This window comes from Nocardioides pinisoli (assembly GCF_024199985.1).
GTDB lineage: Bacteria > Actinomycetota > Actinomycetes > Propionibacteriales > Nocardioidaceae > Nocardioides > Nocardioides pinisoli.
Genome location: NZ_JANARS010000005.1, coordinates 56,744 through 113,552 on the forward strand (window position 1 = coordinate 56,744; position 56,809 = coordinate 113,552).

Annotated in this window: 52 protein-coding genes (1 of these 52 only partly in view); 21 read left to right on the forward strand and 31 right to left on the reverse strand. The window is 72.0% G+C overall.

Features of this window, described 5'->3' with window-relative positions; translation table 11 throughout:
* A protein-coding gene (locus NCI01_RS12000) for an MFS transporter (protein WP_254181726.1) crosses the window boundary here: on the forward strand, window positions 1-754 show its 3' end. 866 nt of this gene lie to the left of the window's left edge; the window shows 754 of its 1,620 coding nt (coding positions 867-1,620); its start codon lies beyond the left edge, outside the window; it ends in the stop codon at window positions 752-754.
* A gap of 67 nt (window positions 755-821) precedes the next feature.
* Window positions 822-1,460 carry an alpha/beta hydrolase gene (locus NCI01_RS12005; RefSeq protein WP_254181727.1) on the forward strand — a complete coding sequence of 213 codons (639 nt, stop codon included), beginning with the start codon at window positions 822-824 and terminating at the stop codon, window positions 1,458-1,460.
* Window positions 1,461-1,474: 14 nt separating this feature from the next.
* On the opposite strand, the gene NCI01_RS12010 is transcribed toward NCI01_RS12005, so the two are convergent.
* The 4 genes from NCI01_RS12010 to NCI01_RS12025 are packed head-to-tail and all read right to left on the reverse strand — an operon-like array spanning window position 1,475 to window position 5,719.
* A complete protein-coding gene (locus NCI01_RS12010; protein WP_254181728.1) occupies window positions 1,475-2,464 on the reverse strand; it encodes a uroporphyrinogen decarboxylase/cobalamine-independent methonine synthase family protein in 990 nt (329 codons plus the stop codon).
* Complete coding sequence (locus NCI01_RS12015) at window positions 2,461-3,426, reverse strand: serine hydrolase domain-containing protein (RefSeq protein WP_254181729.1); 966 nt, start codon at window positions 3,424-3,426, stop codon at window positions 2,461-2,463. Before NCI01_RS12015 ends, NCI01_RS12010 begins: the two co-directional genes overlap by 4 nt.
* A complete protein-coding gene (gene mnmA / locus NCI01_RS12020; protein WP_254181730.1) occupies window positions 3,423-4,526 on the reverse strand; it encodes a tRNA 2-thiouridine(34) synthase MnmA in 1,104 nt (367 codons plus the stop codon). Before mnmA ends, NCI01_RS12015 begins: the two co-directional genes overlap by 4 nt.
* A gap of 11 nt (window positions 4,527-4,537) precedes the next feature.
* The gene (locus tag NCI01_RS12025; RefSeq protein WP_254181731.1) at window positions 4,538-5,719 is read right to left on the reverse strand and encodes a cysteine desulfurase family protein; all 1,182 of its coding nucleotides are present in this window, start codon (window positions 5,717-5,719) and stop codon (window positions 4,538-4,540) included.
* A gap of 78 nt (window positions 5,720-5,797) precedes the next feature.
* Here NCI01_RS12025 and NCI01_RS12030 point away from each other — a divergent pair, with 78 nt between their 5' ends.
* From NCI01_RS12030 to NCI01_RS12040, 3 genes are read left to right on the forward strand one after another with little or no spacing between them, the layout of a single operon-like run.
* Window positions 5,798-6,943, forward strand: a complete 1,146-nt coding sequence (locus NCI01_RS12030) for a hypothetical protein (protein ID WP_254181732.1) — start codon at window positions 5,798-5,800, stop codon at window positions 6,941-6,943.
* Window positions 6,944-6,948: 5 nt separating this feature from the next.
* Window positions 6,949-7,425, forward strand: a complete 477-nt coding sequence (locus tag NCI01_RS12035; RefSeq protein WP_254181733.1) for an HIT family protein — start codon at window positions 6,949-6,951, stop codon at window positions 7,423-7,425.
* Window positions 7,426-7,450: 25 nt separating this feature from the next.
* Entirely contained in the window at window positions 7,451-7,774 is a 324-nt protein-coding gene (locus NCI01_RS12040) for a MazG nucleotide pyrophosphohydrolase domain-containing protein (protein ID WP_254181734.1), read from the forward strand.
* 35 nt (window positions 7,775-7,809) lie between these two features.
* On the opposite strand, the gene proB is transcribed toward NCI01_RS12040, so the two are convergent.
* The 5 genes from proB to NCI01_RS12065 all read right to left on the reverse strand — a co-directional run bounded on the left by proB (window position 7,810) and on the right by NCI01_RS12065 (window position 14,722).
* The gene (gene proB / locus NCI01_RS12045) at window positions 7,810-8,961 is read right to left on the reverse strand and encodes a glutamate 5-kinase (protein WP_254181735.1); all 1,152 of its coding nucleotides are present in this window, start codon (window positions 8,959-8,961) and stop codon (window positions 7,810-7,812) included.
* Window positions 8,951-10,516, reverse strand: a complete 1,566-nt coding sequence (gene obgE, locus NCI01_RS12050) for a GTPase ObgE (protein ID WP_254181736.1) — start codon at window positions 10,514-10,516, stop codon at window positions 8,951-8,953. Before obgE ends, proB begins: the two co-directional genes overlap by 11 nt.
* Window positions 10,517-10,603: 87 nt before the next feature.
* Entirely contained in the window at window positions 10,604-10,858 is a 255-nt protein-coding gene (gene rpmA / locus NCI01_RS12055) for a 50S ribosomal protein L27 (RefSeq protein ID WP_056602771.1), read from the reverse strand.
* A 67-nt stretch (window positions 10,859-10,925) separates the two neighbouring features.
* Window positions 10,926-11,225: a 50S ribosomal protein L21 gene (gene rplU, locus NCI01_RS12060; RefSeq protein ID WP_056908626.1), complete on the reverse strand. Its 300-nt coding sequence runs from the start codon at window positions 11,223-11,225 to the stop codon at window positions 10,926-10,928.
* Window positions 11,226-11,413: 188 nt separating this feature from the next.
* Entirely contained in the window at window positions 11,414-14,722 is a 3,309-nt protein-coding gene (locus NCI01_RS12065) for an Rne/Rng family ribonuclease (protein WP_254181737.1), read from the reverse strand.
* A 429-nt stretch (window positions 14,723-15,151) separates the two neighbouring features.
* On the opposite strand from NCI01_RS12065, the gene NCI01_RS12070 reads away from it, so the two are divergent.
* Both NCI01_RS12070 and NCI01_RS12075 read left to right on the forward strand, forming a co-directional pair.
* Window positions 15,152-16,924, forward strand: a complete 1,773-nt coding sequence (locus tag NCI01_RS12070) for a rhamnosyltransferase WsaF family glycosyltransferase (protein ID WP_254181738.1) — start codon at window positions 15,152-15,154, stop codon at window positions 16,922-16,924.
* Window positions 16,914-18,134 carry a glycosyltransferase gene (locus NCI01_RS12075; RefSeq protein WP_254181739.1) on the forward strand — a complete coding sequence of 407 codons (1,221 nt, stop codon included), beginning with the start codon at window positions 16,914-16,916 and terminating at the stop codon, window positions 18,132-18,134. The genes NCI01_RS12070 and NCI01_RS12075 overlap by 11 nt, the downstream gene beginning before the upstream one ends.
* On the opposite strand, the gene NCI01_RS12080 is transcribed toward NCI01_RS12075, so the two are convergent.
* Together NCI01_RS12080 and NCI01_RS12085 are read right to left on the reverse strand one after the other, a co-directional pair.
* A complete protein-coding gene (locus NCI01_RS12080; RefSeq protein WP_254181740.1) occupies window positions 18,089-18,808 on the reverse strand; it encodes a TIGR03936 family radical SAM-associated protein in 720 nt (239 codons plus the stop codon). The genes NCI01_RS12075 and NCI01_RS12080 overlap by 46 nt on opposite strands.
* Before the next feature lie 13 nt (window positions 18,809-18,821).
* A complete protein-coding gene (locus NCI01_RS12085; RefSeq protein ID WP_254181741.1) occupies window positions 18,822-20,711 on the reverse strand; it encodes a DUF7657 domain-containing protein in 1,890 nt (629 codons plus the stop codon).
* A gap of 117 nt (window positions 20,712-20,828) precedes the next feature.
* Here NCI01_RS12085 and NCI01_RS12090 point away from each other — a divergent pair, with 117 nt between their 5' ends.
* Genes NCI01_RS12090 through NCI01_RS12100 form a run of 3 tightly spaced genes read left to right on the forward strand, consistent with a single transcriptional unit; the run spans window position 20,829 to window position 22,923 of the window.
* Window positions 20,829-21,635, forward strand: a complete 807-nt coding sequence (locus NCI01_RS12090; RefSeq protein WP_254181742.1) for a glycosyltransferase family 2 protein — start codon at window positions 20,829-20,831, stop codon at window positions 21,633-21,635.
* Window positions 21,632-22,024 (forward strand): DUF2304 domain-containing protein, encoded by a 393-nt coding sequence (locus NCI01_RS12095; RefSeq protein WP_254181743.1) that lies wholly within the window; start codon window positions 21,632-21,634, stop codon window positions 22,022-22,024. The genes NCI01_RS12090 and NCI01_RS12095 overlap by 4 nt, the downstream gene beginning before the upstream one ends.
* Window positions 22,021-22,923, forward strand: coding sequence for a glycosyltransferase family 2 protein (locus NCI01_RS12100; RefSeq protein ID WP_254181744.1), 903 nt, complete (start codon window positions 22,021-22,023; stop codon window positions 22,921-22,923). Before NCI01_RS12095 ends, NCI01_RS12100 begins: the two co-directional genes overlap by 4 nt.
* A 12-nt stretch (window positions 22,924-22,935) precedes the next feature.
* Here NCI01_RS12100 and NCI01_RS12105 read toward each other — a convergent pair whose 3' ends face one another.
* A complete protein-coding gene (locus tag NCI01_RS12105; RefSeq protein ID WP_254181745.1) occupies window positions 22,936-24,036 on the reverse strand; it encodes a glycosyltransferase family 4 protein in 1,101 nt (366 codons plus the stop codon).
* Between the two features lie 135 nt (window positions 24,037-24,171).
* Between NCI01_RS12105 and NCI01_RS12110 the strand changes: the two genes are divergently transcribed.
* The 6 genes from NCI01_RS12110 (at window position 24,172) to NCI01_RS12135 (ending at window position 29,192) form a co-directional block, all read left to right on the forward strand.
* On the forward strand, window positions 24,172-25,050 hold the full coding sequence (locus tag NCI01_RS12110; protein ID WP_254181746.1) for a glycosyltransferase family 2 protein: 879 nt from the start codon (window positions 24,172-24,174) through the stop codon (window positions 25,048-25,050).
* A gap of 76 nt (window positions 25,051-25,126) precedes the next feature.
* On the forward strand, window positions 25,127-25,894 hold the full coding sequence (gene rfbF / locus NCI01_RS12115) for a glucose-1-phosphate cytidylyltransferase (RefSeq protein WP_254181747.1): 768 nt from the start codon (window positions 25,127-25,129) through the stop codon (window positions 25,892-25,894).
* Window positions 25,876-27,135: a methyltransferase domain-containing protein gene (locus NCI01_RS12120; protein ID WP_254181748.1), complete on the forward strand. Its 1,260-nt coding sequence runs from the start codon at window positions 25,876-25,878 to the stop codon at window positions 27,133-27,135. Before rfbF ends, NCI01_RS12120 begins: the two co-directional genes overlap by 19 nt.
* Window positions 27,132-27,665 (forward strand): dTDP-4-dehydrorhamnose 3,5-epimerase family protein, encoded by a 534-nt coding sequence (locus NCI01_RS12125; protein WP_254181749.1) that lies wholly within the window; start codon window positions 27,132-27,134, stop codon window positions 27,663-27,665. The genes NCI01_RS12120 and NCI01_RS12125 overlap by 4 nt, the downstream gene beginning before the upstream one ends.
* Window positions 27,647-28,429 (forward strand): NAD-dependent epimerase/dehydratase family protein, encoded by a 783-nt coding sequence (locus NCI01_RS12130; RefSeq protein ID WP_254181750.1) that lies wholly within the window; start codon window positions 27,647-27,649, stop codon window positions 28,427-28,429. The genes NCI01_RS12125 and NCI01_RS12130 overlap by 19 nt, the downstream gene beginning before the upstream one ends.
* Complete coding sequence (locus tag NCI01_RS12135; protein WP_254181751.1) at window positions 28,422-29,192, forward strand: CmcI family methyltransferase; 771 nt, start codon at window positions 28,422-28,424, stop codon at window positions 29,190-29,192. The genes NCI01_RS12130 and NCI01_RS12135 overlap by 8 nt, the downstream gene beginning before the upstream one ends.
* Window positions 29,193-29,198: 6 nt before the next feature.
* On the opposite strand, the gene NCI01_RS12140 is transcribed toward NCI01_RS12135, so the two are convergent.
* The gene (locus NCI01_RS12140) at window positions 29,199-30,470 is read right to left on the reverse strand and encodes a lipopolysaccharide biosynthesis protein (RefSeq protein ID WP_254181752.1); all 1,272 of its coding nucleotides are present in this window, start codon (window positions 30,468-30,470) and stop codon (window positions 29,199-29,201) included.
* Window positions 30,471-30,679: 209 nt separating this feature from the next.
* Here NCI01_RS12140 and rfbG point away from each other — a divergent pair, with 209 nt between their 5' ends.
* Genes rfbG through NCI01_RS12155 form a run of 3 tightly spaced genes read left to right on the forward strand, consistent with a single transcriptional unit; the run spans window position 30,680 to window position 34,541 of the window.
* Entirely contained in the window at window positions 30,680-31,756 is a 1,077-nt protein-coding gene (gene rfbG, locus NCI01_RS12145; protein WP_254181753.1) for a CDP-glucose 4,6-dehydratase, read from the forward strand.
* Window positions 31,757-31,808: 52 nt separating this feature from the next.
* On the forward strand, window positions 31,809-32,915 hold the full coding sequence (locus NCI01_RS12150) for an acyltransferase family protein (RefSeq protein WP_254181754.1): 1,107 nt from the start codon (window positions 31,809-31,811) through the stop codon (window positions 32,913-32,915).
* A 45-nt stretch (window positions 32,916-32,960) separates the two neighbouring features.
* Window positions 32,961-34,541 carry a DUF2142 domain-containing protein gene (locus NCI01_RS12155; RefSeq protein WP_254181755.1) on the forward strand — a complete coding sequence of 527 codons (1,581 nt, stop codon included), beginning with the start codon at window positions 32,961-32,963 and terminating at the stop codon, window positions 34,539-34,541.
* On the opposite strand, the gene NCI01_RS12160 is transcribed toward NCI01_RS12155, so the two are convergent.
* The 4 genes from NCI01_RS12160 to NCI01_RS12175 form a co-directional block, all read right to left on the reverse strand.
* Complete coding sequence (locus NCI01_RS12160) at window positions 34,429-36,099, reverse strand: glycosyltransferase family 2 protein (protein WP_254181756.1); 1,671 nt, start codon at window positions 36,097-36,099, stop codon at window positions 34,429-34,431. The genes NCI01_RS12155 and NCI01_RS12160 overlap by 113 nt on opposite strands.
* On the reverse strand, window positions 36,096-36,464 hold the full coding sequence (locus tag NCI01_RS12165; RefSeq protein ID WP_254181757.1) for a coiled-coil domain-containing protein: 369 nt from the start codon (window positions 36,462-36,464) through the stop codon (window positions 36,096-36,098). Before NCI01_RS12165 ends, NCI01_RS12160 begins: the two co-directional genes overlap by 4 nt.
* A gap of 64 nt (window positions 36,465-36,528) precedes the next feature.
* Window positions 36,529-37,257 carry a hypothetical protein gene (locus NCI01_RS12170; protein WP_254181758.1) on the reverse strand — a complete coding sequence of 243 codons (729 nt, stop codon included), beginning with the start codon at window positions 37,255-37,257 and terminating at the stop codon, window positions 36,529-36,531.
* A complete protein-coding gene (locus tag NCI01_RS12175; RefSeq protein ID WP_254181759.1) occupies window positions 37,254-38,093 on the reverse strand; it encodes a hypothetical protein in 840 nt (279 codons plus the stop codon). The genes NCI01_RS12170 and NCI01_RS12175 overlap by 4 nt, the downstream gene beginning before the upstream one ends.
* A gap of 59 nt (window positions 38,094-38,152) precedes the next feature.
* On the opposite strand from NCI01_RS12175, the gene NCI01_RS12180 reads away from it, so the two are divergent.
* Window positions 38,153-38,953, forward strand: a complete 801-nt coding sequence (locus tag NCI01_RS12180; protein WP_254181760.1) for a metallophosphoesterase — start codon at window positions 38,153-38,155, stop codon at window positions 38,951-38,953.
* A 27-nt stretch (window positions 38,954-38,980) separates the two neighbouring features.
* Here NCI01_RS12180 and NCI01_RS12185 read toward each other — a convergent pair whose 3' ends face one another.
* The 10 genes from NCI01_RS12185 to NCI01_RS12230 form a co-directional block, all read right to left on the reverse strand.
* A complete protein-coding gene (locus NCI01_RS12185) occupies window positions 38,981-40,969 on the reverse strand; it encodes a TIGR03960 family B12-binding radical SAM protein (RefSeq protein WP_254181761.1) in 1,989 nt (662 codons plus the stop codon).
* A gap of 153 nt (window positions 40,970-41,122) precedes the next feature.
* Window positions 41,123-42,322 (reverse strand): rod shape-determining protein RodA, encoded by a 1,200-nt coding sequence (gene rodA / locus NCI01_RS12190; RefSeq protein WP_254182096.1) that lies wholly within the window; start codon window positions 42,320-42,322, stop codon window positions 41,123-41,125.
* Window positions 42,323-42,327: 5 nt separating this feature from the next.
* Window positions 42,328-44,478 (reverse strand): penicillin-binding protein 2, encoded by a 2,151-nt coding sequence (mrdA, locus tag NCI01_RS12195; protein ID WP_254181762.1) that lies wholly within the window; start codon window positions 44,476-44,478, stop codon window positions 42,328-42,330.
* On the reverse strand, window positions 44,475-44,987 hold the full coding sequence (gene mreD / locus NCI01_RS12200; protein ID WP_254181763.1) for a rod shape-determining protein MreD: 513 nt from the start codon (window positions 44,985-44,987) through the stop codon (window positions 44,475-44,477). Before mreD ends, mrdA begins: the two co-directional genes overlap by 4 nt.
* The gene (gene mreC / locus NCI01_RS12205) at window positions 44,984-45,922 is read right to left on the reverse strand and encodes a rod shape-determining protein MreC (protein ID WP_254181764.1); all 939 of its coding nucleotides are present in this window, start codon (window positions 45,920-45,922) and stop codon (window positions 44,984-44,986) included. Before mreC ends, mreD begins: the two co-directional genes overlap by 4 nt.
* The gene (locus NCI01_RS12210) at window positions 45,922-46,965 is read right to left on the reverse strand and encodes a rod shape-determining protein (protein ID WP_254181765.1); all 1,044 of its coding nucleotides are present in this window, start codon (window positions 46,963-46,965) and stop codon (window positions 45,922-45,924) included. The genes mreC and NCI01_RS12210 overlap by 1 nt, the downstream gene beginning before the upstream one ends.
* 115 nt (window positions 46,966-47,080) lie before the next feature.
* Window positions 47,081-47,509: a nucleoside-diphosphate kinase gene (gene ndk, locus NCI01_RS12215; protein WP_254181766.1), complete on the reverse strand. Its 429-nt coding sequence runs from the start codon at window positions 47,507-47,509 to the stop codon at window positions 47,081-47,083.
* A 23-nt stretch (window positions 47,510-47,532) separates the two neighbouring features.
* On the reverse strand, window positions 47,533-47,922 hold the full coding sequence (locus tag NCI01_RS12220; RefSeq protein ID WP_254181767.1) for a DUF4233 domain-containing protein: 390 nt from the start codon (window positions 47,920-47,922) through the stop codon (window positions 47,533-47,535).
* Complete coding sequence (locus NCI01_RS12225) at window positions 47,919-49,292, reverse strand: bifunctional folylpolyglutamate synthase/dihydrofolate synthase (RefSeq protein ID WP_254181768.1); 1,374 nt, start codon at window positions 49,290-49,292, stop codon at window positions 47,919-47,921. Before NCI01_RS12225 ends, NCI01_RS12220 begins: the two co-directional genes overlap by 4 nt.
* Entirely contained in the window at window positions 49,289-50,269 is a 981-nt protein-coding gene (locus tag NCI01_RS12230; RefSeq protein WP_254181769.1) for a GNAT family N-acetyltransferase, read from the reverse strand. Before NCI01_RS12230 ends, NCI01_RS12225 begins: the two co-directional genes overlap by 4 nt.
* 77 nt (window positions 50,270-50,346) lie before the next feature.
* Here NCI01_RS12230 and valS point away from each other — a divergent pair, with 77 nt between their 5' ends.
* Complete coding sequence (valS, locus tag NCI01_RS12235; RefSeq protein ID WP_254181770.1) at window positions 50,347-52,995, forward strand: valine--tRNA ligase; 2,649 nt, start codon at window positions 50,347-50,349, stop codon at window positions 52,993-52,995.
* 68 nt (window positions 52,996-53,063) lie between these two features.
* Here the strand turns inward: valS and NCI01_RS12240 are convergent, their stop codons facing one another.
* The 4 genes from NCI01_RS12240 to NCI01_RS12255 form a co-directional block, all read right to left on the reverse strand.
* Window positions 53,064-53,714, reverse strand: a complete 651-nt coding sequence (locus tag NCI01_RS12240; RefSeq protein ID WP_254181771.1) for a hypothetical protein — start codon at window positions 53,712-53,714, stop codon at window positions 53,064-53,066.
* A 19-nt stretch (window positions 53,715-53,733) separates the two neighbouring features.
* On the reverse strand, window positions 53,734-54,615 hold the full coding sequence (locus tag NCI01_RS12245) for a hypothetical protein (protein WP_254181772.1): 882 nt from the start codon (window positions 54,613-54,615) through the stop codon (window positions 53,734-53,736).
* A 131-nt stretch (window positions 54,616-54,746) separates the two neighbouring features.
* A complete protein-coding gene (clpX, locus tag NCI01_RS12250; protein ID WP_254181773.1) occupies window positions 54,747-56,027 on the reverse strand; it encodes an ATP-dependent Clp protease ATP-binding subunit ClpX in 1,281 nt (426 codons plus the stop codon).
* Window positions 56,028-56,190: 163 nt separating this feature from the next.
* Complete coding sequence (locus tag NCI01_RS12255) at window positions 56,191-56,805, reverse strand: ATP-dependent Clp protease proteolytic subunit (RefSeq protein ID WP_254181774.1); 615 nt, start codon at window positions 56,803-56,805, stop codon at window positions 56,191-56,193.
* Between the last annotated feature and the right edge of the window lie 4 nt (window positions 56,806-56,809).

Here is a 56,809-nt window from a genome sequence, read left to right on the forward strand (position 1 = left end):
GATGATGATCGTGCCGGCCGCGATGTTCGCGATGTTCTTCTTCCTCTCGCTGTTCATCCAGCTCGTCGTGGGCTACTCCCCACTGCAGACCGGCGTGGCGTTCCTGCCCTTCTCGATCGCGATGATCATCTCCGCCACCGCGGCCTCGCGCCTGATCAGCCACGTCGACCCGCGCTACCTCTCCGGCGTCGGCACGCTGCTGTCGGCACTCGCGCTCTACGGCTTCAGCCGGATCACGGTGCCGGAGGACCCGGCCTCCATCCTCGCCTCGCTGCCCGCGTCGATGGGCGGCCAGGGCGTGGCGCTGGGTGACGACGTCAGCTACTGGACGCAGGTGCTGCCCTTCGTCGTCCTGATGGCCCTCGGCATGGGGCTCAACTTCGTGCCGCTGACCCTCGTCGCGGTGCACCACCTGCGCGCCCAGGACACCGGCATCGGGTCCGGCGTGCTCAACACCATGCAGCAGGTGGGCGGCGCGCTCGGCCTGGCGACGCTCAGCACGGTGTCGCTGCACTTCGCGCAGACGCGGGCCGACGAGATCGCGCCCTCGATCGCGGCCGCCGCGCCCCAGCTCGACCAGGGGGCGCTGGGCCAGCTGGCCCAGCTCGGTTCCTTCACCGAGGGCGCCACGATGGCGTTCTTCGTCGGGTCGCTGATGATGCTGGCGGCCTCGGCGATCGTGTGGGTCTTCCTCGACGTCAAGCACGAGGAGCTGGCGTCGGAGTCCGCGCCCGAGGGCGTCGGGGTCCACTGAGCCACCCGCTGGGCCACCCGCTGGGCCACCCGCCCATCCAGCGCCGCCGCCGCCCCGAAGGAGAGTCGTGACCGATCCCTTCCTGACGACCGACGACGTACCGGACGATCCGCGCGCGATGGTCCTGGTCCTCCACGGGGGCAAGCCCCGGTCGGACCGGGCCATCGGCTCGACCAGCGCGTCGTGGCGCCGGGCCGCGTGGCTGCGGCGCTCCATCGTCCCGCAGGCGCACGAGGCCGGCGTCGGCGTGTGGCTCGCCCGCTACCGGGTGCGCGGGTGGAACGGTGGTGCCGGACCGGTGCACGACGCCCGGTGGGCGCTCGACGAGCTGCGGTCGGCCTACGGCGACACCCCCGTGATCCTCCTCGGCCACTCGATGGGCGCCCGGGTGGCGGTGCACGCGGCCGACCACCCTTCCGTCGTCGGTGTGGTCGGCCTGGCGCCGTGGTGGTCCGCGGACGACCCCGTCTCGACCCTGGCGGGTCGCGCGCTCCGGGCGGCCCACGGGCGCCGCGACCGGATCACGTCGTTCCGCGAGACCAGCCGCTACGTCGACCGCGCGCGCACCGTCGCGACGAGCGTCGAGCTCCACGACATGGGCGGGCTCGGCCACTACATGCTGGCCGGCTCCCGGCGGTGGCACGACGTCGCCCTCGGCTCGGTGCTCGAGGTGCTCGCGGCCCAGGTCCCGCGCACAGGTCGCTGACCGCCGCCCGGCTCTCAGAGGTTGCGGGCCACGGTCGCGGAGAGCCGTACGGCGCTCCCCGCCCACTCCGCCGTCGCGCCGGAGAGACCGCAGGTCGGTGTGACCACCAGCTGCTCGCCGACTCCGTCGGGGTCCAGGCCGAGCATGTCGAGCCAGCGCTGGACCCGTTCGGTCGTGCGCACCTCGGAGGCGCCCCCGGCCGGCGTGGTCGACGGGACGACGCCGAGGGCGGCGGTCCGGCCGGACTCGAGCACCTCCGCGAAGGTGTCGAGGTCGGCCGGGCCGAGCATGTCCAGGTCGGCGGAGAGCCCGTGGGCCCCGGTCCCCGCGACGAGCGCCCACGGCGTCTGCGGGGCGCAGGAGTGCACCCACGCCTCACCTCCGCCGTCGACGATGGCGGAGACGACCCACTCCAGGTGCGCCGACGCCTCGGGAAGGTCGACCCTGCGGTGCCGCCCGAAGCCGCTGGCAGTCGGGACCTTGCCGGCCACCACGGCCGCCAGCGCCGGCTCGTCGACCTGCACGATCCACCGGTCGACGCCGCGGACCCGCCGGCGCAGGTCGGCCAGGTGGGTGCGCACCCCTTCCGCGAGCGCCTGTGCGAGCTCGCGACGGGCGCCGTGGTCGGAGAGCACCTTGTCGCCGCGCGGCTTCTCAACCGTGGCGGCGAGGGTCCACGGGCCGGCGACCTGGGTCTTGAACGCGCCCTGGTAGTCCTGGGCCAGCTCCTCGACCGTGTCGAGGTCCTGGGCGAGCAGCGACCGCGCGCGACGGTGGTCGACCCCGTCGGCGTCGGTGAGCCGCCAGCCGGCGGGCTGCAGGTCCGCGCCGAGGCCCTCGACGACCGCGAGACCACGGCCGGTCATCGCGGCCGTGACGCCGCGGCCGGGGACCTCGGGCACGTGCGGCAGGTCGGGCAGCTCACCGAGGACGAGGCGGGTCGCCTCCACGTGGTCACCGTCGGTCGTGCCGGGCATCGAGCCCACACCGGTCGCCCTCGTCATGCCCGGTCCCCTTCGTCGGCCAGCAGGCGGGCGCCGGCACCGTCGACCGAGCGGGTCGAGGCGCTGACGAGCGCGACGCCCACGCCGTGGTCGCGGTCGATGCCGACGAAGGACCGGAAGCCTCCGGTCCCGCCGTTGTGCCAGGTGACGGTGCGCCGCAGGAGCGGCCCGGTCAGCCACCCGGCGCCGATCCGCGTGCGGCCGACCATGGGAGCGACCGGGTCCATCGCGTCGGCACCCACGACGCTCCGGTCCAGCATCGCCCGCAGCAGCAGGGCGAGGTCCGCGGCGGACGAGCGCACTCCCCCGGCCGGCGCGACGGCCTCGTTGGCCCAGGGCTCGACCACGCGACCGCCGCGGGCGAGCGGCGCGACCGCGCCGGGGCGCAGCAGGTCGGCGGACGTAGGCACGTAGGTGTCGGTCATCCCGAGCGGACGGGCGATGCGCTCGGCCACCAGGTCGGCGTAGGCCAGGCCCGCCGCGCGGGCGACCGCGTGGCCGAGCAGCTGGAAGCCGAGGTTGGAGTAGGAGGGCCGCGACCCGCGACGCACCGTGACGCCGTCGAGCAGCGCCAGCAGTCCGGGCAGGTCCTCGCGGTAGGGGTTGCGGCCGTGGCGCCACAGCTCCCACGTGCGCCGCGTCATGTTCGCCCCGGCGACCCGCGGCAGCCCCGAGCGGTGGGTGGCGAGCGCGGACAGCGGGATGCGCGCCGGGCGGGACGGCACGTCGAGGTGGTCGCCGAGCACGGCGTCCTCCGCGACCTCGCCGCGGGCGACGGCGTCGCGCCACAGGAAGCCCGTGATGCCCTTGCTCACCGACCCGAGCTCGACGTCGGCGTGCTCGTCGGCGCCGACGGCACCGACCTCGGCGCCGGCCGGGGTCACCAGCGCGACGACGTACGACGTGTGGCGCGGGCCGAGCAGGGCGCCGGCCCGCTGGGCCAGCGTCGTGGTGACGGTCACGCGCGGGCCTCCGCCCGGCGGGTGGCCGCGATGGTGGCCGAGCCGACGACGCGGGTGCCGTCGTAGATCACCGCGGCCTGTCCCGGCGCGATGCCCTCGGCAGGGTCGAGGAGGTCGATCTCCACCCGGTCGCCGGACACGACGACGACCGCCCGGTGCTCGGCGCCGTGGGCGCGCAGCTGAACGGTGCCCTCGACGCGCTCGGGCACCGTGCCGCACCACCGCGGACGGGTGCCGGAGACGTGGTCGACGGCGAGGCGCTCGCGCGGACCGACCGTGACGGTGCCGCTGACCGGCTCGATGTCGAGCACGAAGCGCGGCTTGCCGTCGGCCGCGGGGACGCCGAGCCGGAGGCCCCGGCGCTGGCCGATGGTGAAGCCGTAGGTGCCGGTGTGGCTGCCGACCGCCTCGCCCGTCGTCACGTCGACGATGTCGCCGCCGTGGTTGGGCGCACGGTCGCCCAGCTTCTCGCGCAGCCAGCCGGCGTTGTCGCCGTCGGCGACGAAGCAGATGTCGTGGGAGTCGGGCTTGTCGGCCACCAGCAGGCCGCGCGCCTCGGCCTCGCGGCGCACGGCCGGCTTGTCGGTGTCGCCCAGCGGGAAGAGCGAGTGCCGCAGCTGCTGCTGGTCGAGCACGCCGAGGACGTAGGACTGGTCCTTGGCGTGGTCGGCCGCACGGTGCATCTCGATGAGGCCGTCGGCACCCGTGCGCAGGCGGGCGTAGTGCCCGGTGGCGACCGCGTCGAAGCCCAGGGCCAGTGCCCGGTCGAGCACGGCGGCGAACTTGATCTTCTCGTTGCACCTCAGGCACGGGTTGGGCGTGCGCCCGGCGGCGTACTCGTCCATGAAGTCCTCCACGACGTCCTCGTGGAAGCGGTCGGACAGGTCCCAGACGTAGAACGGGATGCCGATGACGTCGGCCGCGCGACGCGCGTCGTTGCTGTCCTCGATGGTGCAGCACCCGCGCGCGCCGGATCGGTACGACGCCGGGTTGCGGCTCAGCGCGAGGTGCACGCCGGTCACGTCGTGCCCGGCCTCGACGGCTCGGGCGGCGGCGACGGCTGAGTCCACCCCGCCGGACATCGCGGCGACGACCTTCATCTCCCGGCTCCTCAGCGTGACCTGGCGGCCCGGGCGCGCTCCACCACCGGGCCGATGGCCTCGACGAGCGCGTCGACGTCGCCCGGCGTGGTGGTGTGGCCCAGGGAGAAGCGGAGCGAGTGACGTGCCTGGTCGTCGTCGCAGCCCATCGCGAGCAGGACGTGGGAGGGCTGCGGGACGCCGGCGGAGCAGGCCGACCCGGTCGAGCACTCGATGCCGCGGGCGTCCAGCAGCATCAGCAGCGAGTCACCCTCGCAGCCGGGGAAGCCGATGTGGGCGTTGCCGGGGAGCCGCCCCGGCCCGGCCGGCGCACCGTGCAGGTGGGCGTCGGGCACCACCTCGATGACGCGGCGCACGAGGTCGTCGCGCAGGGCGGCGACGCGCACGGCGTGGTCGTGCTGGTTCTTGACCGACTCCTCGACGGCCGCCGCCAGGCTGGCGATCGCCGGCACGTCGAGCGTGCCGCTGCGGATGTCGCGCTCCTGCCCGCCCCCGTGCACCAGCGCGCTGACGGCCAGGTCGCGTCGTACGACGAGGGCGCCCACGCCGTAGGGGCCGCCGACCTTGTGACCGGTGAAGGTGAGCGCGTCGACGCCGCAGTCGGCGAAGTCCACCGGCACCTGCCCGAGGGCCTGGACCGCGTCGGTGTGCACCGGGATCCCGTGCTCGGCGGCGAGGGCCACCACCTCGTCGACCGGCTGCAGCGAGCCGACCTCGTTGTTGGCCCACATCACCGAGACGAGCGCCACGGACGCCGGGTCCCGCTCGATCGACTCCCTCAGGGAGTCGAGGTCCAGGACGCCCTCCGACGACACGGGGAGCAGCTCCACCTCGGCGCCGTCGGACCCGGCCAGCCAGTGCAGCGGGTCGAGCACCGCGTGGTGCTCGATGGCGGTGGAGAGGATGCGCGTACGTCGCGGGTCCTCGGCGCGCCGGGCCCAGAAGATCCCCTTCAGGGCCAGGTTGTCGGACTCCGTGCCGCCGGAGGTGAAGACGACGTCGCCCGGCCGGGCGCCGATCACGCCGGCGATGGTCTCGCGCGACTCCTCCACCACCCGCCTGGCGCCGCGACCCGACGCGTGCAGCGAGCTCGCGTTGCCGACCCCGCCGAGGTGGCGGGTCAGTGCCTCGACGGCGACCGGCAGCATGGGCGTGGTCGCAGCGTGGTCGAGGTAGACGAGCGGCTGGGTCATGACCTGCCAAGCCTACGGGGCCCCCCGAGCCGCCCGGCGGGAGGATTACCCGGCGAGCCAGTGGGCAGGATGACGACCATGTCGACGCCGGTCCGTCCCGGACTCCACTCCCTGCTCGTCGCGCTGCTCGTCACGCTGCTCCTGGCCGGCTGCAGCGGCGGTTCGTCGGTTCCCTCGGACCGCGAGGACCGGGCGACGGGCGGCACGTCGGAGACCGCCGACGCCGACGCCGACGCCGGGGAGCCCGAGCCGGCGGCCGAGCCGACGGCCGACGTCAACGCGGTCGACAACCTCAACCCGTGCGAGGAGGTCGACCCGGAGGACTGGCGCCCCTTCGTCCCCCCGGGCAAGCGCGAGTCGGTCCGCCTGCACAGCGAGCTGACCGGCCCCATCACCACGCTGAGCGCGATCGGGGCGCTCATCCAGGACGACAACCCCAAGTACGGCTGCATCGTGAGCCACCCGGGCAGGAACGGCCAGGAGGTCGACGTCGTGGCATGGGGGTGGTTCCTCGGGAAGTTCGGGCCGACCGACGTCAACAGGATCCTCGCCCTGGCCGGCGGCGACGCCACCAACCGCACCTATGCCGCCATCACCACCTCGGACATCGCCAGCGTCAACGCCTACGGCTACCACGCCGACGAGGAGGTGGGCTTCTGGGTGATCGCCAGGGACGACGCAGGCCGCCGCTTCCAGGAGCGCGACCCGGCGAAGCGGCAGAGGACCACCGACCGCTTGATCGCCGTCCTCGATGCCCTGTCGCTCGAGCGCGACGCCCAGCCCCGGGTGCTGCTGCCCGAGGCGTGCCCGCGCCAGGACGACCCGCGGGTCCGGGCGGTGATCGGCACGGCGACCACCGCGCGGGGCTCCGACGACGGTGCCGGCAAGGTCCAGTGCCTCTACCGCAACCCCGAGCGCGACCGCGTCCTCCGCCTGACGGCCGGGCCGATCCCGCAGGAGCAGGCCGACGCCCTGGCTGCCGATGCCGCCCGGCCGGGGCAGCGGGCCAACCGCTTCCCGGTGGACGAGGGCGACACCGGGATCGCGATCGTCCCCCGCGGCAGCGGCAACGGCACGGCGAGCAGCGCGCTCGTCCACTCCGACGAGCTCCGGGCGGCCTTCGCCGCCGTCGAGTTCGGCAACCTGGGGGTCAGGGCGCCGGCGGTGCCCCGGCGAGCGGTGATCGAGCTGCTGCAGGCTTTCGACACCGGGGTGGCAGGGTGACCCCGGTGCCCACCCACGAGCCCGCCGGCTACGACTGCCCGTTCTGCCGGCTGCAGCGCGGCGGCCACGACGACCACAACCAGCCGGGCGACGTCGTCGCGGTGACCGAGCTCGCCTATGCGCGCATCTCGCCGAAGTGGTGGTCGGCCAACCCCGGCGCCGCGCTCGTGATCCCGCGCGGCCACCACGAGAACCTGTACGACATCCCCGCCGCCGTCGGCCACGCGGTCTGGGACCTCACCCAGCGCGTCGCGGTCGCGATGCGCACGGCGTACGACTGCGCGGGCACCTCGACGCGCCAGCACAACGAGCCGGCCGGCAACCAGGACGTGTGGCACCTCCACGTCCACGTCTTCCCGCGGCACGCCGACGACCGCCTCTACGAGCAGCACCGGTCGACGCGGTGGGTCACGGCCGACGAGCGCGCGCCCTACGCCGAGCGCCTGTCCGCCGCCCTCGGCCTCCCGCGCGAGCTCGGCTGAGCACCTCGTGGGGCAGGATCACCGCATGGACTTCCAGCAGATGCAGGAGCGGGCGCGCCGGGTCAGGGCCCGCTACGCCGAGGTCGAGGCCTCGGCCTACGGCCGGTCGTGGACCGACGAGGAGATCATGCTCGGGTTCCTCGGCGACGTCGGAGACCTGGCCAAGCTCGTGCAGGGGAAGGCGGGCGTACGTCCTCGCGAGGACCTCGACGAGGCACTCGCCCACGAGCTGGCCGACTGCCTGTGGAGCGTCCTGACCCTCGCCGACGCCTACGGCGTCGACCTGGCCGGCGCCTTCACCACGACCATGGACGAGCTCGAGGAGTCCCTGGCCGAGCCCGGCGCCTGAACTTCCACACGCTCGGGTGGACGTCGATCCGGCGGCTACTGCCGCCGGCGCGGCTGGAGCACCACGAGGTCGTCGCGGTGGATGACCTCGCGTTCGTACGCCGTCCCCAGCGCGCGCTTCAGGTCCCGGGTCGAGCGGCCGAGGAGGGCCGGCAGCTCGTCGGCGTCGAAGTTGACGAGGCCGCGGCCCACCACCACGCCGTCGGGGTCGAGCAGGTCGACGGCGTCGCCCGCGACGAACGCGCCGTCGACGGCGGTGATGCCGGCTGCGAGCAGTGAGGCACCGCGCTCGACGAGCGCCCGCACGGCACCCTCGTCGAGGGACAGCGTGCCCTGGCCCGACGTGGCGTGCGCCAGCCACAGGAGCCGGGTGGGACGGCGCTTGCCCGTCGCCTCGAAGTGGGTGCCGACCTCGGCTCCCGCCAGCACGGCTGCGGCCCGGTCGGCCGAGGTCAGCACGACGTCGATGCCGGCACCGGTGGCGATGCGCGCCGCCTCGATCTTGGTCGTCATCCCCCCGGTGCCGACGCCGGCGGCGCCGGCCGAGCCGATGGTGACCGCGGCCAGGTCGTCCTCGGACCGCACCACCGGGACCAGCCGCGCCCCGGGGCGCGACGGCGGGCCGTCGTAGAGTCCGTCGACGTCGGAGAGCAGGACCAGCAGGTCGGCGTGCACCAGGTGGGCGACGAGGGCCGCCAGCCGGTCGTTGTCACCGAAGCGGATCTCGGAGGTGGCGACCGTGTCGTTCTCGTTGACGATCGGCACGACGCCGAGCTCGAGGAGCTTGGCGAACGTCTGGTGCGCGTTGCGGTAGTGCGCGCGCCGCGTGACGTCGTCGACGGTGAGCAGCACCTGGCCCGTGACGATGCCGTGCCGGGCGAACTCCTCCTGGTAGCGGTGGGCGAGGAGCCCCTGGCCCACGGACGCGGCGGCCTGCTGCGCAGCGAGCCCGCGCGGGCGCCGCTTGAGGCCGAGGGGAGCCAGGCCGGCCGCGATGGCACCCGACGACACCAGCACCACCTCGGCGCCGTCGCCGCGCACGGCGGCGAGCACCTCGACGAGCTGCCGGACGCGTGCCGGGTCGATGCCGCCGGCAGCGGTGGTCAGCGACGACGAGCCGACCTTGACGACGATGCGCCGGGCACCGTCCACCAGGTCTGACCGGGTGGCCGAGCGGTCAGTCGTCACTGCCGTCCCAGTCGGGGTCGTCCTTGCTTCCGATCTCGTAGGACATCGGACCGACCCCGGAGCTGCCGGTGCTGCGGTTGGGACCCTTCGTCCTGCGCTGCTCGTCGAGGCGGCGGGCCACGTCGGCGCGGGCCTCCTCCTCGCTCTTGGACTCCATCGCCTCGGCGATGTCGCGGCGGCGCTCGCGGGCCGGGCGGGTCTCGCGGAGCCGCTCGTCCTCGCCGCGGCGACCGAGCATCTCGGCGCCGGCCTCGATGCTGGGCTTGAAGTCGAACACGACCGAGTTGTTCTCCGGCCCGATGATGACGGCGTCACCCTCCTGGGCGCCCATCTGGGCCAGCCTGACCTCCACGCCGAGCCGGTTGAGCCGGTCGGCGAGGAAGCCCACCGCCTCCTCGTTGCTGAAGTCGGTCTGGCGCACCCAGCGCTCAGGCTTGGTGCCGCGCACGCGCCACCCGTCCTCGGTCTCGACGACCTCGAAGTCGTCGCCGCCGTCGACCGCCTTGGGGCGCAGCACGATCCGCTCGGGCACGGCGTCGGGCGCGACCTCGCGGGACGCGACGACGATCTCGGCCATGGCGAACGTGAGCTCGCGCAGGCCGGCACCCGACGCGGCACTCACCTCGAAGACCCGCAGCCCGCGGCCGCGCAGCTCCTCGACCACCATGTCGGCGATGTCCTGGCCGTCCGGCACGTCGACCTTGTTGAGCGCGACGAGCCGCGGCCGGTCCTCGAGACCGCCGTAGCGGGCGAGCTCGCCCTCGATGACCTCGAGGTCGTCGAGCGGGTTGCGACCGGGCTCGATGGAGGCCGTGTCGATGACGTGGACCAGCGCCGCGCAGCGCTCGATGTGGCGCAGGAAGTCGTGCCCAAGCCCACGGCCCTCCGCGGCGCCCTCGATCAGGCCGGGCACGTCGGCGACCACGAAGGTCGTCTCGCCCGCGGTGACCACGCCGAGGTTGGGAATCAGGGTGGTGAACGGGTAGTCGGCGATCTTGGGCCGGGCCCGCGAGATCGCGGCGATGAGCGAGGACTTGCCGGCGCTCGGGAACCCGACCAGGCCGATGTCGGCGACGACCTTCAGCTCGAGGCGTACGACGAGCTCGTCGCCCGGCTCGCCGAGGAGCGCGAAGCCGGGGGCCTTGCGCTTGGAGGAGGCCAGCGCCGCGTTGCCGAGGCCGCCGCGGCCGCCCTGGGCGACCACCATGGTCGTGCCGTGGCCGACGAGGTCGGCGAGCTCGTTGCCGTCGGCGTCCTTGACCAGCGTGCCGTCCGGGACGGTCAGGACGAGGTCCTTGCCGTTGCCGCCGTTCTTGTGGTCGCCGGCTCCCTGGCCGCCGTTCTCGGCACGGCGCTTGGGGCTGTGGTGGTAGTCGACGAGCGTCGTGACGCTGGTGTCCACCTGGAGGATGATCGACCCGCCCTGGCCGCCGTTGCCGCCGTCGGGACCGCCGAGCGGCTTGAACTTCTCGCGCTTGACGGAGGCCACGCCGTTGCCACCTCGTCCGGCCGCGAGGTGCAGCGTGACCTGGTCGACGAACGTGGGGATGGCCATCAGATTCCTTGCATCGGTGGGTGAAAGCACGAAGGGCGCCCCCAGACAGGGACGCCCTTCGCAGAGGTGCTCAGTGTCGAGGTGACGTCACTCGCCGGGGACGATGTTGACGACCTTGCGACCACGGCGGGTGCCGAACTCGACGGCGCCGGCCTGCAGGGCGAACAGGGTGTCGTCGCCGCCGCGACCCACGCCGGTGCCCGGGTGGAAGTGCGTGCCGCGCTGGCGGACGATGATCTCGCCGGCGCCGACGACCTGGCCGCCGAAGCGCTTCACACCGAGGCGCTGCGCGTTGGAGTCGCGGCCGTTCTTGGTGCTCGCAGCACCCTTCTTGTGAGCCATTGTTCAGTCCTTCTCAGATGAGGAGTCCGGATGAGTGGTCGACCTCGGCGGAGCCGGGGAGGAGCGCTCAGAGGGAGATGTCGGTGACCTTGACCTGGGTGTACTTCTGGCGGTGACCCTGGCGCTTCTTGTAACCGGTCTTGTTCTTGTACTTCTGGATGATGATCTTCGGGCCCTTGGTGCGGCCGGTCACCTCGACGGTCACACTCGCCTTGTCGAGGCCGGTCGCGGTGACCTTGTCGCCGTCGACGACCATCACCACGGGCAGGGTGAGGGTGTCACCGGCGGCGGCCATCGCGTCGATCTCGATGACGTCGCCCACGGCAACCTTCTGCTGCTTGCTGCCACTGCGCACGACTGCGTACACGGCGAGTCACTCTCCTCGATACGGACTACAGGTAGAAAAACTTTCGGGACTGCGCACGACACCGCCTGTTTCGGGCGAGTACGCCGCGGGGCGGGCGCGCAGAATCGGTGCGTCGAACACCGAGGGGCAAGACTACGGGATCGGGTGCCGACCCGGCAAAACGAGGTCGGCCACCCGCTCCCGCGGGCTCAGCGCTTGCGTGAGCCCTTCTTCTTGATCGGGACGTGCTCGACCACCGGGGCCTCGGCCCCGTCAGCTCCGGCGACGCCGTCGGCGGCCGGGACGGCCCCCGGCTGACCGGCTCCGGGCTCAAGGCCCGCGGTGCCCGGCTCGACGACGCCCGACGCGGGCGGGGTGCCCACGCCCGACGGCGGCCCGGCAGGACGGCTGGCGGACCGGCGGCGGGTGCGCGTCACCACCTTCGGCTTCTCGGCCTCTGCCGGCGGTGCCTCGGTGACGGGCGCGGCGACGGGTTCGGCGACGGGCTGGGTGACGGGTTCGGCAGACGGCTCGGGAGCCCGGGCACTGTCCACCGGCTCGTGGGACGCCTGGGGCTCGATCGGTGCAGCCACCGGTGCCTCAGGTGCCTCCGCTGGCGCCTCGGTGGCCGGCTCGGTGGCCGCCTCGGCAGCCGTCTCGGTCGACGCCTCCTCGACCGCACGGTCGGCCCTGGCCATGGCGGCGACGTCCTTGGGCGACGGAGCCGGCGTGTGGTGCGGCTCGGCGGGCTTGCCATTGCCGCCCTCGTTGGCGGACTCCTCGCTGCCCGAGCCGCGGCGGCCGCGGCGCCGGCCGGCGCGACGGCCCTCGCCGTCGTCGGGGCGTGCGTCGGGGTCGACGGGCTGGTCCTTGATGACCACACCGCGGCCGTGGCAGGCCTCGCAGTTCTCGCTGAACGCCTCGAGCAGCCCGGTCCCGATCCGCTTGCGGGTCATCTGCACCAGGCCGAGGGAGGTCACCTCGGCGACCTGGTGGCGGGTGCGGTCGCGACCGAGGCACTCGACGAGCCGGCGGACCACGAGGTCGCGGTTGGACTCGAGCACCATGTCGATGAAGTCGACGACGATGATGCCGCCGATGTCGCGCAGCCGGAGCTGGCGCACGATCTCCTCGGCCGCCTCGAGGTTGTTCTTGGTGACCGTCTCCTCGAGGTTGCCGCCGGACCCGGTGAACTTGCCGGTGTTGACGTCGACGACGGTCATCGCCTCGGTGCGGTCGATGATCAGCGAGCCGCCCGACGGCAGCCAGACCTTGCGGTCCAGCCCCTTGTGGATCTGCTCGTCGATCCGGTAGGTCGCGAACACGTCGCCACCGGTCGCACCGCGCTCGAACTTCTGGAGGCGCTCGGCGAGGTCGGGCGCGACCGACTCGACGTAGCCGTGGACGGTCTCCCAGGCGTCGTCGCCCTCGATGACGAGCTTGGCGAAGTCCTCGGTGAACAGGTCGCGCACGACCTTGAGGGTCAGGTCGGGCTCCCCGTAGAGCAGCTGCGGGCCGGAGCCCTTGTGGGTCGCCTTCTTCTCGATGTCCTCCCAGCGAGCCTTGAGGCGCTCGACGTCTCGCGTCAGCTCCTCCTCGCTCGCACCCTCGGCCGCCGTGCGCACGATCACGCCGGCGGTGTCGGGGACGATCTCCTTCAGGAGCGTCTTGAGTCGGCTGCGCTCGGTGTCGGGCAGCTTGCGGGAGATGCCGGACGTGGTGCCGTCCGGGACGTAGACGAGGAAGCGACCGGCGAGGCTGACCTGGCTGGTCAGGCGGGCGCCCTTGTGGCCGACCGGGTCCTTGGTGACCTGCACGAGGACCATCTGGCCGCTGGAGAGCACCGACTCGATCTTGCGCGGCTGGCCCTCCTTGTGGCCGAGCGACTGCCAGTTGACCTCACCGGCGTAGAGCACGGCGTTGCGGCCCTTGCCGATGTCGATGAAGGCGGCCTCCATCGACGGGAGCACGTTCTGCACCCGGCCGAGGTAGACGTTGCCGATGATCGAGGTCTGCGACTCGCGGGCGACGTAGTGCTCCACGAGGACCTTGTCCTCGAGCACGGCGATCTGGGTGAGGTCCTGGCGCTGGCGGATCACCATCACCCGCTCGACCGACTCGCGGCGGGCGAGGAACTCGGCCTCGCTGACGATCGGAGCCCGGCGGCGGCCGGCCTCGCGGCCCTCGCGACGGCGCTGCTTCTTGGCCTCGAGACGGGTGGAGCCGGCCACCGCGGTGATCTGGTCCTCGGCCGAGCGCGTCTTGCGGACGCGAGTCACGGTGTTGGGCTCGGCGTCGTCGGAGGAGCCCTCCTCGCCGGCACGGCGGCGACGTCGACGGCGCCGCGAGGAGCCCTCCCCGTTGCCGTCGGAGGAGTCGGAGTCGCTGTCCGTGGGAGTGGAGGTCGTCGCCTCGACGGTGTCGTCCGCGGCGTCGGTGGCCGCGCCCTCGGAGTCACCGCCCTCGCCGCCGCCCTCACCGGACTTGCGACGACGACGGCCGCCGCGGCGGCGACGACGACGGCCGGAACCGCCGTCACCCTCGGAGTCGTCCTCGGACTCGGCGGAGCCGGAGTCGGAGTCGGAGTCGGCAACGGCGTCGGAGGCATCGGACGCCTCGACGTCCGCCCCGACGGCCTGGGTCGTGGCGCCCTCGTCCTCGTCCTCGTCAATGGGGGCCGCGTCGTCAGGCTGCTCGGCGGCGGCCTTCTTGCCGGACCTCTTCCCGGCCGGCTTCTCGGCAGCGGACTTCTTCGCCGCCGTCTTCCTCGCCGACTTCTTCGCCGCCACGGGCGCCTCGGCGGTGTCCTCGGACGCCACCTCGTCCGGGGCGGCCTCGACAGCCGCCTCCTCGACCGGTGCGGGTGCTGCCTTCTTGCGCGTACGGCGGGTGGTCGTGGTGACGACCGGCGGCTGGAACAGCACCGCAGGACCGGTGGACGTGGGAGCGGGCGCCTCGGCCTCGGGAGCGTCCTCGTCTGCCGCAGCGGCGACGGGTGCCTCGGGCTCCTGCGGTGCCGCAGCGGTCTTCCTGGTGCTGGTCCGCTTGGCGGCCGCCTTCTTGGCCGGCGCCTTGGCGGCCGACTTGCGTGCCGCCGCCTTCTTCGCGGGAGCCGGGGCGTCCTCGCTCACGTCGGCCTCGGGCCCCACCGCGGGAGCCCCGGCCTCGGGTGCCTCGGGTGCCTCGGGGGCCGCCTTCTTCGCCGCGCTCTTGCGAGCGGGCGCCTTCTTGGCGGGCGCCCGGCGCGAGGTCGTCTTGCGCACGACAGGGGCCTCGGCGTCACCGGCCGCGGGGACGGCGTCCGGGACCCCGCCGGAGGCCGCCTCGGGGGCGCCGGGGGCGTCCGGGGCGTCCGCAGCCGGCGCGGCGGCCGCCTTCTTGGCCGGCGCCTTGCGCGTACGACGCGTCACGACGGGCGCGGCAGGCGGCGTGGCCGCGGCGGGATCGCCGGCCGTGCCGGGCGTCGAGGACCCCGACTCGGTGCGGTTGGACTGGTCGGGCTGGTCATCACTGAGCATGTGGTGCTCCTCGGGCACCGTGACGGTGCCGATACGGCGCCCACCGATCTCGATCGGCGATCACGGAGGACGCAAAGCTTCTGTGGCGGCGACACCCTCCGCGTGTGCGTCTCCGTGCAGCTGCGCGCCACCCGCCGCGGTCGCCGGGCCACCGCGAGTCGCTGTCACCGACTCCTGTGGCCGCGTCGCGGTCCGGTGACGTCCACCCACCCGGGGTGCCGACCACTGGCGCGGCCGGCGAGAACGTCGTCGGCTCGACGGATCCCGACGGTGGTCGGGGCGTCGAACGTGGCGAGTATCGCACACCGCGCGTCACCTGCCCCAAGGCGCGCGGCGAACGGGCGCGCCCGGATCCGCCGATATGCTCCCCGGACACCCGAACGCACCCGTTCGACCCGCATCCGATCCTCATCAGGGGGGACGCCCGAGTTGGCCACGACAGAGCGCAAGATCCACCGACGCGAGATCAGCGACGCCGACCTGCTGCGCGAGTCCGACCTCTTCGACGAGGAGTTCTACCTCCAGCACAACCCCAAGCTCCGCGAGCAGGGCAAGGACCCGGTCACGCACTACCTCACGCGCGGCGGCTTCAACGGCAAGGACCCCTCGGCCGCCTTCTCGTCCCGCTCCTACCTCCAGCGCAACCCGGAGGTGGCGGCCGCGAAGATCAACCCGCTGGTGCACTACCTCCGCATCGGGCGGGCCGAGGGCAGGAGCATGAACCCCCTCGCCGACGACATCGCCCTGATCGTCGAGTCCGGCCTCTTCGACCCCGACTACTACCGGCACTTCCACCCCGACCTGCCCGAGGACGCCGACCTGGTCCGCCACTACCTGCGCTTCGGTGCCCGTCGTGGCGACGACCCCAGTGAGCTGTTCTCCACCACCGGCTACCAGCGGCAGAACGTCGACGTCGCCAAGAGCGGCGCCAACCCGCTGCTGCACTACCTCCGCTTCGGACGCCACGAGGGCCGGATCGCGCCCCGGGGCCGGCTGCGCGAGCCCTACTTCGACAGCCTGTTCGCCCAGCAGTGGGCCCAGCTCGCGCCACTGCCGGTCGCCCACCTCGCGTCGGTGACGCCGAGGGTGACCGTGCTGACCGACAGCGTCGGGCCGTCCAGCCTCTTCGGCGGCGTCGGCACGTCGGTGATCCTCGCGATCCTCCTCGCCAACCGCTTCGGCGCGACGCTGCGCATCGCCACCCGCACCGAGGCCCCGGACCCGAGTGTCGTCGCGACCCTCGAGCAGGCGTCCGGCGTGCGGCTCGAGGGGGCGCTCGAGACGGCGTACGTCCCGGTGTCGGGCGACGCGGAGCTGGCGGTCGCCGACGACGAGATCGTCATGACCACGTCGTGGTGGACCACCCGGGCCACGCTCGGCAGCACGCTCCCCCGCGAGCAGGTGCTCTACCTGCTGCAGGAGGACGAGCGGATGTTCTACGCCTTCGGTGACGAGCGGCTGATGTGCAGCGAGACCCTCGGCGAGCGCGGGATCACCGTGGTCGTCAACACCCAGCGGCTGCTCGACCACCTCGGGTCCCCCGACAACTACCCCCACCTCGCCGACGAGGCGATCGCGCTCACGCCGGCGTTCCCCGGCGGACTGCCACGCGAGGGCGCCGACCTCGGCCCGCGGCCCGAGGGCAAGCGTCGCCTCTTCTTCTACTCCCGCCCCGAGAACGCCCGCAACCTCTTCTGGCGCGGCGGCACGGTCCTGTCCCGCGCCGTCGAGCGGGGCATCCTCGACCCCGAGGAGTGGGAGCTGCACCTCGTCGGGCGCCGCACGCCCGACCTGACCTTCCCGCGCGACACCAAGCCGCTGGTCGTGGAGGGGCTCAACTGGCTCGACTACCAGGCGCTGGTGCACACCATCGACGCCGCGCTGGTGCTGATGGACACGCCGCACCCGTCCTACCCGCCGCTCGACCTCGCAGCCGCCGGCGTCCCCGTGCTGACCAACACGCACGGCAGCAAGCAGGACCTGAGCGACTACTCGGCCAACATCCTCACCGCCCCCTCGACGGTCGACGGGCTCCTCGAGGGCATGGAGCGGCTGCTCGCGCTCTCCGACGACCGGGCCCGGCGCACGGCCAACCTGCGGGCCGACGCCATCGAGCGCGACTGGAACACCAGCCTCGCCCCCACCGTCGACGCCCTCGTCGAGCGGTTCGCGGCCGTGATGCGGTCCGGCGATGTTCGCTGACCTGCCACGTCCCACCGGACCGCTCCCGGTCCTGTGGGACAGCACCGTGACGCAGCGCGTCGGGCGGATGCTCGACGGCGAGGTGCGGGTGGCCTGGTTCTACGGCCAGCCCGACACCAGCACCTTCCGCTACCGCGTGGCCAACGTGGTCGAGGCCGTCAACAGCGACCCCGACGGCGTGGTCGGCGCGGGGTGGTTCAGCGACGACGACATCCCCTCCGTGCTCCCGGTCGTGCCGCAGCTCGACGCGATCGTCCTCGCCCGGCACCGCTACGGCGGCAACGTACGACGCCTCGCCGCGACGGCCGCGCGAGCCGGCGTACCCCTCCTGTTCGACACCGACGACCTGGTGTTCGACACGGCCTACGCCGGCCTGGTCATGGACTCGCTCGGCCGCGACGCCACGGTGAGCCTGGACTGGGACGTCTGGTTCTCCTACATGGGCCGGCTCAACGCCACCCTCGGCCTGTGCGAGGGGGCCTTCACGACCAACCAGACGCTCCGCGCCGAGCTCGGCCGTCACCTGCCCCTCGACAGCGTCCACGTGGTGCCCAACGTGCTCAACCGGGTGCAGCAGGACTACAGCCGCAGCCTGCTCGAGGCCAAGCAGTCGTCCGGCTACCGACGCTCGGGCCCGGTGACCATCGGCTACTTCAGTGGCACCCCCTCGCACGTGCGGGACTTCACCGTCGCTGCGCCCGCGCTCGCCCGCCTGCTCGACCGTGACCCCGACGTGGCCGTGCGGATCGCCGGCTTCCTCGACGACGTCGGTCCGCTGGAGGAGTTCCGCGACCGCATCGAGTTCGTGCCGTTCATGCACTACGTCGAGCTGCAGCACTCGATCGCGGAGGTGGAGGTCAACATCGCGCCCCTCCAGCACAACGCCTTCAACGTCTGCAAGTCCGACCTCAAGTTCTTCGAGGCCGCGGTGGTCGGCACGTGGACCGTGGCCTCCCACACGCCGTCGCTCGACGCCGCTGTCACCGACGGGGTGACCGGGCGACTGGCCCGCGACCACGAGTGGGACGGTGCGCTCGCGGAGGCGGTCGACCTCGCACGCGACACGGACCGCTACGCCGCGACCATGACGGCGGCCGCGGAGCACGCGCACCGGACCTGGGCGTGGGACTCGGTCGCCGCCTCCGTGCGCCGAGCGCTCGACGCTCAGCTGGCGAAGGGGTCGCCGACCTCGCCGGTCGCCTCGTCGTAGGGGCCCTGGTCGAGCCGGGTCAGCAGGGCCGGGCCGCTCGCGACCAGCCCGCCGAGCCGAGTCATCCCCGAGAGGATGTCGTCGGCACGCACCGCCGGCTCACCGTGGCGCAGCACCAGCTCGATCGTCGTCGGCGCGCCATCGGCCGCGTCGACGACCGCGAGCGACGAGACCGCCGCGCGGGCGTCGAAGCTGCGCAGGCCGCGCTTGGTCATCCGCTCGACGGTCACCTCGGGGGCGGCGAGGAACGCCTCCACCGCGCGTTCGGCCTCGGGACGGGGCACGTCGACCTCGATCCTCCAGCGACTGGCCTGGAGCCGGTCGGACAGCGAGCCGCCGGACGACTCCACCACCGCCAGCACGTCGAGCCCCGGCGGGAGCGAGGCGTCGAGGAGCTGGTGCACCTCGGCGGGGACCAGCACCTCCGCGAGCGCCAGCTCGAGGTACTCCGCCTCGCTCGCCGCCCCGGTGGGTGAGGCGCCGGCGTAGGAGATGCGCGGGTGCGGGTTGAAGCCCGACGAGTAGGCCATCGGGATGCGCGCGCGGAATACGGCGCGCTCGAACGCGCGGGAGAAGTCGCGATGGCTGGTGAAGCGCAGCCGGCCGCGCTTGGCGTAGCGGACGCGGAGGCGCTGGACCGGGGGCGGCTGCTGGGGAGGATCCTGTCGGGGCATGGCGGGGGTCAGGCTATCGCCCGGTCCGTCCCTCCACCGAGTAGACCCAGCGCGGCTCCCCGCCCCAGTCGAAGCTCCGCTCGGGCCGCAGGCAGTCGAGGTCGAGCTCACGCTTGGCCACGACCGTCGTCAGCCGCGGGAGCCGGTCCGCCACGACGCACGGTGAGCCGGCGACGTGGATCACGTCGGGCGTCGGGTTGGTCCACTCGAGCCGCTCGCGTCCGGACCAGGAGAACCAGATGTAGGCCCCGCCGCGGTTCCACACGTCCTCGTGCTCACGGCCCGGGTCGAGCCGGCCCCAGACCTCCGGGTCCGGGCCCGACATCTGCCGTCCGGAGAACGCCGGGACACCGGTGGCCATCATCAGCGCGTCGACGGAGTAGTGGTCCGAGGCCCACACGCCCCCGTCCGCGCGGGCTGCCTCTCCCTCCTCGAGCATCTCGCGCGCCGCCGTGCTGTCGCGCAAGTCGCCGAGCCCGACGAGCACGGGGTTGACGTGCCACACCAGCGAGAACGCGAGCGCCCCGCCGAGGACGTAGCCCGCCGCGTGGCGGGGCCGGTAGGTGAGGGCGAACACCGTCACGGCGAGGGCGAGCGCCGCCAGCCAGATGCCGCCGACGGTGAGGGCGGGGATGGTCTGCAGACGCAGCAGCGATCCGGCGTACGCCGCCATGGCCGCGGTCGTGCCCGCCGCCATGAGCGACCACGAGACGGTGCCACGCGCCGGCGCAGCAGGCAGCAGCAGGCACAGCAGCAGGACCCCGAGGTGGCCGAGCACCTGGGTCGACCTCGCGGAGGGGACCTGGTTGAGCAACGGGAGGCTGGAGCCGAACGCTCCGAAGTCGACGGTCGACCAGAGCACCCAGAACCCGGTGACGGCCAGCATCGAGACGACGGCCCACCGCTGGCCCGGCACGCGCCACGACACTCCGCGGGCGAGCAGCAGCACGGCGAGCACGAGGGCCACCGTGAACCCCGAGGAGATCTCGGACGAGTTGGACCCGAGCACCTCCACGCCGCCGGCCAGGATGCCGAGGTTGGTGGCGCCGAGGACCGACTGGAGGGCGTTGGCCGAGCCCGAGAGCACCCGGGCCCCGGGATACACGGTGCCGGCGGTCGCGGCGATCGCCTCGCGGTTCTCCAGGTAGAGGGTCGCCAGGAACACCAACGTCAGCGCCGCGACCCCGCCGACCGCCGCGATCGTGCGGCGGCGCGCCGGCGATGCGGCCAGCAGGGCGGCGACCGTGCCGAGCAGGACCGCCGGGACGACGACCACCGCCCACGGCGGGTAGAAGAGCGGTGTGCGGACGAGGAGCCAGGCCGAGGCCACCATCCACGCGCCCGCCTGCCACCACCGGCCGGTCTCGACGATCCGTGAGGCACGCTGCAGCGCCACGGCACCGGCGAGGGTGAAGCCGAGCAGGTTGCCGTGGCTGCTCGACCACCACGCGTTGGCCGGCGAGAAGAGGATCAGCGCGGCGGCGAACCACCCCACCCAGCGGCTCCCGGTCAGCGTCCGGAACCACGCGGGCGCCGCGAGGAGGAGCAACAGGGTGCCCAGCCAGTACCTGGCGGAGAAGAGGATCCCGTCGGGCAGCCAGGGCCCCAGCCGCAGGAGCGACCCGTCGAGGAACAACAGCGACGTGGCAGGACCGGTCGGCAGCCCACTGAGGTAGGCCTGCGACGCGGTGAGTGGGTTGTGGTCATCGGCGTCGCCCGTGGCCGTGACACCCAGGACCAGCGGGCTCGTGGTCAGGAACTCGTCCGATCGCGTGGAGCGTGCCTCCCCCAGCATGACTCCGGACGGGTCTGCCGGGTCGACACGGAGCTCGGACGCCCCGATCGAGGACTGGGTCACCCCGCCCAGGGACACCAGGACGTAGAGGACGAGAGGTGCGACCACGTGCCAAGGGACTGATGACAGCCGGGTCCGACGCGGTGCGCCAACATTGTCGTGGCCCACCGGGACCTGGCCTCCTGACGACTTGGACATGGGAGCGGCCGCGATAGTATCGCGGTCATGTCTGGGAGGCGCGTGCTCATCATCGTGCCCGCGTGGAACGAGCAGGACTCCATCGGTGGGACCATCGCCGAGATCCGCGAGTGCGTCCCCGATGCCGATCTCCTGGTGATCGACGACGGCTCCCTCGACCTCACCGCGCAGCGCGCCCAGGCCGCCGGCGCCTCTGTCTGCTCACTCCCGTTCAACCTCGGTGTCGGCGGCGCCATGCGCACCGGCTACCGCTACGCGCTCCGCAACGGCTACGACGCCGCCGTCCAGATCGACGCCGACGGCCAGCACGACCCGCGCTACCTCGCGCGGCTGCTCACCGAGCTCGGATCTGCCGACGTGGTGATCGGTGCGCGGTTCGCCACGCCCGACGACCCCTACAAGGTGCGGGGGCCACGACGCTGGGCCATGGTCCTGCTCGCACGGGTGCTCTCCCGCCTGGCCCACACCCGCCTGACGGACGTGACGTCCGGCTTCCGGGTCTCCAACCGCCGGGCCATCTCCGTCTTCGCGACCCACTACCCCGCTGAGTACCTCGGCGACACGGTCGAGTCCCTCGTCATCGCGGCCCGCGCCGGGTGCACCATCACCCAGGTCCCGGTGACGATGCGAGCCCGTGTCGCGGGTCGTGCCTCCCACTCGCCGGTGAAGGCCGCGGTCTACCTGTGCCGCGCGATCGTCGCCCTGGTCCTCGCCCTCGTGCGTGACTGGCCAGCCCAGCTCGAGGAGGGCTCGACGGCCGAGGACGTCGAGGGCGGGCTGCCCCCGGGCGTCCACCCCGGCGCAGCGCCTCAGCATCAGGAGGTCCGACCGTGAGCGGCGTGACGATCCTGGGGCTCGCTGGCTCGGTCATCATCCTGCTCGCCCTGTTCGAGATGATGCGTCGCCACCGGCTGCGGGAGAAGTACGCGCTCATCTGGGCGTTCGTCGCGTTGGCAATCATCACCATCGCGGCGTTCCCCCTCATCCTCATCAAGACGTCGGCCGCCATCGGCCTGGCCGTCCCGGCCAACCTGCTGTTCTTCGGCGCCTCGATGGTCATCATGGTCCTGACGCTCCAGCACAGCTCCGAGCTCGGGCGCCTTGAGGAGCGCACCCGCACCCTCGCCGAGGAGATCGCCCTGCTCCGCCTCGAGATCGACCGGCACCGTCACCCCGGCGGCGCGCTCCGCTCCGGCGAGACGCCCGACGAGTTGCGCGAGTGAGCCACGCGACCCCGGGCCCGCTGGAAGTCTTCATTCCCTTCTGGGGCGATCCCGACCTGCTCTACGCCACCGTCGAGAGCGTCAAGGCGCAGACCGACCCCGCATGGGTGGTCACGGTCGTCGACGACTGCTATCCCGACCCGGATGTCGCCACGCACTTCGCGCGTGAAGTCGATCCGCGCATCCGCTACGAGCGCAACGCGACGAACCTCGGCATCGAGGCCAACTTCCAGCGCTGCCTCGACCTCGCCTCAGGCGAGCTCATGATGTTCATGGGGTGCGACGACCTCCTCGAGCCCGGCTTCGTGGCCCGCACCCATGCGCTGGTGCAGATGCACCCGGAGGCCGACATCATCCAGCCTGGGGTCCGGGTCATCGACGACGACGGAACGCCCGCCACCACGCTGGCCGACCTGGTCAAGGCGCGGCTGAGGCCACGGGTCTCCGCGCCCGTCGTCCTCACGGGAGAGCCGCTGGCGGCGAGCCTGCTGCGCGGGAACTGGCTCTACTGGCCCTCGTTGGTCTTCCGCACCGAGCGAGTTCAGCGGTTCGCCTTTCGGCGCGACCTCCCGATCATCCTCGACCTCGCGTTGGTGATCGACATGCTGGCCGACGGCGCAGCCCTCCTCCTGGATCCTGAGGTCACCTTCGCCTACCGACGCCATGCGACCAGCCTGTCGGGCACGGCCCTGGCGGACGGCAGCAGGTTCACCCAGGACAGGCGATACTTCGCCGATGCCGCCGAGCAGATGCACCGGGTCGGCTGGCCCCGGGCCGCGAGGGCCGCAGGTTGGCGGTGGACGTCTCGACTGCACGGTCTTGCCGCGCTGCCCCACGCCGCACGGAGCCAGCGACGCGCGGGCCTGGCCCAGGCACTACGCCACGCCTTCGGCCGTTGAGCGAGGAGCTGCTCAACCTTGACCCGCGAGGGCGCGGTGGAAGACCTCCAAGGTCTCTCGCGCGACGCGCTCCCAGCTGAACGAACGCGACCTCTCCAGTCCGGCAGCCGCCATCACGGACAGCTCGTCGGGGCGGGTGGCCGCCAGCCGTATGGCACTGGCGATCGACTCGAGGTCGAGCGGGTCGAACCACACGGCTGCGTCGCCTCCCACCTCGCGGAGCACCGGTAGGTCCGAGGCAAGCACCGGAAGACCCTCGGCCATCGCCTCAAGTATCGGCAGCCCGAACCCCTCGGCGAGGGTCGGGAACGCCATCGCCCGGGCTCGGGACCGCAGGTCGGCCAGCTCGTCGTCGGCGACCCAGCCACGCAGCTCCACCCAGTCGGCCAGGCCGGCCTCGGCGACGACCGGGGCGAGCGGGTCCTCCCCGCGACCACCTGTGATCACCAGCCGTGGGCGGACGTCCTGCTCCACGAGCGCGAGGGCACGGATCAGGCGGTCCCAGTTCTTGTGGGGACGGCGCTGTCCGCTGGCGAGGATCAGGTTCTCGGTGCGACCGTCGACGGCGACCCGGTCCACCGGCTGCCCCGCCGCCAGCGGCACGACGTGAAGCCGGTCCCGAGGGAAGTCGAGGTACTTCACGATCTCGGCGGCCGACACCTGGCTGTCGGTGATCACGTGGGCGGCGTTGGCCGCCCCTCGCTGCTCCATCCACATGACCGGTCGCGTGTAGAGCGGCGTGGTCATCAGCTCGGGGTGGCTCCAGTAGAGCATGTCGTGGATGGTGATGACGGTCGGCATCGACGTCCACATCGGCCCCAGCGTCGCCGGCGAGTGCACGAGGTCGGCCTTGCGGCGGCTTGCGACCCAGCTGGAGGAGACCAGCTCGCCGAACGCCCAGATGAAACGGTTCTCGCCGCTGATGCGCGACGCGATGACCTCGCCGGGGAACCACGAGAGGTCGAGTCGAGCGCCTTCGAGGCTGGCGAGAGCCACGAAGTCCAGCCCGGTCTCCATTCGTCCGAGGTGGCCGTAGAGCTCGCGCGTGTAGGTCTCCATACCGCCCTTGGTACCTGTGTAGGACAGCATGTCGACGAGGACGAGGGGGCGCACAAGGGTCCTTCCAGGAGGGGCAATGGAGTCCCAGTGTCCATGACCGCCGAGTCGACGCGCACCGGCAGGGGCGGTGTCCCTTCGATGTCAGGTGATGCGATGCTGACGCACACCACGTGAACACCGAGGGAGACCATGGACGGCAGGGCCACCGTATCGATCGCGATACCCGTCTACAACGGCGAGGACTACGTGGCCGAGGCGCTCGACTCGGTCCAGCAGCAGACCCGGACGCCCGATGAGGTCCTCGTCTTCGACAACTGCTCCACCGATCGGACGTGGGAGATCGCGTCGACGCGGGTGGGCGAGGAGAACGTCAGGCGCAGCCAGACCAACCTCGGAGCGGTAGCGAACTTCAACCGGGCCGTCGAGGAGGCCTCCGGCGAGTACTTCGCATGGCTCGGGGCGGACGACCGCCTGGCTCCGGGTTTCGTCGAACGCACCCTCGAGACGTTGCGTGCCCATCCCGGGGCGCCGGCGTGCCTCTCGGCGATCCAGTTCATCGATCCCGAGGGCACCCGGCTCGGTGTGCAGCGTGATGCGGAGCTGTCCTCGACCGACGCGCGGACGAGGCTGCGGTCCTTCCTCAACCGGCGCCGCTGGACGGAGGTCTACTGCCTCTACCGGCGCGACGTGCTCCTGAACTCACCGATGTTCCAGCCGGAGTTCGGCGCGGACGTACTGCTCACCTGGTGGTTCCTGCTGCGGGGGCCCCTCGTCGTGCTGGACGAGCCATTGGTCGAGTACCGGACCTACCCCGTGAAGTCGGCTGACGCCACCGCCGAGTCGCTCAATCCCACGGTCAAACGACGCCGCTGGCTGATGACCACGCTGTGGCGGAGCCTCTGGCGCGACGCCGGCGCACCAGCCGTCGAGCCCCAGGTCAGGCGGGCGGCGCGCAGCGAGCTGGTGCGGTGCCTGGTCCACCGCTATTGGATCAAGCACATCGCGTGGGACTTCTACCTCGTCGGCGGTGACCTCGTCCGGCGACGCCGCCGCGGCGCGCGGACGTGACGGCCGGGCGGGGCGAGACCCGCGCGCTTCGCTAGGGTCGTCGCCTGACATCGCTGGACGAGGAGAAGAGCTGATCGTGAAGACCGTGATCCTGGCCGGGGGGCGGGGAACCCGTCTGGCCGAGGAGACCCACGCGATCCCCAAGCCGATGGTCGCCGTGGGTGACCGGCCGATCCTCTGGCACATCATGCAGCACTACGCGGCCCACGGGCACACGGACTTCGTGGTGGCCCTCGGCTACAAGGGATACGTGATCAAGGAGTACTTCGCCAACCAGCTGATGCACTCCTGCGACATGTCGGTCGACCTCGCGACCGGCTCGGTGGAGTACCTCTCCCGCAGCAAGGTCGACTGGAAGGTGACCCTGATCGACACCGGCGCGGACTCCATGACCGGCGGCCGCATCAAGCGCCTCGCGCCGATCCTCACGGAGCGGTTCCTGCTGACCTATGGAGACGGCCTCTCCGACGTACCCGTCGAGGCGGTCGTGGCCCACCACGAGCGGGTGGGAGCGCTGGCGACGGTGACCGCCGTGCACCCGCCGCCGCGGTTCGGCTCGCTCGGGCTGGCCGACGGCCTGGTCGAGGACTTCCGCGAGAAGCCTCGCGACTCCCACGACTGGATCAACGGCGGCTATTTCGTGGTCGAGCCCGAGGTGCTGGACCTCATCGAGGGCGACGCGACGTCGTTCGAGGCGGCACCGCTCAGCCGGCTCGCCGAGCAGGGACGCCTCGGCGCCTATCAGCACGAGGGCTTCTGGATGCCCATGGACACCATCCGCGAACGCGACGAGCTCAACAAGATCTGGGAGTCAGGACAGGCACCGTGGGTGAGCACCCGATGAGCGACGAGCTGACGCCGCGCGGGGTCCACACGTGCCGCGGATGCGGTGCCGACGGCCTCGTGTCGGTCCTCGACCTCGGTCGGCAGCCGCTTTCGAACGAGATGGCCCTCTCGACCGACGAGCCGAGCCCCACCTTCCCCCTCCACCTGCGGGTGTGCCCGAGCTGCGGCCTGGGCCAGATCGGCGAGTACGTCCTTCCCGACCGGATCTTCGGCGCCGAGTACCCCTACCTCTCGTCGGTGAGCACGTCGTGGCTCGCCCACGCCGGGGAGTACACGCGACACATGACCGAGGAGCTCGGCCTGTCTGAGGGCGACCTGGTGATGGAGGTGGCGAGCAACGACGGCTACCTGCTGACCCAGATGCGCGACAGCGGCATGCGGGTGGTGGGCATCGAGCCGGCCGGCAGGGTGGCCGAGATAGCCCGCAGTCGCGGCGTGGAGACCGTCAACGACTTCTTCGGGCTCGAGGTGGCCGAGCAGGTCGCGGAGACCTACGGCCGCCCTCGTCTGATCGCCGCCAACAACGTCATGGCCCACGTGCCCGACCTGCAGGACTTCATCGCGGGCCTGAGCCACCTGTGCGACGACGACACGGTCGTGACGGTGGAGAACCCGTCCTTCGTCACGCAGATGCTCGAGACCCAGTTCGACACGATCTACCACGAGCACTTCTGCTACCTGTCCGCGCACGCCGTCGCGGCCGCCACCGCCGGCGCCGGGCTGGAGCTGACCCGGGTGGAGAAGCTGACCACCCACGGCGGCTCGAACCGCTACTGGCTGACCCGCACCGGCACGCGGGAGGCGCACTCGAGCGTGGCAGAGGTCATCGCCGAGGAGCTGGCCGCCGGGCTGCTCACGCCGGACCTGTGGGACGACTTCGCCGCCCGGAGCCGCGCGGTGATCGAGGGGCTGCGGACATGGCTCGACGAGCGGCACGCGGCCGGGCGTACGGTCGCCGGCTACGGCGCCGCGGCCAAGGGCAACACGCTGATGAACGCGGCCGGTGTGCGGCACGACGACCTGGTGCTCGTCGTCGACGGCAGCGAGGCCAAGCAGGGCAAGTTCCTGCCCGGCAGCCACGTCCCCGTGGCCGCCCCCACCGAGCTCGCCGCCGCGGCGCCCGACGACGTGCTCGTCCTGCCGTGGAACATCGCGCCCGAGATCAGCCGCCTCGTCGGCGAGCTCGTCCCGGGCGCGACGTCGTGGATCGCCGTGCCCGAGATGCGGGAGATCGGGTGATCGAGGACCTCGGGCTCCGAGGCGCAGCGCTGCTCCGAGGTGCTCGTCACCACGACGAACGAGGGTTCCTGCGCAAGGTGCTGGTGACCGAGGAGGCCCGGGCCCACGGGCTCGACACGACCTTGGCCGAGGTGGTGACCACCACCAACGAGGTCGCCGGGACCATCCGCGGGATGCACTACCAGGTCGCGCCGTCGGCCGAGGTGAAGACGTTGTGGGTCACCGACGGCTCCCTGCTCGACGTCCTCGTCGACCTCCGTCCCGACGAGCCGACCTACGGTCAGTGGATCGCCGTCGAGCTGTCGTCGGCGGACGACGTCGCCCTCCACGTGCCCGCCGGCATCGCCCACGGCTACCAGACGCTGGAGGACGACACCCGGCTGACGTACCTCATCAGCGCCGACCACTCCCCCGAGCACGCTCGGACGCTGAGCTGGGACGACCCGATCGTGGCGATCGAGTGGCCCTTGCCGCCGACCCGGATCTCGGCCAAGGACCGCGAGGGGCACGCGTGGCCGCCGGCACCCTGATCACCGGCGCCTCGGGCCTGATCGGCACCTGGGTGCTGCACCACTGGTCCGACACCGGCACGACGCCGATGCCGGTCCGGCACGCCGACGTCGACCTGCTGGCCCCGGGGGCGGCGGCAGACCTGGTCGCCCGTACGACGCCGGCACAGGTCGTGCACCTGGCCTGGTCGGCGAGCGGCAACGCCGACTACCGCACCTCGGACGACAACGACCGCTGGTTGACGGCCACTCTGGAGCTGGTCGAGGCGGCGCGCTCAGTCGGCAGCGCCGTGTGGCTGACCGGCACCGCGGTCGACGACGCGACCGACGCCACGGACGCCTACACCCGCAGCAAGGCGGGGCTCAAGGCGCGCCTCGCCCCGCTCATCGAGGCATCGGTCGTCGGGTGGCTGCGTCCCTACTACGTGTTCGACGAGGCACGCCGGCGCCCCGCGCTCGTTGACCTCGCCGTGACCACGCGCGAGCGTGGCGAGACCCTCCACCTGCGCAGTCCCCACCAGCACCACGACTTCGTCCACGCCTCCGACGTGGGACGCGCGATCGTGGCGTCGGTGACCCACGGACTCACCGGCGAGGTGCCGATCGGGTCGGGGAGGTTGCGGTCCGTCGCAGACCTCGTGACCCGCCTCGACACCCCGTGGTCGGCCGACCAGGCCGAGCTGGACACCCCCCCGACTCACTCCGGCGACGTCGCCGACACCACCCGCCTGGCCGCCGTCGGCTGGGAGCCCACCCGAACCGAGGAGTTCTTCACCCATGGCTGACACCACCGACCGTTCCTCGCACGGCGACTACGTCCCCGACGGCAGCGAGTTCGCCGACCAGCGTCGGGCGTGGCGCGAGTCCCTCGCCAACGACCAGGCGCTGCGCCAGCAGGCCGTCGACCTGCAGGTCGCAGCGGAGCGCCACAGCTACACCTACCAGTGGGAGTGGGCGGGCGTGCCGGTCATCCGGATCCCCGACGACGTCATGGTGCTGCAGGAGCTCTTCTGGAGCTACCGACCCGAGCGCGTCGTGGAGACGGGCGTCGCCCGCGGCGGCAGCATGCTCCTCAACGCCAGCCTCATGCGCATGTGCGGCATCGAGCCGGCCGTGCTCGGCATCGACCACAAGCTGTTCCCCCACACCACCACCGCCCTCGCAGAGCACCCGCTGGGTGGCGGCGTGACCCTCCTCGAGGCGGACTCGACGTCCGGCGACGCGGTCGACGCGATGCGTGACTTCATCGACGGCGCCGAGCGGGTCGTGCTGGTCCTCGACAGCAACCACACCCACGACCACGTGCTCGGCGAGCTCGAGGCGCTGGCCCCCTTGCTCCCGTCGGGCGGCATGGTCCTCGTGGCGGACACCCTCGTCGAGGAGTTCCCCGAGGGCCACTACCAGGGCCGTCCCTGGGACCGCGGCGACAACCCGATGACGGCGGTCAACACCTTCCTGGAGGCGCACGACGGCTTCACCCGCGCACAGGAATGGGGACGCCGCGCCCTGGTCACCGAGTTCCGGGACGGCATCCTGCGTCGTCGCTGAGCGGCCTCAGGGTCCGGGCACCCGCGGAAGCACCCTCGCGCGCGAGCGCCAGCCGTTCCTGCCGAACACCCACATGATCGCCAGGGCCGTCATGACCCCCGCCAGGGGCGCCGCCGTCGCCAGCCACAGCGGGTCACCTGGCAGCAACAGCACGGCGACGAAGGTCGCCGCCGCACCCACCCAGGCCCACGCGATGCGGTCCCAGTGACCGAGCGCCCCGAGGGCGGCCTGCTGCACGACGCCGATGAACATGCCGCTGCTCGCGGCAGCGAGGACGGCGAGGTTGGCCACCGGGAGGGTGAAGTCCGGCCCGAGGAACAGGGCGAGCAGCAGCTGCCCGCCCACGGCGAAGGCGACGATGAAGGCGACGCCGGCCGCGACGGTCAGGATCTGCGCCCTGGCGCGTACGCGTTCGAACGCCACCTGGTCGGCACGGTCGGCGCTGTCGGACAGGTGCGCGAGCAGCGGGCTCATCACGGCCGAGAAGAACTGGGTCGGTATCCGGCTCAACGTGACGGCACCAGCGAAGGCACCGAGGACGTGTGGACCGACGGCGTCTGTCGACCGCAGCCACGGCACCGACCCGTTGTTGGCGAGCAGGGGGCCTGCGGTCCCGATCAACAGCAGCACGAGCGGGCGCAACGGCACGTCGGCCGCACGAAGTGCCGGCACGGCCAGCCAAGGCCCGACCAGCCGCCCACCAGCGACCAGGCTCAGCACCACCGAGATGCAGCAACCCAGTGCCAGTGAGGAGAGGGAGTCGATCCCCAGGGCCGCAAGGACACCGATGATCACCGCTCGTCCCACGCCGTCCGCGGACAGCTGCGTCGCGATGGCGACCATGTTGCGCCGACCCGTCGCGGCACCGCGCTGTAACGACTGCAGCGCCGTCAGGACCATGAAGACCCAGAGCAGGAGCACGGCCGTTAGGGAGCCGCTGAACAACTCGGCAGCGAGGCCTGGGGCCGCGGCCAGGATCACGACACCAAGCGTGCCGGCCATCACCGTCGCACGGCCGATCATCACCCGCGTCACCGCGGCGGGGTCGCGCCCGCCTGCGAGCTCGAAGATGAGGAGCCTGGCGAGGTAGACCTCGAACACGCCGAAGCTCGTGCCGAGCAGCGTGGCCACCGTCCACCACACGACGAAGTCGGCGTACTCGGGGCTCGGCAGGCTCCGTGCGGCGATGCTGAGCATCGCGACGGTGCCGAGGCCCGTGACGGCCAGGCCGATCGCCACGACGACCGTCCCCGTCATGAGGGTCGTGCGCCGGCTCATCCGTGGGACCGATCCCGGTGCAGGGGCCTGGTCCGACACTGGCGGTGGCTCCTTCGAGGTCCTCGTGATGGTCGGGCGCGGTGGGACGCGGGCCACGACAGCCTACCGTTCCGGCACCCAGAGCCGGACCACGGTCCCGAACGCGGCGCCGTGTGGTTCAATCGCGGCGACGCGCATCGCGAGGACCGCCACGAGGCACGAGGGGACACATGCATCGCACCCACGACCCGGAGTTCTGGTCCGGACGTCGCGTCCTCGTCACCGGTCACACAGGCTTCAAGGGCTCTTGGCTCACCTGCTGGCTGCGAGATCTCGGCGCCGAGGTCTACGGCGTCTCGTTGCCGCCGGAGGCGGGCGAGACCCCCTTGTGGGACAGGCTCGCACTCGAGGGCGTGCACGACGTGCGCGACGACGTCGCCGGCACGGGGTGGCTGACCGGTGCCGCCGCCTTCGAGCCCGAGGTCGTGCTCCACCTCGCCGCGCAGTCCCTGGTCAGCGAGGGCTACCGCGATCCCGCCGGCACCTTCGGCACCAACGTGATGGGGACCGTGCGCGTGCTCGAGCTCGTCGAGTCGCTGCCCGGGGTGCGTGCCGCCCTCGTGGTGACGACCGACAAGGTCTACGACGTCCGTCAGCCCACGCCGTTCGTCGAGGACGACTTCCTCGGCGGCAAGGACCCTTACTCTGCGAGCAAGGCCGCCGCCGAGCTCGTCACCCAGTCCTGGCCCGGCCTTTCCGACCGCGTGGTCACTGCGCGGGCGGGGAACGTCATCGGTGGCGGTGACTTCGCGCTCAACCGGATCGTCCCCGACATCGTCCGCGCGTGGTCGACGGGCCAGACGCTCGTGCTGCGGCGGCCGCTGGCCGTACGCCCGTGGCAGCATGTCATCGAGCCGCTGCTGGGCTACCTGCTCTACACAGAGGACGTGGCACGCGGGCGCGACGTGCCGCGCAGCCTCAACTTCGGGCCCGATCCCGCCCAAGCCGTCCCCGTGCAGGCGCTCGTCGAGCACGCCGCCACGCAGTGGGGCGGGCTCCGCGGCGCCGATACGCCGGTGCGCTGGGAGGTCGAGCCGGATCCAGTCATGGAGGAGACCCACGACCTCACGCTCGCCGCCGGGCAGGCACAGCGGGTCCTCACCTGGGGCAACGTGTGGGGGTGGCAGGACGCCATCGACCGCTCGTTGGAGTGGTACGTCCGGGCCGTCGACGGAGAGGACCCGCATAGCCTGGTCCTCGCGCAGATCCGGGCCTACACCAGCGCTGTAGACGCGCCCGCTCCCTGAGCCGGTGCGCGGGAACCACTGCGAGCCCCGACTGTTGCTACGGTCCAGCCCCATGTCTGCACGGACCCCTCTCGTCAAGAACTCCGGGCCCAGCCTCGGCGGGGTACGCCTGGCGGACCGGCTCGGCAGCAGGGAGAACAACTTCGACGTGCTGCGCCTGGTGGCGGCGTGGTCGGTGCTCGTGTCGCACTCGTTCGCGTTGGTCGGGCGTCACGAGCCGCTGCACCAGTTCGGCACCACGCTGGGCAACGTCGGCGTCCTGGTCTTCTTCGCTGTCAGCGGCCTGCTGATCCGCCGCAGTTGGGAGCACGACCCCTCGCCCCGCGACTTCTGGGTCAAGCGCGCCCTGCGTCTGTTGCCCGCCTTGGCGACGCTCGCGGTCGTGACCGCGTTCGTCCTGGGACCGCTCGTGACGAGTCGGTCCCTGTCGTCCTACTTCTCCTCGTGGGAGACGTGGATCTACCCGGTGCGGATCACCCTGCTCTACACGTTCGGCGCCCCGCTACCCGGCGTCTTCGACGGCAACCTCTACCCCGGCGTCAACGGACCGCTGTGGAGCCTCCCGGTCGAGGTCTTCGCCTACTTCTGCCTCTTCCTGCTGGGTGTGGCGGGACTGCTGGGGCGCCGTTGGCTGGTCACCACGCTCGCGGGGCTGAGCCTGGTCTGGGCGGCCTGGTGGGTGCCCCACACCTCGGAGGCCGTGGGGGCGATCTACGTCCTGTCGGCCTTCGCGCTCGGGGCCGCGGCCTACACCTGGCGCGACCGGCTCGTCCTCGCCTGGCCCGTGGCCCTCGCCCTGGTGCCGGCGTGCATCGCGGCGGGCCTCGGTCCGGAGGCGGTGCGGGTGCTGGTGTGGACGCCGGCCGCCGTCTACCTGTCCTACTGGTTCGCCTACGCCGTCCCTCCCGTGGGCCAGGTGCTCGTGCGGTGGGGTGACGCGTCCTACGGCGTCTACATCTGGGCGTTCCCCGTGCAGCAGGCGCTCGTGCAGTGGGGCGTCGACGACCCGTGGCTGGTGATGGCCATCGCGACGCCCGTGGTCTGGCTGCTCGCGATCGCGTCCTGGCGACTGATCGAGCGGCCGGCGCTGCGCCACAAGCCACGTCCGACGGCACCCCTGGCGGGCGACCCGACGACCTTCCGGGACGCCGCCCCTTGACCCCGTCCGCGGATCGCAGCGCACCGGCAGCTAGGCTCTGCCCTCATGTCGAGGGGGAACCACGGGGCCACGCCCGCGACCACGAGGACGCCCTCGCGTCCCAGTGCCAGGACCGTTGCCGCGTGGCTCGCCACCTGCCTCGCCGCCTTCGTGGCGCTCGCCGGATGGTCGCTGGCCTCGCCGGTCGCGTCCTCACCCGACGACGACTACCACCTCGCCTCGATCTGGTGCGCCCAGGGCCTCGACGCCGACCGGTGCGCGCCCGTCGAAGGGGAGCCGGACCAACGCCTGCTCCCCTACCTCGCCTCAGGTGCCGCGTCCTGCTTCGCGACCGACTTCACGATCAGCGCCTCCTGCCAGGACGACTTCACGTCCGATGCCCCTGCGGTCGCCACCGCCCACGGTAACTGGGCAGGCGCTTATCCCCCGTACTTCTACGCGGCGCTGTCGCTCTTGGTGGGGAGCGACGTGCCGGCAGCCGTCCTCACCATGCGCCTGGTGAACTCACTGATCGCAGTCGGCCTGGTTGCGGCCCTTGCGGTTCTGCTCCCGAGGCCTCGACGCCCGCTCGCCACGCTCCCGCTCCTCGTGACCGCGGTGCCGTTGTCGATGTCGATCCTCACCTCGACCAATCCCAGCTCCTGGTCGGTGTTGGGGGCTGCGGTCGTGTGGCCCGCGCTCTACGTCGCTTTCGAGGAGACGGGGTGGCGCCGCAACGGTCTGGCCGCACTGGCACTGGTGGGATCGTTCGTGGGCGCGGGCTCACGGGCCGACGGCTGCCTGATCGTGATGATGAGCATCGTGCTCGTGCTGATCCTTCGCGCACGCCACCTCAGGGCGGCCCCCCTGATCACGGGTGTGGGGGTGGCCTGCCTGCTTCTTGCGGGAACGATCCTCCTCCAGTCCGGTCACCGCGCCGTCATCGCGGACAGCTTCGGCCAGCTCGACCAGTCGCTGACCTTGAGCCAGCTGGTCCTGATGAACCTCGCCCAGCTGCCCACTCTCTGGCTCGGGATCTTCGGCTCCGGTCCGCTCGGCCGCACCGGCTGGCTGGACACCCCCTTTCCCCCTGTCGTCCCGATGCTGACGATCGCCGTCTGGTTCCCGCTCCTGCTCCAGGGAAGCAGGCGGCTCTTTCCGGCCAAGGTCGTCGGGCTGGCGTTGGTGGGCGCCGCGCTCTTCGTCCAGCCGATGTACCTGCTCGTCCGATCAGGTGTGCTGGTGGGTCAGGGCGTCCAGCCGCGCTACCTGCTGCCGTTGATCGTGATCTTCACCGGCCTGTGCCTGCTCGACCATCGAGGTGTGACAGCACGCCTCTCACCCGCCGTCTACTGGACCGTCGTCGCCACGCTCACCCTGGCGCACTCGGTGGCGCTGCACATCCAGATCCGACGCTACGTCACCGGACTCGACGTCTCGTTCGTGCGGTTCGGGGACGACACCGAGTGGTGGTGGGCCAGCGGTCCCGGCCCCACTGCGACGTGGATCATCGCGTCGATCGGCTTCGCCGTGTTCACGGCGGCGGTGCTGCGGCAGGCGCTCGCAGCCCCGGATCGGCCTCGCGGATCCGCTCGCGCAGGATCCGGTGCGGATCGATCATCGGCGACGCCACTGCGCTCGGCGTGAACGGGTCCTCCTCGGGGATCCCCCAGCGTCGTACGACGGCGTAGCGCTCCCACGCCTCCGCCTTGCCCTCGCGGGTGCGCGACTCGAAGTGGAACAGCTCGCAGTTGGCCACCCAGACGATCGAGCGACCGACGTGGCGGACCTTGTAGCAGAGGTCGACGTCGTTGAAGTTGGCCGGCAGGGTCTCGGTGAAGCCGCCGACCTCGAAGTAGGTCTCGCGCGTCATCGCCGCGCACGCTGCGGTCACGCCGCTGACCTCGCGGTTGACCACCAGCTCGCCGAACGGCCCCGCCTCGTCGCGCGTCCAGAACCGGAACGGGTGACGGTAGTGCGTGCCCCAGTAGGCGTGACAGGCGTGCTGGACGGTGCTGTCGGCGAAGTAGAGCTTGGCCCCGGTCATCCCGACCCGGGGGTCGTCGAGGGGCGCGACGAGGTTCTCCAGCCAGCGGTCGGAGATCACCTCGACGTCGTCGTTGAGGAGCACCAGCCGCTCGCCGGTGGCGGCGACGGCACCGAGGTTCATCTTCTCGCTGTAGTTGAAGGGCTTGGCGTAGGGCACGAGCACCAGACGGTCACCGGCCACCTCGCGCAGCTGCTCGAGCACCTCGGGCGGGGTGGGCGCGTCGTGCACGACGACCACCTCCACGTCCTGGTGCCGGGTGCGGGCCAGGAGCGAGCGCACGGCCTCCACGACCATCACCCGCCGGCGGCCGAAGACGATGTCGGACTGACCCAGCGTCGGGATGACCACCGACACGCGGATACCCGGGTCGAGCTCGCGGTGGATGACGTAGCGGCCGGGCTCGGCGCCCTGGTCGACACGGCCCGCGACACCCGTGCGGTCGAGGTGGTCCTGCACGGCGCGCTGGCCGGCGACGGTGGCGTAGGGCTTGGCGTCGATGGCCGCGGAGGCCGAGCCGGCCACCGCCCGCCAGTGGTAGAGCACCTCGGGGATGTGCACGACCCGCCGGGCGACCTCGCCCACGCGCAGGGCCAGGTCGTGGTCCTGCGACCCGTCGTAGCCCTCGCGGAAGCCCCCGACCTTGCGCACCACCGACGTGCGGATGACGGACAGGTGCGAGGTGTACATCTGGCCACGGAGCCGCTCCGGGGACCAGTCGGGCTTGGCGAAGCGACCGTAGGTGCGGCCGCGGTCGTCGACCTTGTCCTCGTCGGAGTAGAGGTAGTCGACGTCGTCGTGATCAGCGATCCAGCGTGCGTTGACCTCGAGCGCGTCGGAGGTCAGCAGGTCGTCGTGGTCGAGCAGCACGACGAACTCACCACGCGCCGCCTCGATGCCGTCGTTGGAGGCGGCCACGATGTGCCCGTTGACGTCACGCTCGAGCAGCCGGATCCGCTCGTCGGCCAGCATGTGGCGGGTGATCGTCGCGACGACACGCGGGTCCGTGGAGGCGTCGTCGACCAGGATCCACTCCCAGTCGCGGTGCTCCTGGCCGAGCACCGAGGCGATGGTCTCCTCGAGCACCTCGATCGGCGGGTCGAAGACCGGGGTGACGATGGAGAAGAGCGGGGCGTCGCCGCCGCGCGCCGGGCTCACCGCAGCCGCCGGCGCACCGCGCGCGCGACGCGTCGCGGGAACGACGTCTGCGCCGACGCGAGCTCGGCCTCGAGCTGGGCGACCCGGCTGCGCAGCCGCTTGACCTGCTCCTCGTGGCGCGTACGGGAGCGGTCGAGACGCTGCTGGAGCTCGTCGCGGCGCGCCGTCGTGCGCCTGAGCTTGCGCGTGGTCAGCCGGAGCTCCTGGGCGAGCCGGGTCAGGTCACGGTTGACGCGGCCGACCTCGGCGTCGCTGCCGATGACCTGGTCACGGCTCAGGAGCAGCTCGTGACGGACCTCGGCGACCTCCCGGCGGAGCCGCTCGATCTCCGGCTCGCCCGTCGGTGTCGTCGCGTCCTGGGTCACCCTGTCTCCTCCGCCTGCTGCCGCGCGCGGGTGCGCGCCGGTCCTGCTCCGTGCGCGCGTCAGGCTATCCCAACGCCGGGCCGCCGCCGGGCAGGCCCGTCGACGGCACGATCGCGCTCCGGCCCGCCCACGAACCGTGCTCCGAGATCGCCCGGAAGCGGTAGGTCGCGAACTCGTGGTGGAAGTCGCGACGGTCCCGCTCGGCCATCGCCGCGGAGTGTCGCGACGGGTCGGGGACGACCGAGCGTCCGTGGACCATGTCCTCCATCTCCTGCACGGTCCGCCACACCGAGAAGGTGGAGACGGTGCGCGGCGGGCGGAGCGCCGCCACGGCGAGCGTCACGCCCGGGTGGTCGCGCACGAGTCGCTCGACCGGCCGGCCGCTGCGGAGGAACCGGGGCAGCTCGGGGATCCGCATGCGCGCCAGGGTGACGGCCACGACGGGCTCGTCCTGCCGCCAGGTGCCGGCCCGCACGGGCAGTCCCGGGAGCGCGGCGACGGTCGACCAGCGGCGCAGGAACTCGAGGCGGACGTGCCAGCCTCCGGCGAGGTCGCGCCCCAGGGCGTCGCGGGCCAGGAAGCGCTCGAGCGCGGCCTCGTCGCGCCACTGCGCGAAGACGGCGAGCCGGTGGACCTGCAGGCGGTCCGGCGACACGATCGGTGCCCCGAGCCGCATGAGGGACAGGCACTCGAGGTGGTCGAGGCCGGGCGTCGACGGGGCCGGGCCGCGGAGGAGCGCGCGCACGCCGACCCGTCGCGGCACCTCGGCGAGGTGGAAGGAGTGGATCGTCACGACACCCGCTCGAGCTTGTAGTGCAGCCGGACCGCCGAGGCCGTCCACAGCCGCAGCTCGTGGTCGGTCCGCAGCACCCCGTCGGCGTCGACGTAGAGGTGGAAGGTCTCGTGGAGCGGGACCCGCGCGGCGTGGGCACGACGGTCGCGGACGACGACGTACGCCCCGTCCTGGCCGAAACGGCCGCGCGGCGACTCCAGGACCAGGTCGCCGTCCTCGGTGACGCGGGGGCGCAGGAACACCTGCACGTTGCCCGACTCGAGCGGGAACGCGACGTGGACGCTGGGCCGGTCGGCGCCGGGCAGGGTGCGCGCCGAGTAGGCGCCGCTGAAGACCGGCCTGCCGCTGCCGCGCAGCGTGCGGGTCCACGCGGCCGCCACCTGGTCGCCGTGCCGGTCGCGGATCGGGGTGACCCGGCTGTCCATGCCGCGGGCGACGTCGAGGGGGCGCATGGGCAGGGCGAGCTGCTCGACCCGTCGACCCCAGAGCCGTGCGACCAGCTCACCGGCCGGCCAGAAGACCGGCGACCAGCCCGACCACACCTCCATGTGCCACGCCGCCGTGCGCTCGTAGAAGTCGCGGACCTCCGGTCGCAGCCGCGCCGAGTCGAAGCCCGGACCGTCGAGCGCCGCCATGGAGGGCAGCAGCCCGGCCTGCGGCTCGTCAGCGCCGAGCCCACCTCCGTGCCGGGCGGCCTCGGCCGCGAGCCAGTCGTCGCCCACGCGGGGCACCCGGCTCACGGGTGCGTCGAGCCACCGCTCCCGACCCTCGAGGTCGACCTCACGACCCGTGAGCTGCCAGAACTTCCGGGAGCCGAGGTCCAGCACGTGTGGCACGAGCCGGATCATGCCAGTGTCGAGGCGTCTGCGGCGTGCCGATCGGGAAGGATCCCCCCATGAGGGTCGGACTGATCGGCGATGTCGAGGGCGAGACCAGCGCCGTGGTCGAGTGCCTGCGGGTGCTGGGCGAGCGCGGCGACGTGGAGGTGGCCTACCAGCTCGGCGACCTCCGGTTCGGGATGGGACCGGACCCCGACGGCCTGCTCGCAGGGATCGAGGCGGCCTGCGCGGCGTACGGCATCACGCTGCACTGCATCACCGGCAACCACGAGAACTGGGCGCGGCTCGACGCGCTCTGGGCAGAGCGACGGTGGCAGTCAGCCGACGGGAGCCTGCGTCCGCTGACGGTCAGCGAGCACGTCACCATGCTGCCGCGCGGCCATCGGTGGACGCTGGGCGGACGGACCTTCCTCGCCCTCGGGAGCGCGCCGTCGATCAACCGGCACCTGCTGACGGAGGGGGTGGACTGGTGGCCGTCCGAGGTCCTGCGCGACGAGCACGTCGAGGCGGCCGTCGCGGGCGGTCCGGTCGACGTGATGCTCACCCACGACAGTCCGCGGTCCCCCTACTGCGTGCCGGCCGTCGAGGCGATCCTGCGGCGCAACGTCAGGGAGAACCCGATGTGCTGGCCGGCCTCGTCCCTCGCCTACGCGGACGAGGGCATGGCCCAGGTGACGCGGGCGGTGCTCGGCGTGCGTCCCCGACTCCTCGCCCACGGCCACTTCCACGTCGCCGACGAGGACCGGGTCCGCCTCCCCGGTGGCGACGCGGACACCACCATCTGGTCCCTCGCGGCCCGGCACGACCCGGGCAACGTGCGGGTGCTCGACCTGGAGACGCTCGCCGATCCGTCGTGACGGCGGGCGCCACGGGCGACCGGCGCGTCAGACGACGCTGAGAGGCAGCAGCTTCTGGCCGGTCGGTCCGACCTGGATCTCGGTGCCCATCTCGGGGCAGACGCCGCAGTCGTAGCACGGCGTCCAGCGGCAGTCCTCGACTTCGCCAACCTGATCGAGCACGGCGGCGCCGTCGGCGGCCGCGAGCGCGTCCTCCCAGTCACCCCACAGCCAGTCCTTGTCGAGGCCGGAGTCCAGGTGCTCCCAGGGCAGGACCTCGTCGTAGTCACGCTCACGCGTGGTGTACCAATCGACGTCCACGCCAGTCCCGGAGAGGCCGCGCTCGGCGGCCTGCATCCAGCGGTCGTAGGAGAAGTGCTCGCTCCAGCCGTCGAAGCGACCACCGTCGCGCCAGACCTCCTCGATGACGCGGCCGACGCGGCGGTCACCCCGCGAGAGCAGGCCCTCGACGATGCCGGGCTTGCCGTCGTGGTAGCGGAAGCCGATCGCGCGGGCGTACTTCTTGTCCTCGCGGACGACCTCGCGCAGCAGGCGCAGCCGCTCGTCGGTGGCCTCGTGGTCGAGCTGCGGGGCCCACTGGAACGGGGTGTGCGGCTTGGGCACGAAGCCGCCGATCGAGACGGTGCAGCGGATGTCGTTGCGGCCGGAGACCTCGCGACCGGTCTTGATGACGCGCTTGGCGAGGTCGGCGATGGCCAGCACGTCCTCGTCGGTCTCCTGCGGCAGGCCGCACATGAAGTAGAGCTTCACCTGGCGCCAGCCGTGCGAGTACGCCGCCGCGACGGTGCGGATCAGGTCGTCCTCGCTGACCATCTTGTTGATCACCTTGCGCATCCGCTCCGAGCCGCCCTCGGGGGCGAAGGTCAGGCCCGAGCGACGGCCGTTGCGGGAGAACTCGTTGGCCAGCGTGATGTTGAAGGCGTCGACGCGCGTGCTGGGCAGCGACAGCGAGACGTTGGAGCCCTCGTAGCGGTCGGCGAGGCCCTTGGCGAGGTCGCCGATCTCGGTATGGTCGGCGCTGGACAGCGACAGCAGGCCGACCTCCTCGAAGCCGGACTTGCGGATGCCGTTCTCGACCATGTCGCCGATGGTCTCGATGGACCGCTCGCGCACCGGGCGGGTGATCATGCCGGCCTGGCAGAAGCGGCAGCCGCGGGTGCAGCCGCGGAAGATCTCGACCGAGAAGCGCTCGTGCACGGTCTCGGCGAGCGGCACCAGCGGGTTGGCCGGGTAGGGCCACTGGTCGAGGTCCATCAGCGTGTGCTTGCGGACCCGGAACGGGATGCCGGGACGGTTGGGCACGACGGCCTCGATCGACCCGTCGGCGGCGTAGACCACGTCGTAGAACCGGGGGACGTAGATGTTGCCCGTGACCGCGAGCCGGCGCAGCAGCTCCTCGCGCCCGCCGGGCCGGTCCTCTGCCTTCCACTCGCGCACGACCTCCGAGATGGCCAGCACGACCTCCTCGCCGTCACCGAGGACGGCGGCGTCGACGAAGTCGGCGATGGGCTCGGGGTTGAAGGCGGCGTGCCCGCCGGCGATCACGACCGGGTCGTCCTCGCCGCGGTCGACCGCGTGGAGCGGGATCCCGGCCAGGTCGAGGGCGTTGAGCATGTTGGTGTAGCCGAGCTCGGTCGAGAAGCTCAGGCCGAAGAGGTCGAAGGCGCCCACGGGCCGGTGGCTGTCGACGGTGAACTGCGGGATGGGGCCCTGCTCGTCGCCCTCGCGCATCACCTGCTCCATGTCGGGCCACACCGAGTAGGTGCGCTCGGCGAGGATCCAGTCGCGCTCGTTGAGCACCTCGTAGAGGATCTGGACGCCCTGGTTGGGCAGGCCGACCTCGTAGGCGTCGGGATACATCAGGGCCCACCGGACCGTCGGTCCACCGGTCTCCGAGGACTCCGCGCAGTCCCAGTCCTTGACGACCGAGTTGAGCTCGCCACCGACGTACTGGATGGGCTTCTGCACCGACGGAAGCCTCGCCTCCAGGCGCGGGAAGACCGACGCGACGGACATGACAGCAACACCTCGACAGGGCTAGGGACGTGGTCGGGGACCGGGGAAGGGCGGGCGCAGCGGCTGCACCGACCCCCACAGGTTACGTCCCCGCCGGTGGTGCGGCCTACTCACGGCGGATCAGCGGCGGATCAGCGGCGGGTCAGCGGAGGGTCAGCGGCGGATCGGGCCGGCTGACCTCAGGTGGATGTTCTGCAGCAGGCCGAGCGCCAGCATCCCCGCGAACAGCGAGCTGCCGCCGTAGGACACGAACGGGAGCGGCACCCCGGTGACCGGCATGATGCCGAGGCACATGCCGATGTTCTGGAAGGCCTGGAAGCCCCACCAGCAGGCGATGCCGGCCGCCGCGACGCGGCCGAACAGGTCGCCGGCGCGGGCGGAGATGGCGAGCGCGCGCCAGATCACGAGCGCCACGAGCAGGATGAGCACGCCCGCGCCGACGAGTCCGAGCTCCTCGCCGGCGACGGTGAAGATGAAGTCGGTGTGCTGCTCGGGCACGAAGCCCGAGCGGGTCTGCGAACCGTCGAAGAGGCCTTGGCCGAAGAGACCGCCGTTGCCGACGGCGATGCGCGCCTGCTCGGTGTTGTAGCCGGCGCCGCGCGGGTCGAGCCCGGGGTTGGTGAAGGCGAGGAAGCGATCGACCTGGTAGGGCTTGAGCACCCCCAGCGACGCCGCCGCCACGGCACCGCCGACCGCACCCGCGGTCAGGCCCGCGAGCCACATCCGGCCGGCGCCCGCCACCGCGAGCACGCCGAAGACCGTCGCGGACAGCACGAGCATGGTGCCGAGGTCGGGCTGCAGGAGGATCAGCGCTGCGGGCACCCCGGCGATCACGAGCATGATGACGACCTCGAGGCTGCCGACGCGGCGGCCCCACCGCCGCTCGGTCCGCTCGGCCACGACGAGCGCCATGCCGATCACCACGGCCAGCTTGGCGAACTCCGCCGGCTGGATAGACATGCCGGCGAGCTGGATCCACGACCGGGACCCGTTGATCGTGCTGCCGGCCACGAGGACCATGACCAGGCCGCCGACGCTGGCGAGGTAGGCCAGCGGGGCGAGGATCCGCACCCACCGGTGGTCGGTGGCGAGCACGGCGACCATCAGCACGAGGCCGATGGCGATGTTGACCAGCTGCTTGCGCAGGTAGGCGTTGGGGTCGCCGCCGGTGAGGTCGGCACGGGTCGAGGTGGCCGACCAGACGAGCAGGGTGCCGAGGGTGACGAGCGCGAGCGCGGCCAGCATCAGCAGCCAGTCGAGCCCGGGTGCGCGCAGCGAGGTCGCCGCCCGCAGCGGACGGGCGGACGTACGACCGGTGGGGCGGCTGCTCGGACGCGTGGACAGCACCGTCATCGGAGTCACTCCCCCGCCTTGTCGAGCGCTGCCTTGTCGGGGACGGGCGGCATGATCGACCCGTCCTCGAGGAACTGCGGCAGCCGGGCCGGTGGCACGGTGCCCGGGATCGCGGCGCGGGCCGGCCGCACCGTCTCGCCCTCGACGCCGTAGAGCGCCTCCCAGATGGCACGGATGCCGTCACCGGTGGAGCCCGACCCGGTGCCGCCCTGGCTGATCATCATCACCACGACGTAGTCCTCGGAGTAGGACGCGACCCAACCGGTCGACTGCTTGCCGTAGACCTCGGCGGAGCCGGTCTTGGCGCGGATCGTGACGTCGTCGATCGGGAAGCCGACGAGCTTCCAGGCCATGGTGCCGACGCGGGAGACGTTCTCCAGCGCGCCGTCGATGTAGTCGAGGTACTTCTGCGGCACGTCGACCTCGCCCGTCTTGCGCGGCGCGATGCGGCGCAGCACCTTGCCCTCGGGGCTGACGATGGCCTTGGCGACGGTCGGTGCCCACAGCGTGCCGCCGTTGCTCAAGGCGGCGTAGCCGCGAGCGAGCTGCAGCGGCGTGACGATCGTGTCGCCCTGGCCGATCGAGAAGTTCACGGCGTCGCCGGCGCGGTAGAGGTTGCCCTCGAGGCAGAACTCCCGGGCGAACTTGTAGACGAAGTCACTGGTGTCCGCGGTCTGCGGCTTGGCGCTGAGCTCGCAGTAGTAGTCCTTCTGCGACTCGTAGTAGGCCTGCTTCCAGTGCCGGTCGGCGATCCGGCCGGGCGCCTCGCCGGGGAGGTCGATGCCGGTGCGCGAGCCGAACCCGAACTCCTTGGCCTCCTCGACCAGCGGGTCTCTGGCGTCGATGTCGGCCGGGTCGCTTCCGAAGCGCTGCCAGAAGTCGTAGCCGATGCGGTAGAAGAACGTGTTGCAGGAGACCTCGAGCGCCTTCGCGAAGCCGATGCTGCCGTAGGCGCCGGACTCGTAGTTTTTGAACACCCGGTTGCCGACCTGGAAGCCCGACGAGCACGGCAGCGCCGTGTCGGTGGAGTAGCCGTTGGTCAGCGCGCCGGCGGTCATGAAGGGCTTCCACGTCGAGCCGGGGGCGAACTGGCCCTGCGTGGCGCGCGAGAGCAGCGGCGTGCCGGCCCTCTCGGAGTACAGCCTCTTCAGCTGCTCCTCGCTGATGCCGCCGGTCCACACGTCGGGGTCGTAGGTCGGCTGGCTCGCCATCGCGATCACCCGGCCGGTCTTGGCGTCGAGGACGACCGCGGCGCCGGAGTCGGCGGCGTACTTGCGGCCGGTGACGGTGTCGAGCTGCGTGCGCTGGAAGGCGATGCGCTCGGCGAGCTGCCGCTCCACGACGGACTGCACCTTGGCGTCGATCGAGGTAACGAGCGTGTCACCGGGGGTGCTCTCGACGAGCGAGTCGTCGCCCAGCACCCGGCCCATCGAGTCGACGGCCACCCGGCGGTAGCCGGGCAGGCCGCGCAGCCACTCGTCGTACTGCTTCTCCACGCCGGCGCGGCCGACGACGGAGGCACCGTTGAGGGAGCGGTCGTCGCGCTCGGCGGCGAGGTCGTACTCGTCCTCGGTCACGGGGCTGAGGTAGCCGAGCACGTGGGCGAGGTTGATGCCGAAGGGCCGCGGGTAGGAGCGGACGTTCTGCTGCTCGGCGAGCACCCCGGGGTAGTCCTCGGGCTGCTCGAGCACCTGCAGGGCGACGCTCTTGGGCACGTCGGTGGCGACCGGGACGGGCTGGTAGGGCGAGCCGTTCCAACAGACGTCGCGGATGCTGCCGGGGTCGCCGCAGGTCACGAGGCGGGCCTCGACGTCCTCGGGCTCCGCGTCGACCACGACGGCGACGCGCCGGACCAGCTCGGTGCGCTGGCCCTCCCCCAGCTTGCCGAGGAGCGTGCGGTCCATCGAGATGACCCACGACGTGCGGTTGGCCACGAGCGGTCGGCCCTGGCTGTCGACGATCAGCCCGCGCTGCGGCTGGACGACGATGTCGCGCACGGACTGGTCGGCGGCCTGTGCCTGGTAGGACTCCCCACCGATGACCTGGAGGTAGTAGAGCCGGACGAACAACGTGGCGAACAGGGAGAAGACGAGCGCCTGCACGACCACCAGGCGCAGCCGGCTCCGGTCTCCCCTGGCCGCGGTCGGGGGCCTCACGTCGAGGCCCACTGCGGGCTGAGACGGGCGAAGAGCTTCATCAGCGGCGGGAGCACGAACGGGGTAAGCAGCACGTCCCAGGCGACCGCGACCAGGACGACCTCGAGGAGTCCGGCGACCGACATGGCGGGGTCCTGGAGCAGCACGCCGGACAGCGCGAACAGCGAGGTGGCCACGAACGACGCCGCGGCGACGGTGCCGACGACGGCGAGGGCGGTCGGCTTCTGGTCCTGGCGCACGCGGGCGGCGACGAACGCCGCGATGGTCAGGGCGAGCGCCCAGCGACCGGCGACGTGGTCGGCCGGCGGCGCGAGGTCGAGGGTGAGGCCGGCGGCGAAGCCCAGGACGAGGGCGAACGGCGCCTCGACCGTCAGCGCCGCGGCGACCACGACGAGCAGGCAGAGGTTGGGCACGATGCCGTGCCAGGCGACGTGCGGGAACAGCGTGACCTGGACGACGAGCGCCACGACGACGGCGGCGAGGGCGACGCCCCAGCGGAGGTAGCTCACCGGAGGCTCCCGTCGGCCTCGATGACGGCGCGGTCGCTGCGCGAGCCGCTCGGGACCATCACACCCACGACGTCGAGGGCGGAGAAGTCGACGAAGGGCTTGACCACGGCTCGCTGGGAGGCCTCGCGCAGCGAGCTGTAGACCTCGGTGATGGTGCCGATCGGCACGCCCGGGGCGTAGGGACCGGTCGTGCTGCCCCAGGTCACGACGGTGTCGTCGCGGGCCGGGACCGAGGCGTCGTCGACGAGCCGCAGGTCGAGCCCCGACTTCTGGTCGAGCGACCCGCTGCCGGTGACGAACCCGATCTCCATGCTGGAGCCGACGCGGCCGCCGACGGTGGAGTCGGGGTCGATGACGAGCAGCACGGTGGCGGTGGTGCGGGTGACCCGCAGCACCCGACCCACGAGGCCGTCGTTGTTGACGACCGTCATGTCGGGACCGACGCCCGCCTCCGAGCCGGCGTCGATGGTGACCGTGAAGCTCTGCGACTGGCGCGATCCCAGCGCGACGACGCGGGCCGGGACGAGGGCCGACCCCAGGTCCTCCGCGGCGGTGGTGAGGCCGTCGTACTGCTCGAGGCGGTTGCGCTCGAAGCCGGCCAGCTCGACCTGGCCCTTGAGCTCGGCGTTGCTGGCCTCGAGGTCACGCACCTGGTCGGCGAGGTCGCCCTTGCTGCGGAACCAGGTGGGCACGGCGGTGAAGGGACGCACGGCGGCGGCGACGCCGGCCTCGGCGGGACCGAAGGCCTCGCCGACCACGCGTCGGGCCGGCTCGAGCGGCGAGGCACCGTCGCCGGACACGTCGAGCGTGATGAGCGTGACGCTGGCCAGGACCAGCGCGACGAGCAGCGACCGCGGCGCACGGTTGCGCGACTCCAGCTTGTCGAGGCCGGTCCAGCGTCGCTCGCGGACCTCCCGCCCCCCGAAGGCGCCCATCAGAAGCGCCTCGGGTCGGAGACCAGGACCTGCTGGAGCGCCTCGAACTCCTCCACGCACTTGCCGGCGCCGTAGGCCACCGAGGACAGCGGGTCCTCGGCGACGTGGACGGGCATGCCGGTCTCGTGGCGCAGCCGCTCGTCGAGGCCGCGCAGCATCGCGCCGCCGCCGGTGAGGACGATGCCCCGGTCCATGATGTCGCCGGCCAGCTCGGGCGGCGTCTGGTCGAGGGTGGTGCGCACGGCGTCGATGATGCTGTGCAGCGGCTCCTCGAGCGCCTGGCGCAGCTCGGAGCTGGAGACGACGACGGTGCGGGGCAGGCCGGAGACCATGTCGCGGCCGCGGATCTCGGCGTCGGGCTCGCTGGGCAGCGGGAAGGCGGAGCCGAGGGTCATCTTCATCTCCTCGGCCGTGCGCTCCCCCAGCATGAGGGAGTACTCCTTCTTCATCCACGCGATGATCGCCTGGTCGAGGTCGTCGCCCGCGGTGCGCACCGACAGGCTCGTGACGATGCCGCCCAGGCTGATGACCGCGACCTCGGTGGTGCCGCCGCCGACGTCGACGACCATGTTGCCCGTGGCCTCGTGGACGGGCAGCCCGGCCCCGATCGCAGCCGCCATCGGCTCCTCGACGATGTAGACCTTGCGGGCACCGGCCTGGTAGCCGGCCTCCTTGACCGCGCGCTGCTCGACGGCCGTGATGCCGCTCGGCACGCAGATGACCATGCGGGGCTTGGCGAAGTAGCGGCGGCGGTGCACCTGGTGGATGAAGTAGCGCAGCATCTGCTCGGTCGCCTCGAAGTCGGCGATCACGCCGTCCTTGAGCGGGCGGATGGCGGCGATGCTGTCGGGGGTGCGACCGATCATCCGCTTGGCCTCGTGGCCGACGGCCAGCACCTCGCCGGTGGTGGTGTTCATCGCGACGACGGACGGCTCGTCGAGGACGACGCCCCGCCCGCGGACGTAGACCAGCGTGTTGGCGGTGCCGAGGTCCACGGCCATGTCGCGGCCGATGAAGCCCCCTGTTGTGCCATTCAGTGCCATGCCGCTGCTGCCCTCGCAGGTCGGGTCGTGCCGGGAAGAGGAGTCAGCAGGGCTGCCGACCCACGCTCAGGTTAAGGAGCGGGAGCGGGTCTTCCCGGGAGGACACGCGCGGCGGTCAGGCCAGGTCGTTGAACCAGATGCCGATCTCGCGGGCGGCCGACTCCTCGGAGTCCGACCCGTGGACGAGGTTCTGCTGGACGGCCAGGCCCCAGTCGCGGCCCAGGTCGCCGCGGATGGTGCCCGGTGCGGCGACGGTCGGGTCGGTGGCGCCGGCGAGCGAGCGGAAGCCCTCGATGCAGCGCTGGCCCTCGATCACGACCGCGAGCACCGGGCCCGACAGCATGAACTCCACGAGCGGGCCGTAGAACGGCTTGCCCTCGTGCTCGGCGTAGTGCTCGGCGAGGATCTCCGGGGTCGCGGTGCGCAGCTCGACGGCCGCGAGCGTGTAGCCCTTGGCCTCGATCCGGCGGAGGATCTCGCCCGAGAGGCCACGGCGGACGCCGTCGGGCTTGACGAGGACGAGGGAACGCTGGACGTCGGTCATGCGACGCAGCCTAGCGAGGCGGCTCAGCCCTGCTCAGCGCGGTACGCCGCCCACGCGGCGGCGCGTTCGCGCTCGATCTTGCGGCCGAGGAGGTCCGCGGCCGTCCAGAGCGCGGCGAAGACGGCGCCGAGCCCGAACATGACGGGGACGACGAAGCCGAGGCCGACGGCCGCGACCTGCACCACGTAGCCCGCGAGGTAGGCCCACTCGGCGCGCAGCATCCCGGCCAGGAGGAGGCACATGACCGCGAGACCGAGGCCGACGGCCACGGCGGTGCCGGCCGGGACGTCGGCGATGGTGATCATCACCGGCGTCGTCAGCCCGAGGGTGATCGCCTCGAGGCTCAGCACCGCCGCGGCCATCCCTCGCCGCGGGGAGCGCTCGGTGTTGGTGGGGGTCTCGGGCGTGCTCATCGGCGCCCCTTCAGCAGGGACCGCGCCTCGCCCACGGTGACGACCGACCCGGTGACGAGCACCGCGCCGGAGCCGATGGAGACGTCGATGGCCTCCCCCGCCTCGGCCAGCGTCGCGGCCCGCTCGATCGCGTCGGCCAGGTCGGGGACGACGCTGACGCGGTCCTCGCCGAAGATCTCGGCGGCGGCGCGACCGAGAGCGGCGGCCGACATGGACCGCGGCGTGGAGTTCTGGGTGCACACCAGGTGGGCGAGGTGCGGCTCGAAGGCGGCGAGCACGCCGTCGTGGTCCTTGTCCTCCATCACGCCCATCACCCCGATCAGCGGGCTGAAGGAGAAGGAGTCCTCCAGCGCGGCGGCGGCGGCCTCGGCGCCGTGGGGGTTGTGCGCGGCGTCGAGCACGATCGTGGGGCTGCGCCGGATGATCTCCAGCCGACCCGGCGAGGAGACCTCGGCGAAGGCCGCGCGCACGACCTCGTCGTCGAGCGCCTCCGACCCGGCGAACGCCTCGACCGCGGCCAGGGCGACGGCGGCGTTCTGGGCCTGGTGGGCGCCGTAGATCGGCAGGAACAGGTCGTCGTACTCGGCGCGGAGGCCCTTGAGCGAGACGACCTGGCCGCCGACGGCGGGCGTGCGGGACAGGACGCCGAACTCCATGCCCTCCCGGGCGATGGTCGCGCCGACCTCGGCGGCGCGCTCGATCAGCACGGCGGCCACCTCCGGCGTCTGCTCGGCCAGGACGACGACGGAGCCGGGCTTGATGATCCCGGCCTTCTCGGCCGCGATGGTCACGGCGTCCTCGCCGAGGTACTTCGCGTGGTCGACGGCGACCGGCAGCACGACGGCGACGTCGGCGTCGATGACGTTGGTGGCGTCCCAGGTGCCGCCCATGCCGACCTCGACCACGGCCACGTCGACCGGGGCGTCGGCGAAGGCGGCGTAGGCCATCGCGACGATCGTCTCGAAGAAGCTGAGCGGGTGCTCCTGCTCCGCGTCGACGAGGTGGGTGTAGGGGGCGACGTCGTTGAAGGCGCGGACGAAGGCCTCGTCGTCCAGCGGCTCGCCGTCGATGCTGATCCGCTCGCTCATCCGCTCGAGGTGCGGGGAGGTGAACCGGCCGGTGCGCAGGTCGAGCGCGCGCAGCAGGGTCTCGATCATCCGGCTCGTGCTGGTCTTGCCGTTGGTGCCGGTGAGGTGGATCGAGCGGAACGAGTGCTGGGGCTGGCCGAGCAGCTCGGTGAAGGCCTGGATCCGGTCGAGGCTGGGCTCCAGCCTGGTCTCCGGCCAGCGGGAGAGCAGCGCGTCCTCGACCTCGGCGAAGGTCTCGGCGAGGCGGGGGGCGTCAGCGGCGGTGTCGTGGGGGTCAGTCATCTCCCCGCGAGTCTATTGACCTCCGCGCCGCGCGACGAGTCGCCGTCGGGCAGGCCTACGACGTGCTCGGCCATGTCCACCGTGGGCTCGTAGCCCAGGGCGGCGTAGACCTTGTTGGACGTCGGGTTCGCGCGGTCGGTGAACAGGCACATCCGGTGCCCCGACTCGAGGCCGCGCCGCGTGAGCTCGCCGACGACGTACGACGCGATGCCGCGGCCGCGGAACTCCTTGGGCGTGAAGACCGGTCCGATGCGGGAGACGCCGTAGGACGGCAGCCCCGCCCCGGTGAGGTGCGCGGGGGTGCCGTCGGGGAGCTCCCACAGCCACTCCACGCCCTCCCGGATCCGGACCAGGACGCTGTCGAGCGTGTTGTGCTCGCCCGCCGTCGGGTCCGGCTCACGGCCCGCCTGCTCGTCGGCCTCCGCGTGGAACGCGGTGAACCACGCGAGCACCAGCTCGGCGTCCGCCTCGGTCGCCCGCCTCAGTCGTCCTTCCGGTGCCGGCGGCACCTCGACGGAGGTGCACTCCCAGAGCCGGGTCGCCTTGTCGACGACCAGCTCGCCGCCGGAGAGCTCCGCGGTGGCCCGGGCCAGCACCTCGGCCCCCGGGAGGGCGCCGTTGGCGCCCCCGAGGTGCTCACCCCGCTCGTGGAGGGCGGCTGCGAGCGCACGGGCCGCCCCGTCGGGCATCGGCATGGAGAAGGTCGGGTGGGGCCGGAAGGGTGCGGTGCGCATCGCCGCGCTCACCACGTCGCCGTGCCCGTCGCGGACGACGACCCACCACCGCTCGAAGGGGGCGCCCGCCTCGGCCCAGGAGTCCCGGCCGTCGGCGAGCTCGCGGGCGGCCCGCTGGGTCACGCTCGCGATCACGCTGCCCAGCACCGGGTCGGCGGCGAGGAGCGCGCCGGCGGCGTCGAGGAAGGGCTGGGGGGCGTCGTGGAAGTCGAGCGTCCAGGCGTCGTCGGTCGGGAGGGCCATGTCGCCACGCTAGGCGCGACCACGCCGGCCTCGATACTCGTTTTCGCAGGCCGGAGGCCCGTCAATAGACTCGGTGCATGACTGAGAACCCCAGCACCCAGGCCCCGGAGGCCGGTCCGACGACATCGAGCACCGACCCGCGTGCCGTCGTCGTACCGGAGCGACCGGCGCTGGAGGGCCTGGAGGAGAAGTGGTCGCGCGTGTGGGCGGACAACGACACCTACGCCTTCGACCGCACCCAGCCGCGGGAGAACGTCTACTCGATCGACACTCCCCCGCCGACCGTCAGCGGCTCGCTGCACGTCGGCCACGTCTACTCCTACAGCCACCCCGACCTCATCGCGCGCTACCAGCGCATGCAGGGCAAGGCGGTCTTCTACCCGATCGGCTGGGACGACAACGGCCTGCCGACCGAGCGCCGCGTGCAGAACTACTTCGGCGTCCGCTGCGACCCGAGCCTGCCCTACGACCCCGACTTCACCCCGCCGGAGAAGCCCGACCCGAAGAAGCAGGTCTCGGTCAGCCGACCCAACTTCATCGAGCTGTGCGAGCAGCTCGTCGTCGAGGACGAGAAGGCCTTCGAGGCGCTGTGGCGCCAGCTCGGGCTCTCGGTCCAGTGGAACCCGACCTACACGACGATCGGCGACCACTCGCGCACCGTCAGCCAGCGGGCCTTCCTGCGCAACTTCGCCCGCGGCGAGGCCTATCTCGCCGAGGCGCCGACCCTGTGGGACGTCACGTTCCAGACCGCCGTCGCCCAGGCCGAGCTGGAGGCCCGCGACTACCCGGGCGCCTACCACCGCGTGGCCTTCCACAAGCCTGACGGCAGGCCCATCCACATCGAGACCACGCGGCCCGAGCTGATCCCGAGCGTCGTCGCCCTGATCGCGCACCCCGACGACGAGCGCTACCAGGACCTCTTCGGCACCACCGTCACCTCGCCGGTGTTCGGCGTCGAGATCCCGGTCCTCGCCCACCCGGCCGCCGAGCCCGACAAGGGTGCGGGCATCGCGATGTGCTGCACGTTCGGTGACCTCACCGACGTCATGTGGTGGCGCGAGCTCGACCTCCCGGTCCGCACGGTCGTCGGCCGCGACGGCCGCCTCACCCGCGAGACGCCCGAGTGGCTCAGTGCTGGTTCGGGTGGGGCCGAGGGAGCCGCGACGGCGTACGCCGAGATGGCCGGCAAGACGACCTTCAGCGCCCGCGAGGCGATGGTCGCCCTGCTCCGCGAGTCGGGCGACCTCGACGGCGAGCCCACGCCCACGCAGCGCATGGCCAACTTCTACGAGAAGGGCGACAAGCCGCTCGAGATCGTCGCCACCCGCCAGTGGTACATCAAGAACGGCGGACGGGACGCGGCGCTCCGCAAGGAGATGCTGGTCCGCGGCGAGGAGATCACCTGGATCCCGACCCACATGAAGCACCGCTTCGACAACTGGGTCGGCGGCCTCAACGGCGACTGGCTGATCTCGCGACAGCGGTTCTTCGGCATCCCGTTCCCGGTCTGGTACCCCCTCGACGCCGACGGGGAGCCCGACCACGACCACCCGCTCATGCCGAGCGAGGACCAGCTCCCCGTCGACCCGTCGACGCAGGCGCCGCACGGCTACACCGAGGACCAGCGGGGCAAGCCCGGCGGCTTCATCGGCGACCCCGACGTGATGGACACCTGGGCCACCTCGTCGCTGACGCCGCAGATCGCGGGCATGTGGGAGGTCGACGACGACCTGTTCTCACGGGTCTTCCCCTACGACCTGGCCACCCAGGCCCACGACATCATCCGCACCTGGTTGTTCTCCCGCGTCGTCCGCGCCGACTACGAGCACCAGGTGGCTCCGTGGACGCACGCGATGATCTCCGGCTTCATCGTCGACCCCGACCGCAAGAAGATGTCGAAGTCCAAGGGCAACGTCGTGGTGCCGAGCGACATCCTCGACAAGTACGGCGCCGACGCCGTCCGCTGGCGCGCCGCGATCGGCCGCCCGGGCAGCGACTCGCCGTTCGACGAGTCGCAGATGAAGGTCGGCCGCCGGCTGGCGATGAAGGTCCTCAACGCCTCGAAGTTCGTCCTCGGCAACGTCGGCGCCACCGAGCTCAGCCCGGCCGTGGTCAGCGCCCCGGTCGACTGCGCCCTGCTCGGCCGGCTCGAGGCGGTCGTCCGTCGCGCGACCGAGGCCTTCGACGCCTACGACTACACGACCGCGCTCGAGGTCACCGAGAAGTTCTTCTGGGAGTTCTGCGACGACTACCTCGAGCTCGTCAAGGAGCGGGCCTACGACGCCGAGGGCGGCGCCGGCACCGACTCCGCGCGCGCCACGCTGGCCATCGCGCTGCACGTCCAGCTGCGGCTGCTCGCCCCGTTCCTGCCCTACGCCACGGAGGAGGTCTGGTCGTGGTGGCAGGACGACTCGATCCACCACGCCGCCTGGCCGACGGCGGCCGACCTCGGCTCGGCCGCTGCCTCGCAGCCGCTGGTGCTCGACGCCGTGGCCGCCGCGCTCACCGGCATCCGTGGGGCCAAGTCGCAGGCGAAGGCCAAGATGCGCGCCCCGCTCTCGCGCGTGGAGATCACCGGCCCGGCCGTGCTCGTGGAGGCCGCGCAGCAGGCGCAGGACGACCTCCGCGCCGTCGGCACGATCGTCGGCGACCTGGACTTCGTCACCGACGAGTCCGCGACCGAGCTGCGGGTGACCGCCGCCGAGCTGGCGCCCACCGAGGACTGAACCGACCTCGACGGATCCCCCTCACGCGCAGCGTGAGGGGGATCCGTGCGTCTGGCCGGGTGCGCCTGTCACGACCCGGTCGGTGGCGCTGCGAACTCCCTGATCCGCGCTGCCACCTCCGGGTCCAGCCCGGCGCACAGCGCGTCGAGGTCGTCGACCAGGAACGACTGGGCGCCACACCAGTCGGACTTCACGACGACACCGTCGATGCACCAGTGGGTGTTGGCGGATCGTCCGTCCAGGACGAGCTGGACGCGCTCGGCGTCCACGGTGGAGCCGTCCAGCAGCTCCGTGGCCTCGACCCCGACCCTGCGCAGCTCCGCCTGCTGTGCGTCCTCACCAGGCTCGCTCTCGTCGAGCTGGAGGTAGGACACGGCGTCCTCGCCGTCGGCGAGCATCTGCGCCAGGACCAGGTGCTCGCCGTACCCCCCGACGGTGTCGGTGAGCTCCGGCGCCACGGTCCCGTCCACGTGGACGGTGCCGTCGGCGTCTCGCGTGCCCGAGTGCTGCGTCTCCGAGCCGGGTGCGTGGTAGGTGAACCGGCGCCACCGCCGGACATCACCGTCGTGGTCGACGACGTGGTCAACGAGGTAGACCGGAGCGTCCTCGCCCATCCTGAACACGGTGCGCGTCCGCATCCGCCGAGGCTCCACGTGGCGCAGGATGGCGCCGCAGCGCCCGACATCCCCGTCGACGAACGCGTGGTACTCGGTCCTCACCGGGTGCTCCTCGCAGGCCTCAGCCCTTGCCGTGCCCATTGCCGTTGCCGTTGCCGTTGCCGTTGCCGTTGCCGTTGTTGCCGGGAGCGGTCGCCGCCTGCGCGGCGGCCTGGGCGGCTGCGCGCTCCGCTTCCTTCTGGGCCTTGGCGGCGTCACGCTCGGCCGCACGCTGGGCCTTGGCAGCCTCGCGCTGGGCCTTCTCGGCCTCACGCTCCGCCGCACGCTGGGCCTTCGCGGCGTCACGCTCCGCGGCACGCTGCGCCTTCGCAGCCTCACGCTCCGCGGCGCGCTGCGCCTTCTCGGCCTCACGCTCCGCGGCACGCTGCGCCTTCGCAGCCTCACGCTGCGCCTTCTCGGCCTCACGCTCGGCCGTACGCTGCGCCTTCGCGGCCTCACGCTCGGCCGCACGCTGCGCCTTCGCAGCCTCGCGCTGCGCCTTCGCGGCCTCACGCTCGGCCGCACGCTGCGCCTTCTCGGCGTCGCGGTCCTCGGACACCGAGGTGTCGTCGTCGGTCGAGGCCTGGTCCTGGTCCTCGACGTCCTGTCCGCCGTCGCCGAGGTCGGAGCCGCCGAGGTCGGAGCCGCCGGGCTCGGAGCCGCCACGACCGGAGTCACCAGCCTCGGAGACCTCGGTACCCGAGTCCTGGGTGCCGGCGGCTCCCACGACCGCAGCCAGCGGCTGGGCGCTCAGCTCGGCCGGGATCACGCCCGGCGCGTCAGGCACGGGAGCCTCGGCGGGCGGCTCGACGGGGGTGCGCTCGGCCGGGGCGGCGATGGGCTTGCCGGGGTGCACGATCTCGCTGAGACCGAACCCGCGACTGACCGACACCGACATCAGGACGGCACAGAGCACGGCGACGAGCGCGAAGCCGACGAGCGGCCGCTTCTGGTCAACCCCCACTGGGTCCCCTTCCCACATGCTGACGAGACGCCAGTCTCTCCGGGCCATGACGCATGTCCGGCGTCGATAGCCCGGAATAGTCCGAAATGACTACGCGGACTAGTCAGGCCGGGCCACGGCCCGGGGCAGGATCAGGCGGACTTCTTCTTCCGACCCTCGGTCTCGCGTGGGATCAGGGTCGGCGCGACGTCGTCCTCGACGACCTCGCGGGTCACGATCACCTTGGCGACGTCGCCGCGGGAGGGGACGTCGTACATGACGTAGAGGAGGACCTCCTCGATGATCGCGCGCAGGCCACGGGCGCCGGTGCCGCGCTCGAGCGCCGCCTCGGCGATCGCGTCGATGGCGTCGTCGGTGAACTCGAGCTCGACACCGTCGAGGTCGAAGAGCTTCTGGTACTGCTTGACGAGCGCGTTGCGCGGCTCGGTGAGGATCTGGACGAGCGCCTCCCGGTCGAGCTTGCTCACGCTGGCGATCAGCGGCAGGCGACCGATGAACTCGGGGATCAGGCCGAACTTCGTGAGGTCCTCGGGACGCACCTGGGCCAGCAGGTCGTCGGCCTCGCGCTCGGCGGCGCCGCGCACCTCCGCGGTGAAGCCCAGCGACTTCTTGCCGACGCGCTGCTCGATGATCTGCTCGAGGCCCGCGAACGCACCACCCACGATGAAGAGGATGTTGGTGGTGTCGATCTGGATGAACTCCTGGTGCGGGTGCTTGCGACCACCCTGCGGCGGCACCGAGGCGGTCGTGCCCTCCAGCATCTTGAGCAGCGCCTGCTGGACGCCCTCGCCGGACACGTCGCGCGTGATCGAGGGGTTCTCCGCCTTGCGGGCCACCTTGTCGATCTCGTCGATGTAGATGATGCCCGTCTCGGCCTTCTTGACGTCGTAGTCAGCGGCCTGGATGAGCTTGAGGAGGATGTTCTCCACGTCCTCGCCGACGTAGCCGGCCTCGGTCAGCGCGGTCGCGTCGGCGATGGCGAAGGGGACGTTGAGCATCCGGGCGAGGGTCTGCGCGAGGTAGGTCTTGCCGCAACCGGTCGGCCCGATCACCAGGATGTTGGACTTGGCGACCTCGACGACGTCGTCCTTGGCCTTGCCGCTGACCGGCTGCAGGCCGGCCTGGACGCGCTTGTAGTGGTTGTAGACCGCGACAGCGAGGGACTTCTTGGCGTGCTCCTGGCCGATCACGTAGGAGTTGAGGAACTCGAAGATCTCGCGAGGCTTGGGGAGCTCCTCGAGGCTGACCTCGGCACCCTCGGCGAGCTCCTCCTCGATGATCTCGTTGCACAGCTCGATGCACTCATCGCAGATGTAGACGTTGGGGCCCGCGATGAGCTTCTTGACCTGCTTCTGGCTCTTTCCGCAGAAATTGCACTTCAGCAGGTCGCCACCGTCACCGATACGTGCCACGAGTCGTGTCCTCCAGTCTCGCCGGATGGGGGCTCCGGCACTCCACACCTTGCACTGTGCTGTCTTGCAGTGGGCCGTACGACGGTACCCCGTGCCGGCCCCGGACGGGGACCGGACACGAGATGTCGTCGACCATCATTTCGAGCGCCTGCTCAGGCTCGGCTCACCGTCCCGTGAGGGCCGGGGCACCCTTGCGGGACTCGATGACCGCGTCGATCAGGCCGTACTCGACGGCCTGCTCGGCGGTCAGGATCTTGTCGCGCTCGATGTCGGCGCTGACCTGCTCGATGGTCTTGCCCGACGAGTCGGCGATCATCTGCTCGAGCAGCTCGCGCATGCGGAGGATCTCGTTGGCCTGGATCTCGATGTCGGAGGTCTGGCCGAACGTGCCCTCGGTGTAGGGCTGGTGGATCAGGATGCGGCTGTTGGGCAGCGCCATCCGCTTGCCCTTGGCGCCGGCGCCCAGCAGGATCGCCGCCGCCGAGGCCGCCTGGCCCAGGCACACCGTCTGCACGTCGGGCTTGATGAATCGCATCGTGTCGTAGATCGCGGTGAGCGCGGTGAACGAGCCACCGGGGCTGTTGATGTAGATGCTGATGTCGGTGTCGGGGTTCATCGTCTCCAGGCACATCAGCTGGGCGATGACCGCGTTGGCCACGTCGTCGCTGATCGGCGTGCCGAGGTAGATGATGCGCTCCTCGAACAGCTTGGCGTAGGGGTCGATGCGGCGGAAGCCGTAGGAGGTGCGCTCTTCCCACTGGGGGATGTAGTAGTTCATCGGT

What these genes read in the sequence shown, in the direction of transcription:
- NCI01_RS12155 (WP_254181755.1), top strand. Translation starts at nt 32,961, where the DNA reads ATGTCGAGGGGGAACCACGGGGCCACGCCCGCGACCACGAGGACGCCC.
- NCI01_RS12135 (WP_254181751.1), top strand. Translation starts at nt 28,422, where the DNA reads ATGGCTGACACCACCGACCGTTCCTCGCACGGCGACTACGTCCCCGAC.
- NCI01_RS12065 (WP_254181737.1), bottom strand. Translation starts at nt 14,722, where the DNA reads ATGCTCAGTGATGACCAGCCCGACCAGTCCAACCGCACCGAGTCGGGG.
- NCI01_RS12225 (WP_254181768.1), bottom strand. Translation starts at nt 49,292, where the DNA reads ATGACTGACCCCCACGACACCGCCGCTGACGCCCCCCGCCTCGCCGAG.
- NCI01_RS12080 (WP_254181740.1), bottom strand. Translation starts at nt 18,808, where the DNA reads ATGCCCCGACAGGATCCTCCCCAGCAGCCGCCCCCGGTCCAGCGCCTC.
- NCI01_RS12185 (WP_254181761.1), bottom strand. Translation starts at nt 40,969, where the DNA reads ATGTCCGTCGCGTCGGTCTTCCCGCGCCTGGAGGCGAGGCTTCCGTCG.
- NCI01_RS12110 (WP_254181746.1), top strand. Translation starts at nt 24,172, where the DNA reads ATGGACGGCAGGGCCACCGTATCGATCGCGATACCCGTCTACAACGGC.
- NCI01_RS12140 (WP_254181752.1), bottom strand. Translation starts at nt 30,470, where the DNA reads ATGAGCCGGCGCACGACCCTCATGACGGGGACGGTCGTCGTGGCGATC.
- NCI01_RS12230 (WP_254181769.1), bottom strand. Translation starts at nt 50,269, where the DNA reads ATGGCCCTCCCGACCGACGACGCCTGGACGCTCGACTTCCACGACGCC.
- mreC (WP_254181764.1), bottom strand. Translation starts at nt 45,922, where the DNA reads ATGGGCGCCTTCGGGGGGCGGGAGGTCCGCGAGCGACGCTGGACCGGC.
- rodA (WP_254182096.1), bottom strand. Translation starts at nt 42,322, where the DNA reads ATGACGGTGCTGTCCACGCGTCCGAGCAGCCGCCCCACCGGTCGTACG.
- rpmA (WP_056602771.1), bottom strand. Translation starts at nt 10,858, where the DNA reads ATGGCTCACAAGAAGGGTGCTGCGAGCACCAAGAACGGCCGCGACTCC.
- NCI01_RS12010 (WP_254181728.1), bottom strand. Translation starts at nt 2,464, where the DNA reads ATGACGAGGGCGACCGGTGTGGGCTCGATGCCCGGCACGACCGACGGT.
- NCI01_RS12180 (WP_254181760.1), top strand. Translation starts at nt 38,153, where the DNA reads ATGAGGGTCGGACTGATCGGCGATGTCGAGGGCGAGACCAGCGCCGTG.
- ndk (WP_254181766.1), bottom strand. Translation starts at nt 47,509, where the DNA reads ATGACCGACGTCCAGCGTTCCCTCGTCCTCGTCAAGCCCGACGGCGTC.
- rfbG (WP_254181753.1), top strand. Translation starts at nt 30,680, where the DNA reads ATGCATCGCACCCACGACCCGGAGTTCTGGTCCGGACGTCGCGTCCTC.
- mnmA (WP_254181730.1), bottom strand. Translation starts at nt 4,526, where the DNA reads ATGAAGGTCGTCGCCGCGATGTCCGGCGGGGTGGACTCAGCCGTCGCC.
- NCI01_RS12075 (WP_254181739.1), top strand. Translation starts at nt 16,914, where the DNA reads ATGTTCGCTGACCTGCCACGTCCCACCGGACCGCTCCCGGTCCTGTGG.
- NCI01_RS12025 (WP_254181731.1), bottom strand. Translation starts at nt 5,719, where the DNA reads ATGACCCAGCCGCTCGTCTACCTCGACCACGCTGCGACCACGCCCATG.
- NCI01_RS12090 (WP_254181742.1), top strand. Translation starts at nt 20,829, where the DNA reads ATGTCTGGGAGGCGCGTGCTCATCATCGTGCCCGCGTGGAACGAGCAG.
- NCI01_RS12150 (WP_254181754.1), top strand. Translation starts at nt 31,809, where the DNA reads ATGTCTGCACGGACCCCTCTCGTCAAGAACTCCGGGCCCAGCCTCGGC.
- valS (WP_254181770.1), top strand. Translation starts at nt 50,347, where the DNA reads ATGACTGAGAACCCCAGCACCCAGGCCCCGGAGGCCGGTCCGACGACA.
- NCI01_RS12255 (WP_254181774.1), bottom strand. Translation starts at nt 56,805, where the DNA reads ATGAACTACTACATCCCCCAGTGGGAAGAGCGCACCTCCTACGGCTTC.
- NCI01_RS12040 (WP_254181734.1), top strand. Translation starts at nt 7,451, where the DNA reads ATGGACTTCCAGCAGATGCAGGAGCGGGCGCGCCGGGTCAGGGCCCGC.
- NCI01_RS12220 (WP_254181767.1), bottom strand. Translation starts at nt 47,922, where the DNA reads ATGAGCACGCCCGAGACCCCCACCAACACCGAGCGCTCCCCGCGGCGA.
- obgE (WP_254181736.1), bottom strand. Translation starts at nt 10,516, where the DNA reads ATGGCCATCCCCACGTTCGTCGACCAGGTCACGCTGCACCTCGCGGCC.
- NCI01_RS12030 (WP_254181732.1), top strand. Translation starts at nt 5,798, where the DNA reads ATGTCGACGCCGGTCCGTCCCGGACTCCACTCCCTGCTCGTCGCGCTG.
- NCI01_RS12210 (WP_254181765.1), bottom strand. Translation starts at nt 46,965, where the DNA reads ATGGCACTGAATGGCACAACAGGGGGCTTCATCGGCCGCGACATGGCC.